Source organism: Roseovarius sp. MBR-78, from assembly GCF_040547535.1.
Taxonomy (GTDB): domain Bacteria; phylum Pseudomonadota; class Alphaproteobacteria; order Rhodobacterales; family Rhodobacteraceae; genus Roseovarius.
Genome location: NZ_JBEPPX010000001.1, coordinates 275058 through 321277 on the forward strand (window position 1 = coordinate 275058; position 46220 = coordinate 321277).

At 67.5% G+C, this 46220-nt stretch carries 40 protein-coding genes (1 of these 40 only partly in view); 21 read left to right on the forward strand and 19 right to left on the reverse strand.

What is annotated here, in order from left to right:
- On the forward strand, nt 1-776 hold the 3' portion of the coding sequence (locus ABIE58_RS01410; protein WP_354542884.1) for a trimethylamine methyltransferase family protein. It extends 772 nt beyond the left edge of the window; only the last 776 of its 1548 coding nucleotides appear in the window; its start codon lies beyond the left edge, outside the window; it ends in the stop codon at nt 774-776.
- On the opposite strand, the gene ABIE58_RS01415 is transcribed toward ABIE58_RS01410, so the two are convergent.
- Nucleotides 731-1087, reverse strand: a complete 357-nt coding sequence (locus ABIE58_RS01415) for a DUF6477 family protein (RefSeq protein ID WP_354542885.1) — start codon at nt 1085-1087, stop codon at nt 731-733. The genes ABIE58_RS01410 and ABIE58_RS01415 overlap by 46 nt on opposite strands.
- 272 nt (nt 1088-1359) lie before the next feature.
- Between ABIE58_RS01415 and ABIE58_RS01420 the strand changes: the two genes are divergently transcribed.
- From ABIE58_RS01420 to lipA, 3 genes are all read left to right on the forward strand, one after another.
- Nucleotides 1360-2475 (forward strand): DUF6456 domain-containing protein, encoded by a 1116-nt coding sequence (locus ABIE58_RS01420; protein WP_502950050.1) that lies wholly within the window; start codon nt 1360-1362, stop codon nt 2473-2475.
- A 63-nt stretch (nt 2476-2538) separates the two neighbouring features.
- Nucleotides 2539-3480 (forward strand): hydrogen peroxide-inducible genes activator, encoded by a 942-nt coding sequence (locus tag ABIE58_RS01425; RefSeq protein ID WP_354542887.1) that lies wholly within the window; start codon nt 2539-2541, stop codon nt 3478-3480.
- 137 nt (nt 3481-3617) lie between these two features.
- On the forward strand, nt 3618-4562 hold the full coding sequence (lipA, locus tag ABIE58_RS01430; protein WP_354542888.1) for a lipoyl synthase: 945 nt from the start codon (nt 3618-3620) through the stop codon (nt 4560-4562).
- 280 nt (nt 4563-4842) lie between these two features.
- On the opposite strand, the gene ABIE58_RS01435 is transcribed toward lipA, so the two are convergent.
- Entirely contained in the window at nt 4843-5541 is a 699-nt protein-coding gene (locus tag ABIE58_RS01435; protein ID WP_354542889.1) for a DUF502 domain-containing protein, read from the reverse strand.
- A 246-nt stretch (nt 5542-5787) separates the two neighbouring features.
- Here ABIE58_RS01435 and rpsB point away from each other — a divergent pair, with 246 nt between their 5' ends.
- Nucleotides 5788-6564, forward strand: a complete 777-nt coding sequence (rpsB, locus tag ABIE58_RS01440; protein ID WP_354542890.1) for a 30S ribosomal protein S2 — start codon at nt 5788-5790, stop codon at nt 6562-6564.
- Between the two features lie 75 nt (nt 6565-6639).
- On the forward strand, nt 6640-7512 hold the full coding sequence (gene tsf, locus ABIE58_RS01445; protein ID WP_354542891.1) for a translation elongation factor Ts: 873 nt from the start codon (nt 6640-6642) through the stop codon (nt 7510-7512).
- Between the two features lie 359 nt (nt 7513-7871).
- Here tsf and ABIE58_RS01450 read toward each other — a convergent pair whose 3' ends face one another.
- From ABIE58_RS01450 to ABIE58_RS01470, 5 genes are all read right to left on the reverse strand, one after another.
- Nucleotides 7872-8630 (reverse strand): LuxR family transcriptional regulator, encoded by a 759-nt coding sequence (locus ABIE58_RS01450; protein ID WP_354542892.1) that lies wholly within the window; start codon nt 8628-8630, stop codon nt 7872-7874.
- Nucleotides 8627-9070 carry a type II 3-dehydroquinate dehydratase gene (gene aroQ / locus ABIE58_RS01455; RefSeq protein WP_354542893.1) on the reverse strand — a complete coding sequence of 148 codons (444 nt, stop codon included), beginning with the start codon at nt 9068-9070 and terminating at the stop codon, nt 8627-8629. Before aroQ ends, ABIE58_RS01450 begins: the two co-directional genes overlap by 4 nt.
- Nucleotides 9071-9271: 201 nt before the next feature.
- The gene (locus ABIE58_RS01460; protein ID WP_354542894.1) at nt 9272-10693 is read right to left on the reverse strand and encodes an MATE family efflux transporter; all 1422 of its coding nucleotides are present in this window, start codon (nt 10691-10693) and stop codon (nt 9272-9274) included.
- A gap of 87 nt (nt 10694-10780) precedes the next feature.
- Nucleotides 10781-12031, reverse strand: coding sequence for an NAD(P)/FAD-dependent oxidoreductase (locus tag ABIE58_RS01465; RefSeq protein ID WP_502950052.1), 1251 nt, complete (start codon nt 12029-12031; stop codon nt 10781-10783).
- A 48-nt stretch (nt 12032-12079) separates the two neighbouring features.
- The gene (locus ABIE58_RS01470) at nt 12080-13303 is read right to left on the reverse strand and encodes an acyl-CoA dehydrogenase (RefSeq protein WP_354542895.1); all 1224 of its coding nucleotides are present in this window, start codon (nt 13301-13303) and stop codon (nt 12080-12082) included.
- A gap of 113 nt (nt 13304-13416) precedes the next feature.
- On the opposite strand from ABIE58_RS01470, the gene ABIE58_RS01475 reads away from it, so the two are divergent.
- Nucleotides 13417-14328 carry a LysR substrate-binding domain-containing protein gene (locus tag ABIE58_RS01475; protein ID WP_354542929.1) on the forward strand — a complete coding sequence of 304 codons (912 nt, stop codon included), beginning with the start codon at nt 13417-13419 and terminating at the stop codon, nt 14326-14328.
- Between the two features lie 6 nt (nt 14329-14334).
- On the opposite strand, the gene phoB is transcribed toward ABIE58_RS01475, so the two are convergent.
- From phoB to ABIE58_RS01505, 6 genes are all read right to left on the reverse strand, one after another.
- The gene (gene phoB, locus ABIE58_RS01480; protein WP_354542896.1) at nt 14335-15024 is read right to left on the reverse strand and encodes a phosphate regulon transcriptional regulator PhoB; all 690 of its coding nucleotides are present in this window, start codon (nt 15022-15024) and stop codon (nt 14335-14337) included.
- 15 nt (nt 15025-15039) lie between these two features.
- A complete protein-coding gene (phoU, locus tag ABIE58_RS01485; protein ID WP_354542897.1) occupies nt 15040-15759 on the reverse strand; it encodes a phosphate signaling complex protein PhoU in 720 nt (239 codons plus the stop codon).
- 109 nt (nt 15760-15868) lie between these two features.
- Nucleotides 15869-16915 carry a sensor histidine kinase gene (locus tag ABIE58_RS01490; RefSeq protein ID WP_354542898.1) on the reverse strand — a complete coding sequence of 349 codons (1047 nt, stop codon included), beginning with the start codon at nt 16913-16915 and terminating at the stop codon, nt 15869-15871.
- A gap of 6 nt (nt 16916-16921) precedes the next feature.
- Entirely contained in the window at nt 16922-17443 is a 522-nt protein-coding gene (locus ABIE58_RS01495) for a gamma carbonic anhydrase family protein (RefSeq protein WP_354542899.1), read from the reverse strand.
- On the reverse strand, nt 17440-18081 hold the full coding sequence (gmk, locus tag ABIE58_RS01500; protein ID WP_354542900.1) for a guanylate kinase: 642 nt from the start codon (nt 18079-18081) through the stop codon (nt 17440-17442). Before gmk ends, ABIE58_RS01495 begins: the two co-directional genes overlap by 4 nt.
- Before the next feature lie 56 nt (nt 18082-18137).
- Entirely contained in the window at nt 18138-19037 is a 900-nt protein-coding gene (locus ABIE58_RS01505; RefSeq protein WP_354542901.1) for a YicC/YloC family endoribonuclease, read from the reverse strand.
- Nucleotides 19038-19313: 276 nt separating this feature from the next.
- Between ABIE58_RS01505 and ABIE58_RS01510 the strand changes: the two genes are divergently transcribed.
- Nucleotides 19314-19967: a PAS domain-containing protein gene (locus ABIE58_RS01510; RefSeq protein WP_354542902.1), complete on the forward strand. Its 654-nt coding sequence runs from the start codon at nt 19314-19316 to the stop codon at nt 19965-19967.
- Nucleotides 19968-19982: 15 nt separating this feature from the next.
- On the opposite strand, the gene ABIE58_RS01515 is transcribed toward ABIE58_RS01510, so the two are convergent.
- Nucleotides 19983-21353 carry a class II 3-deoxy-7-phosphoheptulonate synthase gene (locus ABIE58_RS01515; RefSeq protein WP_354542903.1) on the reverse strand — a complete coding sequence of 457 codons (1371 nt, stop codon included), beginning with the start codon at nt 21351-21353 and terminating at the stop codon, nt 19983-19985.
- A 174-nt stretch (nt 21354-21527) separates the two neighbouring features.
- Between ABIE58_RS01515 and ABIE58_RS01520 the strand changes: the two genes are divergently transcribed.
- On the forward strand, nt 21528-22526 hold the full coding sequence (locus ABIE58_RS01520; RefSeq protein WP_354542904.1) for a GlxA family transcriptional regulator: 999 nt from the start codon (nt 21528-21530) through the stop codon (nt 22524-22526).
- 62 nt (nt 22527-22588) lie between these two features.
- Here the strand turns inward: ABIE58_RS01520 and ABIE58_RS01525 are convergent, their stop codons facing one another.
- The 4 genes from ABIE58_RS01525 to ABIE58_RS01540 are packed head-to-tail and all read right to left on the reverse strand — an operon-like array spanning nt 22589 to nt 26788.
- Nucleotides 22589-23671: a PQQ-dependent sugar dehydrogenase gene (locus ABIE58_RS01525; protein WP_354542905.1), complete on the reverse strand. Its 1083-nt coding sequence runs from the start codon at nt 23669-23671 to the stop codon at nt 22589-22591.
- A 20-nt stretch (nt 23672-23691) separates the two neighbouring features.
- Nucleotides 23692-25620 (reverse strand): 1-deoxy-D-xylulose-5-phosphate synthase, encoded by a 1929-nt coding sequence (dxs, locus tag ABIE58_RS01530; protein ID WP_354542906.1) that lies wholly within the window; start codon nt 25618-25620, stop codon nt 23692-23694.
- A gap of 23 nt (nt 25621-25643) precedes the next feature.
- The gene (locus ABIE58_RS01535; protein ID WP_502950051.1) at nt 25644-26546 is read right to left on the reverse strand and encodes a polyprenyl synthetase family protein; all 903 of its coding nucleotides are present in this window, start codon (nt 26544-26546) and stop codon (nt 25644-25646) included.
- A complete protein-coding gene (locus tag ABIE58_RS01540) occupies nt 26546-26788 on the reverse strand; it encodes an exodeoxyribonuclease VII small subunit (protein ID WP_354542907.1) in 243 nt (80 codons plus the stop codon). The genes ABIE58_RS01535 and ABIE58_RS01540 overlap by 1 nt, the downstream gene beginning before the upstream one ends.
- A gap of 102 nt (nt 26789-26890) precedes the next feature.
- Here ABIE58_RS01540 and ABIE58_RS01545 point away from each other — a divergent pair, with 102 nt between their 5' ends.
- From ABIE58_RS01545 to ABIE58_RS01570, 6 genes are all read left to right on the forward strand, one after another.
- A complete protein-coding gene (locus ABIE58_RS01545; protein ID WP_354542908.1) occupies nt 26891-27814 on the forward strand; it encodes a phosphotransferase in 924 nt (307 codons plus the stop codon).
- A 93-nt stretch (nt 27815-27907) separates the two neighbouring features.
- Nucleotides 27908-29071: an alpha-hydroxy acid oxidase gene (locus tag ABIE58_RS01550; RefSeq protein ID WP_354542909.1), complete on the forward strand. Its 1164-nt coding sequence runs from the start codon at nt 27908-27910 to the stop codon at nt 29069-29071.
- 161 nt (nt 29072-29232) lie between these two features.
- Nucleotides 29233-29871 (forward strand): 50S ribosomal protein L25/general stress protein Ctc, encoded by a 639-nt coding sequence (locus ABIE58_RS01555; protein ID WP_354542910.1) that lies wholly within the window; start codon nt 29233-29235, stop codon nt 29869-29871.
- 224 nt (nt 29872-30095) lie between these two features.
- Nucleotides 30096-30392 (forward strand): virulence factor, encoded by a 297-nt coding sequence (locus ABIE58_RS01560; protein ID WP_354542911.1) that lies wholly within the window; start codon nt 30096-30098, stop codon nt 30390-30392.
- 30 nt (nt 30393-30422) lie between these two features.
- Nucleotides 30423-31349 (forward strand): methylenetetrahydrofolate reductase, encoded by a 927-nt coding sequence (locus tag ABIE58_RS01565; protein WP_354542931.1) that lies wholly within the window; start codon nt 30423-30425, stop codon nt 31347-31349.
- A 3-nt stretch (nt 31350-31352) separates the two neighbouring features.
- Nucleotides 31353-32417: a dihydropteroate synthase gene (locus ABIE58_RS01570; RefSeq protein ID WP_354542912.1), complete on the forward strand. Its 1065-nt coding sequence runs from the start codon at nt 31353-31355 to the stop codon at nt 32415-32417.
- A gap of 103 nt (nt 32418-32520) precedes the next feature.
- On the opposite strand, the gene ABIE58_RS01575 is transcribed toward ABIE58_RS01570, so the two are convergent.
- Nucleotides 32521-33132, reverse strand: coding sequence for a response regulator transcription factor (locus tag ABIE58_RS01575; RefSeq protein WP_354542913.1), 612 nt, complete (start codon nt 33130-33132; stop codon nt 32521-32523).
- A 181-nt stretch (nt 33133-33313) separates the two neighbouring features.
- On the opposite strand from ABIE58_RS01575, the gene ABIE58_RS01580 reads away from it, so the two are divergent.
- The 6 genes from ABIE58_RS01580 (at nt 33314) to ABIE58_RS01605 (ending at nt 45920) form a co-directional block, all read left to right on the forward strand.
- Nucleotides 33314-33832, forward strand: a complete 519-nt coding sequence (locus ABIE58_RS01580) for a putative pterin-binding protein (RefSeq protein ID WP_354542914.1) — start codon at nt 33314-33316, stop codon at nt 33830-33832.
- Nucleotides 33833-33844: 12 nt separating this feature from the next.
- Nucleotides 33845-35980 carry an ATP-binding protein gene (locus tag ABIE58_RS01585; protein WP_354542915.1) on the forward strand — a complete coding sequence of 712 codons (2136 nt, stop codon included), beginning with the start codon at nt 33845-33847 and terminating at the stop codon, nt 35978-35980.
- Between the two features lie 85 nt (nt 35981-36065).
- The gene (locus ABIE58_RS01590) at nt 36066-37178 is read left to right on the forward strand and encodes an efflux RND transporter periplasmic adaptor subunit (protein ID WP_354542916.1); all 1113 of its coding nucleotides are present in this window, start codon (nt 36066-36068) and stop codon (nt 37176-37178) included.
- The gene (locus ABIE58_RS01595) at nt 37175-40285 is read left to right on the forward strand and encodes an efflux RND transporter permease subunit (RefSeq protein WP_354542917.1); all 3111 of its coding nucleotides are present in this window, start codon (nt 37175-37177) and stop codon (nt 40283-40285) included. The genes ABIE58_RS01590 and ABIE58_RS01595 overlap by 4 nt, the downstream gene beginning before the upstream one ends.
- Nucleotides 40286-40368: 83 nt before the next feature.
- Nucleotides 40369-42198: an autotransporter assembly complex protein TamA gene (locus ABIE58_RS01600; protein ID WP_354542918.1), complete on the forward strand. Its 1830-nt coding sequence runs from the start codon at nt 40369-40371 to the stop codon at nt 42196-42198.
- The gene (locus tag ABIE58_RS01605) at nt 42198-45920 is read left to right on the forward strand and encodes a translocation/assembly module TamB domain-containing protein (RefSeq protein WP_354542919.1); all 3723 of its coding nucleotides are present in this window, start codon (nt 42198-42200) and stop codon (nt 45918-45920) included. Before ABIE58_RS01600 ends, ABIE58_RS01605 begins: the two co-directional genes overlap by 1 nt.
- The last annotated feature ends 300 nt before the right edge of the window (nt 45921-46220 follow it).

Below are 46220 nucleotides of genomic sequence, written 5' to 3' on the forward strand. Positions count from 1 at the left end.
AGGCCTGCATCATCTCGCCCTTCATCGTCGGCGGGGCGATGGCGCCGGTCTCGGTGGCGGGCACGCTGACGCAGGTGCTGGCCGAGTTGCTGGCAGGCATTGGCTATAGCCAGCTTGTGCGCGCGGGCGCGCCGGTGATTGCAGGCGCGTTCGTGACCTCGATCGACATGAACAGCGGCGCGCCCACGTTCGGCACGCCCGAGGCCGCGCATATCACCTATGGCGCGGGGCAATTGGTGCGGCGGCTGGGGCTGCCCTACCGTTCGGCAGGCTCGTTCAACGGCTCCAAGCTGCCCGACGCGCAGGCCGCCTACGAGACCGCCAACAGCCTCAATGTAGGGCTGCTCGCGGGTGTCAACTTCATGTTGCATTCCTGCGGCTGGCTGGAGGGCGGGCTGGTCGCCTCTTTCGAGAAATTCGTGATGGACGCCGATCAGCTCGGCACGCTGCACCACCTCGCGCGCGGGGTGGCTTGCGACGAGAGCGCACAGGCGATGGACGCGCTGCGCGAAGTCGGGCCGGGCGGTCATTACCTTGGCTGCGCGCATACCCAGGCGAATTTCAAGACCGCGTTCTGGCGCTCGGATCTCTTTGATTACAAACCCTACGAGACATGGTCCGAGGAGGGCGCACGCGACACCGCGACGCTTGCCAATGCGCGGGTCAAGAAGCTTCTGGCCGATTACCAGCAGCCCATGCTCGACCCTGCGGTGAACGAGGCGCTGGCGGCTTATGTGGCCACGCGCAAGGAGGGGATGCCCGACGCGTTCGGCTGAGCGGTCGGCGCGGTGCGTGACTGAGCGGCCAGAAGCTCCGCCTCGGCCATCACCGCGATCAGCAGGGCGACGTGATCGGCGGCGCGGTAGGTGAGCGCGCCGCCCCGGCGCGCCGCGTCCTGCGTGCGCTCGATTTCCAACAGCGATGCCAGTGCTTGCGGCACGGGTGGCACCGGGCCGGGGCCGAGCAGGCGCGGCAATGCCGCATCGCGCCGATAGGCCCGCACCCCGAACCGCGCGGCGCGCACCAGAAGCGGCGGGCGGCGAAGACGGGCCAGCGCCCGGTGAATCTCTGGCAATTTGTCAGGCATCGCGGCAACTCCCTTTTACGTCCGTCACGATCACTCGCGACCATGCGGGGCCAAGCCTTGCATGGCCTGGCAGGGTGTTGCGCCGCGCACGGGGGGAGCGCGCGGCGGGGGCAGGGATTGTTCATAGTTTGTCAACGAAGGTTTAATTTCTGGAAACAGTTAACGAACCGGTAATCATTGCACGCCTAAGTTGAGCGGACCATGTGGATAAACCTGTGGACAACTTGCCCGGCTGCCTGGGCAGGACCGCAGACGGAAATCGGGGAACCGCGATGCAAGAGCAGCTTTTGACCAAACCCACCTTGCCGAGGGTGCCAACCTGGGTGCCCGAGGCCGCAGTCTATTATCTTGCGCATATCGAGTCGGGTGCGTCGATCCGGGCACTGGCGCGGCGGTCGGGGCGGCATGCCTCGACCGTGCTGCGCCAGATCCGGGCCTTCGAGACGCGCCGCGACGATCTGCTCGTGGATGATGCGCTGCGCAGGCTGGGCGTTCTCGTCGGTCATGCAAGGATACCCGGTTCCCCAAACCCGGAGACCGGTATGAGCCTGACATCATCCCCCCCGACACACGACATCCCCCCCACGCTGAGCAATGCGCGCCTGCGGCAAGAGGCGCGGCGCGTGTTGCGACGGCTTTGCGAGAGTGGCGCGCGGCTCGCCGTGGCCGCCGAGATGGACAAGGCCGTGGTGGTGCGCGACACCGGCACCGGACAGCCGACGCGCACCGCCGTGGTGGCGCGCGAGGTGGCCGAGGCGCTGGCGCTCAAGGCCTGGATCGCCTGCGATGCGCCGGGGCGCATCTCGCGCTATCACGTCACCGCCAAGGGGCGTGCGGCGCTGGGGGCGCTGTTGGCCGAGGAGGAAAACGTGGCCACGGGACTGCGCGAGGTGGCGGTGCTCGATGGCGACGCGGCGGGCGGCGATCCGGCCTCGGGCAGCGAGCGGGCGCGCTTTGCCCCCGGCGACACGCCGCTTGCGGCGCTGGCGCGGCGGCGCGACAGGGACGGCGCGCGGTTTCTCGACGCGGCGCTTGTCGCGGCGGGCGAGCGGCTGCGCGAGGATTTCGAGCTGGCACAGATGGCCCCGCGCATGGCGCAGACATGGGAGCATTTCCTGAGCGATATCGACGAGGGCGGCGGCGTGCCGGAGGTGCAGGGATTTGGGGCCGAGGCGGCGCGCGCGCGGCTCATCGGCGCGCTGCGCGAATTGGGCCCCGGTCTGGGTGATGTGGCGCTGCGCTGTTGCTGCTATCTTCAGGGGCTGGAGACGGCCGAGAAGAAAATGGGCTGGTCGGCGCGTTCGGGCAAGATCGTGCTGCGCATCGCGCTGCACCGGCTCAAGCGGCATTACGAGCGGCTGGGCGCGCGGGCGGGGATGATCGGCTGAGCGCAAGCCAGAGCCGGGGCAGGGGGCCTTGTGCCGGGCGGTCAGCGCGATACTGTGCCGCGCATGACCGTCACCCTGCGCCAGCTTCGCTATTTCCGCGCGCTTGCCGAGCAGCGCAATTTCGGGCGCGCGGCGGCGGCGATGAATATCTCGCAGCCTGCGCTCTCGGTGCAGATCCGCGAGCTGGAGGCGGCGCTTGGCGCGGCGGTGGTGGAGCGGCGCGCCCGCGATATCGCGCTCACCCCCTTTGGCCGCCGGGTGCTGCACCATGCCGGGCGCGTGCTGGACGAGATGCAGGCGCTGACCGAGGCGGCGCGCTGGCACGGGGGCCTGTCGGGCGAGTTGGCGCTGGGCATCATCCCGACCATCGCGCCCTATATCCTGCCCGGCGCGCTGGCGGCGCTGCGCGCGCGCGACATCGCGCTGGACGTGCGGGTGCGCGAGGCGCGCACCGAGGAATTGGTCGCCGATCTGCGCGGCGGGCGCATCGACGCCGCGCTGATGGCGCTGCCGCTGCCGTCGGGGGATCTGGAGGCGGCGGAGCTTTTCGAGGATCGCTTTTTGCTGGCGGGCAATGCGGCGCGGCTGGCGGCGTTTGATGGCGTGGCGGCGGCCCCCGATCCCGCTGCGCTGGGGCAAAGCCCGCTGCTGCTGCTGGAGGATGGCCATTGCCTGACCGATCAGGCGCTGGAGGTCTGCGGGCGGGGCCGGGGCCATGCGCAGATCGACACCGGGGCCTCGTCGCTGGGCACGCTGTCGCGGCTGGTGGCGGCGGGGTTCGGGCTGACGCTGATGCCCGAGATCGCCGCCGGGGTCGAGGCGCGCGCGGCACCGGGGCTGGTGCTGCGCCGGTTCCGCAGCCCGGAGCCCGCGCGCCGGGTGGCGCTGGTGCGCCGGCGCGGGGCGGGCGAGGCGCGCTGGTTCGCCGATCTGGCGCAGGTGCTGCGCGAGGCGGGCGAGGCGCCGGTGGCGACGGCCCGCGCCACATGGGGCGCGGACCGCTAAACGCCAGGGCACTCGTCACAAGGCGATGGCGGTGTTGACCGCAGCACATACCGGCACGCGGCGCGGCGCACTGGAACTCGCCATCTGCCTTGGGTATAGTCGCAATAAGTTACCATTTCATTCGCGGGGAAAATATCGTGCGCGATCTCAAGATACCCGGCGAGCGCCACCCCGAGAAGGCGCGCCGCCCGGACAATGCCCAGCCCAAGAAACCCGACTGGATCCGCGTCAAGGCCCCGACCGGCAAGGGCTATACCCAGACCCGCAACATCATGCGCGAGCACAAGCTGGTCACGGTCTGCGAGGAGGCGGGATGCCCCAACGCCGGCGAATGCTGGAGCCAGGGCCACGCCACGATGATGATCATGGGCGAGATCTGCACGCGCGGCTGCACCTTCTGCAACGTCGCCACCGGCAAGCCGCAGACGCTTGATGCGTTCGAGCCGGGGCGCGTGGCCGATGCGGTGTCGAAACTGGGCCTAAACCATGTTGTCGTCACCAGCGTCGACCGCGATGATCTGGATGATGGCGGGGCCGAGCATTTTGCCCAGACCATCCGCGCGATCCGCCACCGCAGCCCCGGCACCACGATCGAGATCCTGACGCCGGATTTCCTGCATTGCGCGCCCGAGGTGCTGGACATCGTGGTTGCGGCACGGCCCGATGTGTTCAACCACAATCTCGAAACGGTGCCGGGCCTCTATCCGACGGTGCGCCCCGGCGCGCGCTATTTCCACTCCTTGCGGCTCTTGCAGCGCGTCAAGGAGCTTGACCCGATGATGTTCACCAAGTCGGGCATCATGGTGGGCCTTGGCGAGGATCGGCAGGGCGTGCATCAGGTGATGGATGACATGCGCGCGGCGGGGGTCGATTTCCTGACCATCGGGCAATATCTGCAACCCACGCCCAAGCATCACGCGGTGGATCGTTTCGTGCATCCTGATGATTTCGCCGCCTATGAAAAGGCGGCCTATGGCAAGGGCTTCCTCATGGTGTCGGCGACGCCGCTTACGCGGTCGAGCTATCACGCGGGCGATGATTTCGCACGGCTGCGCGCGGCGCGGCAGGCGAAACTGGCCTGAGCCAATGTCGGGCACCTGACAGAGGCAGCCCAATGATGATCCGGCTTGCCGCGCAGTGCGGCACTACAAGCGTCGTGACAGACCTGTTGCTGACGTTAGAGTTTTCCGATGCGAGCCGCGCGGTCGCTGGGCCGGGGCCCAGCGATCGCGCGGCCCCCTTTGGGCTTGATTCCGCGCGGGGGTAGGGGGCGAACGGCGGCTTCAGGCCAAGAGCATTCCCCTGTGCCACATCCGGCACTTTGTATCAGGTGGCGAACACGAGCCGAACCGGGCAGGGCGGTCAGGCCCGCTTGCGCCGTTTGCCCTCTTCCTCGGGCTTGCGCTCAGGCGGATAGACCAGCCCTGCCGAAATCACCAGCTTGGCCGCGTCCTCGATGCTCATATCAAGCTCGATCACGTCCTCGCGCGGAAAGAACAGCAGAAAGCCCGAGGTTGGGTTGGGCGTGGTCGGAACAAAAACGCTCAAAAGGTCGCTGCCGGTCTGCGCCTTGCCATTGATCTCGCCGCGCGCCTCGGTCGAGATGAAGCCGATGGCCCAGATATCCTTGCGCGGATATTGCACGAGGCACGCCTTCTCGAAGCTGCGCTCGGATTGGGCGAATACCGTCTCGGCGATCTGCTTCACGCCCGAATAGATCGAGCGCACCACCGGCATCCTGTCCACCAGCGATTCGGCAAAGATGATGAGCGAACGCCCGATCAGCCCCTTGGCGATCCAGCCCACGATAATGGTGAAGATGAGGAAGATGATGACGCCGACGCCGCGCAGGTTTATGCCGATATATTCCTCGGGCTGAAAGCCTGCGGGGATGAGCGGCAGCACCATTCCGTCCACCCAGCCCGCCACCGTCCAGATCAGCCACAGCGTGAGGCCCACCGGCGCGACCACCACCAGCCCGGTGAGAAAGCTCGCCCGGAGGCCCGACAGGCGGCGCGGCTTGCGCGGCTCGGGCGGCAGGTCATCGAAGGGGGTGTTCATCCGCAGGGCTCCCGTCTGTGCCACCGCCGATATCTAGCCATGATGCATCGCCGCGACAATGGGCATCCGGGGGGGGCATCGCCATATCGGCAGGGGTTGCGCCGCGCGCATGGCGGGGCTATACGCGCGGCACTGAAATCCCGCAGGCACGGGCGGGCCATCCGGGGGAGACATCCCCGCTGGTCCACCGGTTGAAGCAGCCGCTTCTCTCCCCGTGCCAAGGCGCAAACCGGAAAAGGAACGGATATGGCTCTTCCCGAGTTCACTCTCCGTCAGCTTTTGGAAGCTGGCGTTCACTTTGGCCACCAGACGCAACGCTGGAATCCCCGCATGGGCGAATTCATCTACGGCGCGCGCAACGGCATCCACATCATCGACCTGACGCAGACCGTGCCGATGCTCGACGCGGCGCTCAACGTGATCCGCGAAACCGTGGCCAAGAACGGCAGGGTGCTTTTTGTCGGCACCAAGCGGCAGGCGGCGCAGCCGGTGGCCGAGGCGGCCGAGAAATGCGCGCAGTATTACATGAACCACCGCTGGCTGGGTGGCACGCTGACCAACTGGCAGACGGTGTCGAAGTCCATCCAGCGCCTCAAGCAGATCGACGAGGCGCTTGAGACCGGGGCCGAGGGCCTGACCAAGAAAGAGCGTCTGGGCATCGAGCGCGACCAGACCAAGCTTCAGGCCAGCCTTGGCGGTATCCGCGAAATGGGCGGCGTGCCGGATCTCCTGTTCGTCATCGACGTGAAGAAAGAGGCGCTTGCCATTGCCGAGGCCAACAAGCTGGGCATCCCGGTCGTGGCCGTGGTCGATACCAACTGCTCGCCCGACGGGATCGACTATATCATCCCCGGCAATGATGACGCCGCGCGCGCAATCGCGCTGTATTGCGATCTGGCCAGCCGCGCCGCGCTTGACGGCATGTCGGCACAGCTTGGTGCCGCCGGTGTCGATATCGGCGCGCTCGAGACCGCGCCGGTCGAAGAGGTCATCGCCGAGGCCGTCGAGAGCACCGACGCCTGAGCCGTCACGAAACTGTCACGGGCGGCGGGGCATTCCGTCTCCCGTTGACCCGCAATATTTGAGGAGAGCCAAGATATGGCGATCACTGCTGCAATGGTGAAAGAACTGCGCGACAGCACGGGCGCAGGCATGATGGACGCGAAAAAGGCGCTCACCGAAACGGATGGCGACATGGAAGCCGCCGTTGACTGGCTGCGCACCAAGGGGCTGTCGAAAGCGGCCAAGAAATCCGGGCGCACCGCCGCCGAGGGCCTTGTTGCCGTGCGCGTCGAGGGCGGCGTGGGCGTCGCCGTCGAGATCAACTCCGAGACAGATTTCGTCGGCAAGAACGCCGAATTCCAGACGATGGTTGCCGATATCGCCGGGGCCGCGCTTGGCGTATCCGATCTCGAGGCGCTGAACGGGGCCGCGCTGAATGGCAAGACCGTGGCCGATGTCGTCACCGACAAGATCGCCAAGATCGGCGAGAACATGTCGTTGCGCCGCATGGCCCGCATCGAGGGCGCGGGCGTTGTGTCCTACGTGCACAATGCCGCTGCCGAGGGCATGGGCAAGATCGGCGTGCTGGTGGCGTTCGACGGCGACGAGGGCTTTGCCCGCCAGGTCGCGATGCATATCGCCGCGTCCAGCCCTGCTGCGCTTGACGAGGCCGCGCTTGATCCGGCGCTGGTTGAAAAGGAACGCCAGGTCCAGATGGATATCGCACGCGAATCGGGCAAGCCCGAGGCCGTAATCGAAAAGATGATCGTGGGCCGGATGAAGAAATTCATGGCCGAATCGACCCTGCTTGGTCAGGCCTTCGTGATGAATCCCGATCTGACGGTCGAGGCCGCCGCCAAAGAGGCAGGCACCGCGATCACCGGTTTCGTGCGCCTTGAAGTGGGCGAGGGGATCGAGAAGAAGCAGGAAGATTTCGCCGCCGAGGTGGCCAAGGTCGCCCAAGGCTGAGGCTGAACCGCCCCCATGACGATCGCGACAAAGGCCCCCGGTTTCCGGGGGCCTTTTGCGTCTGGCAGCGTCGGGAAAAGAAAGCGGCGGTGCGCCCGAGGACGCACCGCCTTGACCGGTCGATATTGGGGATGAACGACGGTCAAACCGAACCGGCTGCCGACACCGAAAAAAGATGCCGACAGCCGACAGAAAACAGCCCCACGAAACAATATGGGATTAGCAAGCTTTCCAGATGTCCCAGGCCCAAAAGCCACCACTCACGAAACATCACCTATGTGTGACTTTACGCTACGTAATGAAAGTAAGGGATTCCTTACCAATATGCTATCTATCTGAATAAAAACAGAATTATCAATTCACCCTCGATCGAGGATGAATATCTGGTTCTGGAATGCCGCCTTGAGGATCGCCTGCGCGGTGGTCTCCACCGAGAGCGCGCGCCGCGCAAGCCGCAGATGCTTTTCCACCGTGGCGGGGGTCAACCCCATCAACAGGGCGATATCCTGCACGGTTTTGCCGTCGCCGACCCAGTCGAGCACTTCGCGCTGCCGGTCGGTCAGCGGGTGGCGCGGCGAATCGTAGGGCAGGGACATGATGCAGCGATGCGCCACCTTGTTGATCGCGAGGATATCCGCGCCATCGCGCTGCCAGAGCGCGTCCACCTCGGCCTGCGTCATGCCGGCCCGCGCCGTCAGCGCGATCGCCGCCTTCATGCGCGGGCGCAGCGACCGAAAGCTGATGGAATAGCCCGCCGTCACGCCGTGTTTGCGGTTGAAGGCGATGACCGCGCGTTCCTCGGGGGTGAAATCGTCGGTCGCAAACCGTGCCTCGAGAACCGACCACGAGCCCGCGCCGTCATTCTCCAGCGACCAGCGCACCATAGGCGCGTGAAAATACAGCCCGTCATTGACGAACGGCCCGACGTAATCGGGGTCGTGGTTGGTCAGCACCACGAAATCCTCGGGGCAGCCCAGCGAATGGGAGGTGCGGAACTGCGTCGAGCCATAGAGCAGCCGATCAAACCCATAGCCCGCCATCAGCCGCGTATGAGCGTCCCACAGCTCTTCCATCGTGGTGGCATCGAGCAGCCGGTCGAGCACCGCCGGGTCGATCATCCGGCGCGCTCCAGATGACCGCGCATCGCGTCGATCGCCAGCACATAGCCCCGCGCACCAAAGCCGCAGATCACCCCGAGCGCCACGCGGGCGATATAGGAGTGGTGGCGAAATGCCTCGCGGGCGTGGATATTCGACAGATGCAGCTCGATCGCCGGAAGCTCAACCGAGGCGATCGCATCCATCAGCGCCACCGAGGTGTGGGTATAGGCCCCGGCATTGAGGATGATCCCGTCATGGCGGGTCTTGGCCGCGTGGATGAGATCGACAAGCGCGCCTTCGTGATTGCTTTGTGCGAACTCGACCGCGATCCCGTGCGCGTCCGCATGGGCGCGGCACATCGCCTCGATATCGGCCAGCGTTTCGTGGCCATAGACCTCGGGTTGGCGCGTGCCCAGCAGGTTGAGGTTGGGGCCGTTCAGGATCAGGATAGATGCCATGCGAAATCTCCTCGTTACCTCTGTGATACCCTTGTGAGGCACGCGCTGTCGAGGGGATTTCATCTGAACTACATCGTTCAAATATATGATTTCATGTTCAAATCTCCTTGAGCCAACTTTCCGACCATTGTATATTTAACATAATACTGATTATGCGCTAATCAGGTATATCTCCCGTAGCCGCCAACCCGACAGCCCCGCTCACCGGAAACTGCGGTTGCTGACCACCTGCATGCGTTGATCGGGGCATGTATATTGCGCGCGCAGCGGATCGCGGCACGGGGCCTCGATCACCCGCAGCGCCAGCCACGCCGCAAGCCCGGCAAAGATCGCGCCGCCAAGCGCCTGACCGATCAGCACGCCTTCGGCCCCGTAGACGGCCCCCAGCGCCACCGCGAAGGGCCATGTGCCCGCCGTGTGCCGCCCCCAGTTGAGCGTGGTCGAATAGCCCGGATGACCAAGATTGTTGAACGCGGCGTTCGACACGAACAGGATGCCCGCGAGGATCATCGCCGGGGCCAGCGGCCCCATGAACAGGTAAAGCAGGTCGCGCATCTGCCCGGTCGCGCCGAACAGATCGGCCACCGGCGCGCGCAGGCTCACCATCACCACCGAGGCCCCCAGCACATAAATAGCCAGGAAACGCAGCCCCTCGCGGAAGGTGCCCAGCACCCGGTCCATGCGCCCTGCCCCGTAATTCTGCGCGAAAATCGGCCCGAGCGCCCCCGACAGCCCGAAAATCACCGCCGAGACAAAGGGCATCATCCGGTTGATCACCGCCATGCCCGCCACCGCATCCGCGCCGTAACGCGCCATTTCGCGAGTCACGATGGCGGTGCCCACCGGGGTCGCCACGGTGGTGAGCATGGCCGGGAACGCGATCCCGAGCGCATCGCGGAAATCGCGCCGAAAGCAATCCGGGCGCGGCCAGCAAAACGCGCGGTGCCGCCGCTGCGCAAGCACCATCGCCAGCGCGGCGGTGGCCAGCCGCGCCAGAACCGTGGCCATCGCCGCCCCGTCAAGCCCCAGCCCCAGCGCGAAAATCAGGATCGGATCGGCCACGCCATTGACCGCCGCCCCAACCAGCGAGGGCACCATCGCGCCCTTTGCATCGCCATGCGCGCGCAAGGCCGCCACCGCCACCATCGCCAGCCCCGACAGCGCCGTGCTGGGCAGGATGATCCACAGATAGCCCGCCGCGAGGTCCGCCTCGTGCCCGCCCGCGCCGAGAAAGCCAAGGATCGGCCCAAGCATCGGCAGCGCCAGAAGCGGCAGCAGCGCGCCAAAGCCAAGCGCGATCACCGCCGTGCTGGCCGCGTGCTCTGCGGCAAGGCGCGCGTTGTCGCGGCCCAGCCCGCGCGCCACCAGCGCCCCCGCCGCGATCGACAGCCCGATATTGAGCGCGCTGGCAAAAAACATTACCACCCCGGCATAGCCCGCCGCCGCCGCCAGTTCGCTTTGGCCCAGCATCGAGATGAACAGCACATCCATCAGGTCGACGGCGAAAATCGCGGCGATACCGAGGCTCGAGGTGAGCGACATCACCGTGACGTGGCGAAACAGGTTGCCACGGGTAAAGCGTGCGCCGTTTTTGGGCGTGTCGGAGGTATCAGTCAGGGCCATCGTGCAAATCCTTGTTCTGGATGGCTGATATAGCCTCTGCATTCGTGCGGAAAACGCCCCTGATATCACAGGGCATGTGCGAAAATATCAGAGCCGCGCCGCCATCAGATGCACCATCCGCGCCGCCGCCTCGAACCCGAGCGTGCGCAGCGCCGACAGCGCCTCGGCGTGGCTGTCCACGGCGGGCACCGGCAGCGCGTCCTCTTCGCCTGCAAGCAGCGCCTGCGCTGCCGCCGCGCCAAACACCGTGCCCGGCGCGATACCGCGCCCCGAGTAGCCGAACACCGCCAGCCCCTCTTGCCCCAGCCGCAGGATGCGCGGTAGGTGGTCGCCGGTCATGGCGATCCGCCCCGCCCAGACATGCGCGAGCGGCGCATCGGCCAGACGCGGATAGAGCCGCGCCAGCTTGCGCCGTGCCCAGCCCTCGTGGATCGGGCCACCCGCGCCCATGCCGCCCAGGATCACGCGCCCGGCGGCATCGCGGCGCAGCGAGGTCATCACCGGGCCGGTATCCCACGCCCCCTCGCCGCCGGGCAGGATATCCCCGGCGATATTGTGGCCCATAGGCTCGGTCGCGATCTGGAAAAACTGCACCACCGGCAGATCCGGCAATTGCGTGCCCTCGGTGGCGCTGTGATAGGCGTTGGTGGCCACCAGCAGGCGGCGCGCGCGCAGCTTGCCACCACCGGTGCGCAGCACCCAGTGCCCGCCATGGTGCTGGCAGGCGCGCACGGGGCTATTCTCAAAGATCCGCGCCCCGGCGGCGGTGGCGGCGCGGGCAAGGCCGCGCGCATAGGCCAGCGGCTGGATCGTGCCCGCGCGCGGATCAAAAAGCGCACCGTGAAAGCGCGCCGATCCGGTGCGCCGCGCGGCCTCGTCCCGGCCCAGCAGGGTGACCGGGGCACCGCGCGCCTGCGCCTGCACGGCGCGGCGGGTCAGATCGCGCATCCCGCCGGGCGCGTGCGCGAGGTGGAGCGTGCCGTTGCGGCGTGGCTCGCAGGCAATCTCGTGCCGCTCGATCAGGCCGAAAACGCGGTCGGGCGCGGCGGCCAGCGTGGTGTTGAGCGCCTCGCCCGGCCCCTCGCCAAGCTGTTTGGCCACCGTGTCGGGCGGCAGCCACAACCCGGCATTGACAAGGCCCACGTTGCGCCCTGAGCCACCATAACCCACATGCGCCGCTTCGAGCAGCACCACCTCGGCCCCCTGCTCTGCCCCCGCCAGCGCCGCCGACAGCCCGGTATAGCCGCCGCCGATGATCGCCAGGTCGGCGCTGCGCTCGCCTTGAAGGTCGGGCGCGGAAAAAAGCTCTTGGGCGCTGGCCTGCCAGAGCGAGTCTATTTCCGTATTATCGTTTCTTTCCAGATTATTACGCCTTGTTCTTCATGTTCAGAAAAACGCCTGAAGCCCGGTTTGCGCGCGCCCGAGGATGAGCGCGTGAACATCGTGGGTGCCCTCGTAGGTGTTGACCGTCTCGAGGTTGACCATGTGGCGGATGACCTGGAATTCCTCGGAAATACCGTTGCCGCCATGCATGTCGCGGGCGTGGCGGGCGATCTCCAGCGCCTTGCCGCAATTGTTGCGCTTGATGAGGCTGATCATCTCGGGCGCGGCATTGGCCTCGTCCATCAACCGCCCCACCCGCAGCGCCGCCTGAAGGCCAAGCGCGATTTCGGTCTGCATATTGGCAAGCTTGAGCTGGAAAAGCTGCGTTTGCGCCAGCGGGCGGTTGAATTGCCGCCGGTCGAGACCGTATTGCCGCGCGCCATGCCAGCAGAATTCGGCCGCCCCCATCACCCCCCAGGCGATCCCGTAGCGGGCGCGGTTCAAACATCCAAAAGGCCCTTTAAGCCCTTGAACATTCGGCAAAAGCGCGTCTTCGCCCACCTCGACGCCATCCATCACGATCTCGCCCGTGACCGAGGCGCGCAAGGAGAGCTTGCCGCCCAGCTTGGGCGCGCTGAGGCCCGGCGTGCCCCGATCCAGCACAAAGCCGCGAATGCGCCCGTCATGGGCATCGGATTTCGCCCAGATAACAAACACATCGGCTACGGGGCTGTTGGAAATCCACATCTTGGAGCCAGTCAGGCGATAGCCGCCGTCGATCTTTTCGGCGCGGGTCTTCATCCCCGCCGGATCGCTGCCCGCGTCGGGCTCTGTCAGGCCGAAACAGCCGATCAACTCGCCCGAGGCCAGCCCCGGCAGGTATTTGCGGCGCTGGTCCTCGGAGCCGTAGGCATAGATCGGATACATCACCAGCGAGGATTGCACCGACATCATCGAGCGATAGCCGGAATCGACGCGCTCAATCTCGCGGGCGACGAGCCCATAGCTTACGTAATTCGCGCCAAGCCCACCATATTCCTCGGGAATTGTGGTGCCAAGCAGCCCCATCGCGCCCATTTCGCGGAAAATCTCCGGCTCGACCCGTTCTTCGCGATAGGCGGCGATGACGCGCGGTTGCAGCTTTTCCTGCGCGAAATCGCGGGCGCTTTGCGCGATCATCCGCTCCTCTTGCGACAATTGATCGTCAAGGCGCAGCGGATCGGCCCAATCGAAATTGCCAAGATCGGGCGCATCCTTGGCGCGAAGCAGGGGCGTGGGAGCATTCATGGCACTATCCTCAACATTTCAGATGAATTTATGCAAGGATAGACTGGTCAAACCCTTGCGAATAGCGATATTTCCACATGAACCTATGAGCTTTCCGCATGAAAGGCCACCCCATGCCCCTGCCCCGGCGCAGCCTGCCCTCGATCGCGAGTTTGCGCGCGCTGGAGGCGCTCGACCGGTTGGGCAGCGCCACGGCGGCGGCGGCGGAATTGTCTCTGACGCAAAGTGCGGTCAGCAGGCAGTTGAAAACATTGGAAGAGTTTATCGGCCACCCGCTCCTGATCCGGGAGGGGCGCGGCGTGCGGCTGACGCCGGAGGCCGCCGATTACGCCGCGCGCACGCGCGGCGCGCTGGAGCAGATCGCGCAGGCGACCATGCGGATTTCGGTCAATGCGGCGGGCGGCACGCTCAGCCTGGCAATCCTGCCCACCTTCGGGATGCGCTGGCTGGTGCCGCGCCTGCCCGATTTCGCGCATCGTCACCCGGAGGTGACGATCAACCTTTCGACCCGGTTATACCCGTTCAGCTTTGCCTCGGAACCCTTTGATGCAGCAATACATTTCGGAAAACCGGATTGGCCGGGCTGCGGCGCGCTGCGGCTGCGGCGCGAGGCGGTCGTGGCGGTGGCGACGCCTGAATTTCTCGCCCGGCACCGCGCCCTGCGCGCCCCGCGCGACCTGTTGCGCCTGCCGCTTTTGCATATTGGCACGCGCCCCGATGCCTGGGCCGACTGGTTCGCCGCGCAGGGCGTGACCGGCGCGGCCATCAGCGGCACGATCCATGATCAGTTCTCAACCATCCTGCAAGTGGCGCTGCATGGGCTGGGGGTGGCGCTCTTGCCCGATTACCTTGTCGAGCAAGAGCTTGCGACGGGGCGGCTTGTGCCGGTCTGGGGCGGGGCGGTGACGATGCGGGGTGCCTATTACCTGATCTGGCCCGAACGCCGCGCCCATGATGGCGCGCTCAAGGCGTTTCGTGACTGGCTCGCCGGTCAGGCCGAAGATGAGGACGCCCTGCCCCGCTGAACGGCCTCAGCCGAGCGCATAGCCCGCGCCGCGCACAGTGCGCAGCGGATCATCGCCGCCATGCTGGCACAGCGCCTTGCGCAGCCGCCCGATATGCACGTCGACGGTGCGGGTATCGACATAGATATCGCGGCCCCAGACCCGGTCGAGCAATTGCTCGCGCGACCAGACGCGGCCGGGCTTTTCCATGAAGGTGGTGAGCAGGCGAAACTCGGTCGGGCCGAGTTTCAGCGGCTTCTCGCTGCGCGTCACGCGATGGGTTTCGGCGTCGAGCACGATATCCTGATACTCCAGCCGCTCGCCCACGCTGGCGGGCCGGGTGCGGCGCAGTTGCGCGCGCACGCGCGCCATCAGCTCGACCAGCGAATAGGGCTTTATCACGTAATCATCCGCACCGGTTTCCAGCCCGCGCACGCGGTCCACCTCCTCGGAACGCGCCGAGAGCATGATGATCGGGATGGCGCGCGTCTCGGAGCGGGTCTTGAGCTGGCGGCACACCTCGATGCCAGAGACATTGGGCATCATCCAGTCAAGCACGATGATATCGGGCGGGGCCTCGGCCACCATCATCAGGGCCTCCTCGCCATTGCTGGCGGTCAGCACGCGAAAGCCGTCGGCCTCGAGGTTATAGCCCAGAACCTCGCGCTGCGCGGGCTCATCCTCGACCAGAAGCACGGTGGGTTGCTCGGTGGACATTGGCCGTCTCTCCCGTCACGATACCGGCGAAATCGACGGGTCGGTGGAGGTCTTGTCGCTCTTGGGGCGCGGCTCGTCGGGCATCTGGCCCGAGACCAGATAGATGACCTGCTCGGCCACCGAAGTGACGAGATCGCCCATCCGCTCGGTGTTCTTGGCGATGAAATGCAGGTGCATGCAGGGCGTGATGTTACGCGCATCCTCCATCATGAAGGTGAGGAATTCGCGGAAGATGGCATTATACATCTGGTCCACATCCTCGTCGCGACGGATCACCTCTGCGGCCACCTCGGCATCGCGCTGGATATAGGCGTCGAGCACGTCGCGCAGCATTTCCTCGACCTCGCGCGCCATGCGCCGCAGCGCCGCCGGAGAGCCGTTGACCTGCGTCATCGAGGTCAGCACGGCGGTGCGCTTGGCAATGTTCTTGGCGTAATCGCCGATCCGCTCGAGGCTGGCAGAAATCTTGATGACGGTCAGCACCAGCCGCAGATCACCCGCCGCAGGCGCGCGGATCGCCAAGAGGCGCGCGGCCTCTTCGTTGATCTCTTCCTCGAGCGCGTCGATTTCGCGGTCGCGGTGGCGCACCTCCTCGGCCAGTTCCTCGTCGCGCGTCTCAAGCGAGCGCGCGGCATCGGCGATGGCGCGCTCGACCATGCCGCCCATCTTCATGATCTGGGCCTGGATGGTTTCAAGATCGCGGTCAAACGAGGACACGATATGCTTTTCACTCATGGGGGTTCCTCCGCCGACTGCTCACTCTTTGATGCCGTGTAGCTCTGTTGGACAACAGGAATGTTAAAGTTTTGCAACAGATTTGTGACATCAAACAGCGGCGCGCCTCTCACCCGTCCCAGCGCGGCAGGATTACGCTGAAATTGCTGCCCTCGCCGGGCTCGGAGGCGATGCGCAGTCGCCCGCGATGACGGTTAACGATGTGCTTGACGATGGCAAGGCCCAGCCCGGTGCCGCCCATCTCGCGCGATCGGTGGGTGTCGACGCGGTAAAACCGCTCTGTCAGGCGCGGGATATGCAGCGGGTCGATGCCGGGGCCACGGTCGCGCACCGTCACAGCAATCGCCGGGCCGCGCAGCGTGACATCGTCGGGATGCGGCGCGAGGGTGATTTCCACGCGATTGTCTGCCCCGCCATATTTGATGGCATTCTCCACCAGGTTGGTGAACACCTGCTGAAGCTGATCGGCATTGCCGGGCACCAGACAGGCCTCGGTGGGGGCAAAGCGCAGCGCGCAGCCGCGTTCGCGCGCGAGCGGGCGCAGCATGGTCACCACCGTGCCGATGACACCGGCAAGGTCCACCGGGTCGCGCGGACGCACGCGCTCCTCGCCCTCGACCCGGCTCAGCGACAGCAGGTCGCGCACCAGCCGCTCCATCCGCGCCGCCTCGCGCGCCATGATCGTGAGGAACCGGTCAATGGCGGCCTCGTCGCGGCGCGCAGGCCCTTGCAGCGTCTCGATAAAGCCCATGAGCGCGGTCAGCGGCGTGCGCAATTCATGGCTCACATTGGCGACGAAATCGCGCCGCATCTGCGCCGCCTGCTCGCGTTCGGTCAGATCCTCGAACGAGACCAGCACGCCGCGCGCGCGCGCATCGACCGTAACCGCGACCCCGGCGACATGGGCGCGAAAGGTGCTGTCGCGGCCATCCTGCGCGGTTTGGTAGGTGATGCTGCGCGGGATGTCATCTGCGGCCGTGGCCTCGATGGCGGCGCGCAGGTCGGGCTGGCGCATCGCGGTGAGGAAATGACGCCCCTCGATCGCCTGGCCCAGCATCTCGCGCGCCGCCCGGTTGGCCGCAACGATGCGCGCATCAGGCCCGACCAGCACCGCCGCGACGGGCAGGCCCGAGAGCAGCGAGGCCAGCACCTCCATGACCGCTCAGACCTCGCTCAGTCCGGCGCGAAAGCGGCGCATGTTGTCCTGGTAATGCAGCGCGCTGGCGCGCAGCCCGGCAATGGCCGCCGCATCAAGGCTGCGCACCACCCGCCCCGGCGCGCCCATCACGAGGCTGCCATCGGGGATCTCCTTGCCCTCGGTCACCAGCGCCCCCGCCCCGATCAGGCAATCGCGCCCGATGACCGCGCCGTTGAGCACGGTGGCCCCCATCCCGATAAGGCTGTTTTCGCCGATGGTGCAGCCGTGCAGCATTGCCTTGTGGCCGATGGTGCAGCCCGGCCCGATACTTAGCGGATAGCCCATATCGGTGTGCAGCACGCAGTTTTCCTGCACATTGCTGCCCGCGCCCACGCGGATCTCCTCGTTGTCGCCGCGCAGCGTCGCGCCGAACCAGACCGAGGCCCCGGCCCCGATCATCACGGCGCCGATCACGTTGGCATCGGGCGCGATCCAGCTATCGGGGTCGGTCTGCGGGGCGATCCCGTCCAGGGCATAAAGCGTCATAGCGTTTCCTCGAATTCGGTTTGCAGGCGGCGGACATGGTCGTTGAGCCAGGGCTGTTGTGTGCGGCGCAGGCGGGTGGCCTCGATGATGGTGCGCAGACGCGCCTCGCTGGTGTCAAGATCGTCGTTGACCAGCACGAAATCATAGCTGTCCCAATGGCTGATCTCGTCCCAGCTTTTCTGCATCCGCCGCGCGATCACCTCGGGCGCGTCCTTGCCGCGCTCCTGAAGCCTGCGGTGCAATTCGCGGATCGAGGGCGGCAGCAGGAAGATCGACAGCGTGTGCCCGCCAAGCGCCGAGTTGCGGATCTGCTGCGCGCCCTGCCAGTCGATGTCAAAGAGCACATCGCGGCCCGCGTCGATGGCGGCCTGCACCGGGCCCTGCGGCGAGCCGTAGAAATTGCCGAAGACATGGGCGTGTTCCAGCATCTCTCCCGCCGCGACCTGCCGCTTGAACTCTTCCTCGCGCAGGAAATGGTAATCCACCCCGTCCACCTCGCCCTCGCGCGGCGCGCGGGTGGTGGCCGAGACCGAAAAGCCCAGCGTCTCATCCCACGCCAGAAGCCGCCGCGACAGCGTGGACTTGCCCGCACCCGACGGCGATGAGAGGATAATCAGGAGGCCCCGCCGATCCGTCATCGCGCGCCCCCCGGCATCTTCTTCTTGGTCCAAATACCCATGTCCCCCCTCTCCGCTCATTCCACGTTCTGGATCTGCTCGCGCATCTGGTCGATCACGGTCTTGAGGTCCAGCCCCACCGCCGTCAGCCCCGCGTGCTGCGCCTTGGAGCACAGCGTGTTGGCCTCGCGCATGAATTCCTGCGCCAGAAAATCGAGCTTGCGCCCGACGGGCGAGCCCTGCGCCAAGAGGGCGCGCGCCGCCGCCACATGGGCGCGCAGGCGGTCAAGCTCTTCGGTCACGTCAAGGCGCACCGCGACCAGCGCCAGTTCCTGCGCGATGCGGTCTGGATCGGCCTGCGCGGCGTGCTCGGTGACGCGCGCAAGCGCCGCGCGATGCGCCTGCGCGATGGTCTCGGCGCGCGCGTCGAGCGCGTCGGTGGCGGCACCGGTCAGCGCCTCGATCCGGTCGATCTGGCCGCCTAGAACCGCGCCAAGCGCCGCGCCCTCGGCCTCGCGCATGGCCGTGAACTCGGCCAGCAGCGCCTCGAAATCGGCGGTGAGGGCGGGGGTGATCTCGTCCAGCCCGGCGGCCTCGGTGCCCTCGCTGCCCACCTCGAGCAAGCCGCGCAGCGCCAGCACCTGCGCCGCCGTCGATGGCCCCAGCGTCAGGCCGCGCGCATCGGCGCAGCACTCGGTCTCGGCCAGCGCCGCGAGCGCCACATCGAGCGCCTCGGCGTCGAGCGTCAGCGCGCCCGCTGCCCTTGTGTCGCGAAGGCGCAGCATCACCGTCACGTTGCCGCGCGCCAGCCGCTTGGCCGCGGTCGCGCGTAGCGGGGCCTCCAGCGCCTCGGCCCCCTCGGGCAGGCGCAGCCGCAGATCGAGCCCCTTGCCGTTGACGCCGCGCATCTCCCATGTCCAGTCGCGCGTGGCGTGGCTGCCGCTGCGCGTGGCGAAGGCGGTCATCGAGCGGAGCATGGTTGGCGGGCCTTTCCTTGGGCGCTGTTGCCCCCTGTTAGCCATTGCGCGCAGGGCTGGCAAGCACGCGGCCCGCCTGCTTTCGGCGCAATCCCGGCCCCGCGAGGGTTAACCAGATGCCGCGAATTTTAGATACATGCGAGGCAAATTATGGCACTCTTGATGCACCGTCCGATGGTGCAGGCGCGGCGTTACCCGCAATCGCGGATCGTGGCCAGCGCGCGCAGGGCGGTAGCGGCACGCGGGGGCGTGAGGGGGCGAGGAAGGGGCAGGATCATGTGGGACGATCACAAGGAAACCGGCGAGTTGACCGCCGACAGCCACGACGTGAAAGCGGAGACAGGCATCGAGGCCCAGTTGCGCGCCTTTCGCGCCCATTGGCAGGCGTGCCGCCACGGCCATGACGTGCCCCGGCGCGCCGATATCGACCCGCGCGGAATCGAGCCCCTGATTTCCAGCGCCTTCATCGCCGAACGCATCGCGCCCGGCGTGGTGCGGTTGCGGGTGGCAGGGATGCAGCTCAACGACCTGATGGGCATGGAGGTGCGCGGAATGCCGCTGGCCTGTTTCATCGCGCCCGGCGATCGCGACGCTTTTGGCCTGCGGCTGGTGGATCTCTTCGACGGGCCCGCGATCCTGCGCATGGCGTTGCACAGCCGCCGGGGGCTGGGACGGCCCGCGCTGTTGGCCACGCTGATGATGCTGCCGCTGCGCAGCGACCTGGGCGATATCTCGCGCACGCTGGGCTGTCTGGTCGCGCATGGGCCCATCGGGCGCAGCCCGCGCCGCTTTGCCATCGCGCAGACCGAGGTGCTGCCGCTTGATGGTGCCGCGCGCCACCGCGCCCCGATGCTGCGCGCGGTGGCGGGCGGCGCGGTGCGGCGCGCCCCCGGCCCGCGCGACCGCGCCCACCTGCGGCTGGTTACCTGAGGATCAGCCCGGATTTCAGCCCGCCTGCGCCGCGCCCATATGCTGGCGCAGGCCCTTGAGTTCCTCGGCGACGAGAAAGGCAAGCTCCAGCGACTGGCTGGCATTCAGCCGCGGATCGCAGGCGGTGTGATAGCGCGCCGACAGGCTTTCCTCCGATAGCGCGCGCATGCCCCCGGTGCATTCGGTCACGTCCTGCCCGGTCATCTCGAAATGCACGCCGCCGGGGATGGTGCCCTCGGCGCGGTGGATGGCAAAGAACTCCTGCACCTCGCGCAGCACCGCATCAAAGGGCCGGGTCTTGTAGCCGGAGGCCGATTTGATCGTGTTGCCATGCATCGGATCGCAGACCCAGAGCACACGCGCGCCCTCTTCCTCGACCGTGCGGATAAGGCGCGGCAGGTTCTCGCCCACCTTGCCCGCCCCGAATCGCGCAATGAGCGTCAGCCGCCCGGCCTCGTTCTCGGGGTTGAGCGTGGCCAGAAGCCGCTTGAGATCCTCGGATGTCATGGTCGGGCCGCATTTGAGGCCGACGGGATTTTGCACCCCGCGCAGGAATTCCACATGCGCGCCATCCGGCTGGCGCGTGCGGTCGCCGATCCAGAGCATGTGGCCAGACCCCGCCAGCCACTTCCCGGAGGTCGAATCGAGCCGGCACAGCGCCTCTTCGTATTCCAGCAACAGACCCTCATGCGAGGTGTAGAAATCCACCGATTTGAGCGTGTGCGCGCTGTCACTGTCGACGCCCGCCGCCTTCATGAAATCGAGCGCGTCGGCGATGTGACCGGCCATCTCGCGGTAGCGCGCGGCCTTCTCGCTCTCGGTGAAGCCCAGCGTCCATTGGTGGACCTGGTGCATATCGGCATAGCCGCCCGTGGAGAAGGCGCGCAGCAGGTTCAGCGTGGCGGCGGCCTGCGTATAGGCCTGCAACATCTTTTCGGGCGCGGGAATGCGCGCCTCGGGCGTGAAGGGCAGATCGTTTATGATATCGCCGCGATAGCTGGGCAGCTCGACCCCGTCCACCACCTCTGTGGGGGCCGAGCGCGGTTTGGCGAATTGGCCTGCCATGCGCCCCACCTTGACCACGGGCACCTTGGCCCCGTAGGTCAGCACCATCGCCATTTGCAGCATCACCTTGAACGTGTCGCGAATCGCATCGGCGCTGAACTGATCGAACGCCTCGGCACAATCGCCGCCCTGGAGCAGAAACGCCTCGCCGCGCGAGGCGGCCCCGAGCGCGCGCTTGAGGCGGCGCGCCTCACCGGCAAAGACCAGCGGCGGATACTGGCGCAGGCGGTCCTCAACGCGGGCCAGCGCCTCTGCATCGGGATAATCCGGCATCTGCACCCGCTCTTTCGCGCGCCAGCCGGTTTTCTGCCACTCCGTCATCGTCGGTCTCCGCCTTGTCATTCGGTATTCGATCAAGATTCTATATAAGCGACACGAAAGGCAGAGACCAGAAGCGGTTTTGGTTGAAATACGACATGGCTCACGCGTGTTTGGCTTGTGAATCGCGACAGTTTGGTGACAGTGGGGCCCGAGCGATGCGAGAGGGGGGGGCGCATGTCGGATGTCGTGACAGTCAAGGTGGATGTGCCCCGCGCGCCGACGCGGTTCGTGTTCGTGCTGCTCGATCAGTTCACCCTGCTGAGTTTCGCGGGCGCGCTGGAATGCCTGCGTATCGCCAACCGCATGGCGGGGGCACAGCTTTATACCTGGGCACTGACCGGCGAGACCGAGGATGTGGTGACCTGCTCCAACGGGGTGCGGTTTCACGTCGATATGCCGCTTGGGGAACTCAGCCGCGAGGATGTTGTGGTCCTGTGCGGCGGCGTCGATATCCAGCGCACGGCGACCAAAAGGATGCTCAACTGGCTGCGCCGCGAGGCGCGCCGGGGCTTGCGCATCGCGGGCCTGTGCACGGCATCCTATGTGCTGGCCAAGGCCGGGCTGCTCGATGGCAAGCGCGCGACGATCCATTGGGAGAACCACGATGCCTTTCTCGAGGAATTCGAGGAAGTGACGCTCACCAAGTCGATCTTTGTCATCGACGGCAACCGCATGACCACGGCGGGCGGCACCGCGTCGATTGACCTGATGCTGAGCCTGATTGCCGACGAACATGGCGAAAAGCTTGCCAATGCGGTGGCCGATCAGCAGATCTATTCCACGATCCGCACCGATCAGGACACGCAGCGCCTGTCTGTGCCCACCCGCATCGGCGTGCGCCACCCCAAGCTAAGCCAGGTCATCCAGATGATGGAGGGCAATATCGAGGAGCCGATCAGCCCCTCGATCCTCGCGCGCGAGGTGGGCATGTCCACGCGCCAGCTTGAGCGGCTTTTCCGCCGCTACCTGAGCCGCAGCCCCAAGCGCTATTACATGGAATTGCGCCTGCAAAAGGCGCGCAACCTATTGATGCAGACCGATATGACGGTCATCAACGTGGCGCTGGCCTGCGGCTTTGCCTCGCCGTCGCATTTCTCCAAATGTTACCGCGCGCATTACCAGACCACGCCCTATCGCGAGCGCGGCACGCATGGTGCGCGGCTATCGGTGTAAGCCGCTTTCTTGAAAAGAAAGCGGTCCGAAATCTTTTGAAGATTTCGGGGCAGGATCGGCAGTCATGGCGTGATCCGGTAGGCCGCGCCATTGCCCACGCTGAGAAACCAGATGCTGCCATCGGGGGCCTCGCGGATATCACGCAGGCGCGCCGTGTGGGGCGATTTCAGGCGCTCGATCTCGCGCAGGGGCTGGCCTGCGAGATGCGAGATCAGCCCGAACTTGAGCGAGCCCACAAAGACATGCCCGCGCCATTCGGGCCAGAGAGCGCCCGAATAGATCATCATCCCCGAGGGCGCGATTGACGGGTCCCAGTAGAATGCGGGCTGTTCCATGCCCTCCTTGTGGGTGCCCTCGCCGATCCTCTCGCCGGAATAGTGCTGCCCGTAGGAGATGACCGGCCAGCCGTAATTGGCACCGCGCCGGATGCGGTTGATCTCGTCGCCGCCCTTTGCGCCGTGCTCGACCACCCAGAGCCGCCCCTCGGGATCGAGCGCCGCGCCCTGCGGGTTGCGGTGGCCCCAGGACCAGATCGCGGGCCGCGCGCCGGGCGTGACGGTAAACGGATTGTCTGCCGGGATGCTGCCGTCGCGATTGATGCGGATCACCGATCCGTTCTCGCGCGTCAGATCCTGCGCCGACGGACGGTCGCCGCGCTCGCCGATGGTGGCGTAAAGCGTGTCATCCGCCCCCTCGACCAGCCGCGAGCCGAAATGCCGCCCGCCCGACGAGCCGGGGGCCATCTCGAAAATCACGCGCCAGTCGCTCAGCCGTGTGGCATCCTGCGAAAGCTGCGCGCGCGCCACCGCCGTGCCCTCGCCCTCGGCTTGCGCCTTGGCATAGGTGAAAAACAGCGTGCGCGTGGCTGCGAAATCGCGCGGCACCAGCACGTCGAGCAAGCCGCCCTGCCCGCGCGCGGCAACCTCTGGCACGCCTGTCACCGCGCGCGTCTTGCCGTCGTGGTGCAGCAGCAACCGCCCGTCCCGTTCGGTCACCAGCACCCCGCCACCGGGGAGAAAGCCAAGCGCCCAGGGCTCTTCCAGCCCCGCGATCATGCGGGTGACGGTGACCGGGCCGTCGCGGGTCTCCATGGCCTGCGCAGGAAACGTCAAGAGGATCGTCAGGAGGGCGGCAAGGCGGATCATGTCGGGTCTCCTTTGCTCTGTCAGGCGCGCTTGTCCCTCACCTGCCCCAGCCCCATGAGCGCGAGCACCCGCGCCTCGATATCCGTGGCCGAGAGGCGCGCGGTGGCATACATGTCCGCGGCGCTGGCCTGGTCGATGAAACTGTCGGGAAGCACCATCGAACGGAACCGGAAGCCTCGGTCAAATACCTCAGCTTCGGCCAGCAACTGGCTGACATGGCTAGCAAATCCGCCAATCGCGCCTTCCTCGATGGTGAGCATCGCCTCGTGGGTTTCCGCCAGGTTCAGGATCAGGTCGCGGTCGAGCGGCTTGGCGAAGCGGGCATCCGCCACGGTGGGGGTGATCCCGCGCGCGGCCAATGCCTCGCAGGCGCGCATCACCTCTGAAAGCCGCGTGCCAAAGGACAGGATCGCCACGCCCGCCCCCTCGCGGATCACGCGACCCTTGCCAATCTCAAGCGGCACGCCGCGTTCGGGCATCTCCACGCCGGTGCCCTCGCCACGCGGATAGCGGAACGCGATGGGGCCGGTATCGTGGCGCGCGGCGGTGGCGACCATGTGTTTGAGTTCCGCCTCGTCGGCGGCGGCCATCACCACAAAGCCGGGCAGGTTCGAGAGGAACGCGATATCGAACGCGCCCGCGTGGGTCGCCCCGTCCGCGCCGACAAGCCCGGCGCGATCAATGGCGAAACGCACCGGCAGGCGCTGAATGGCCACGTCATGCACCACCTGGTCATAGCCGCGTTGCAGAAAGGTGGAATAGAGCGTGCAAAAGGGCCGCATCCCCCCCGCCGCAAGACCGGCGGAGAACGTCACCGCGTGCTGTTCGGCAATGCCCACATCGAAAAGCCGCGAGGGGTAGCGCTCGGCAAAGAGGTTCAGCCCCGTTCCATCGGGCATCGCCGCCGTCACCGCGCAAATGCGCGGATCGTCCGCCGCCTCGGCCAGAAGCGCATCGGCAAAGACGCGGGTATAGCTCGGCGCGTTCGACGGGGCCTTGTGCTGCTTGCCGGTGACGAGGTCGAATTTCGCCGTCGCGTGGCCGCCATCGCGCGCGGCCTCGGCGGGGGCATAGCCCTTGCCCTTCTTGGTCAGCACATGGATGAGCATCGGCCCGGTCGCGCGATCCTTGACCGTGCGCAAGACCGGCAGGAGCTGATCGAGATCGTGGCCGTCGATGGGGCCTAGATAGCTGAAGCCCAACTCCTCGAAGAGCGTGCCGCCGACGGCCAACCCCTTGAGCATGTCCTTGGCGCGGCGCGCGCCCTCCTGAAAGGGCGGCGGCAGCATCGAGATCGCGCCCTTGGCGGCGGCCTTGAAATCCTGGAACGGCGCGCCCGCGTAAAGCCGCGACAGATAGGCCGAGAGCGCGCCGACGGGGGGCGCGATCGACATTTCGTTGTCGTTGAGGATCACGATCAGGCGCTTCTTAAGGTGACCCGCGTTGTTGAGCGCCTCGAAGGCCATGCCCGCCGACATCGCCCCGTCGCCAATGACCGCGATGGCATCGCCATGGCCGGTCTCGCAGGCACCACCCAGATCGCGCGCCACGGCAAAGCCGAGCGCCGCGCTGATCGAGGTGGAGCTATGCGCCGCGCCGAACGGATCGTAGGGGGATTCGGATCGCTTGGTGAAGCCCGACAGCCCGTCCTTTTGCCGCAGGGTTCGGATACGGTCGCGCCGCCCGGTGAGGATCTTGTGCGGGTAGCACTGGTGCGACACGTCCCAGATGATCTTGTCGCGCGGCGCGTCAAAGACATGGTGCAGCGCCACGGTCAGTTCGACCACGCCCAGCCCTGCGCCCAGATGGCCGCCGGTTTCCGAGACCGCCGCGATGGTCTCGGCGCGCAATTCGCGGGCAAGCTGCGGCAGTTGCGCATCGCTCAGCCGTTTGAGATCGGCAGGGATGTGCACCTGATCCAGAAGCGGTGTCTGTGGTCTGTCGGACATGAAACCCCTTCCCGGCGTGGCGCTCAGCTATGGCGCGAGATAACGAAGCGCGCGAGCGCCTGCAAGCAATGCGCCTTGTCACCGAACACAGATAGGGCGTCACAGGCGGTGTCCACAAGTTCCGCCGCGCGGGCGCGGGCCGCATCGAGGCCCAGCAGCGACACGAACGTGGCCTTGCCTGCGGCGGCATCCTTGCCCACGGCCTTGCCGGTCAGCGCGGCGTCGCCCTCGACATCGAGAATGTCATCGGCGATCTGGAAGGCAAGGCCGAGGCATTCGCCGTAGCATTGCAAGGCGCGGGTTTGCGCGGGCGTGGCCTCTGCCATCACCGCGCCTGCGGTCGCCGCCCAGCAGATGAGCGCGCCGGTCTTGCCCGCCTGAAGGCGGGTGATCTCGTCAAGCGTGAGGGGCGTGGCCGCGCTTTCGGCGGCGATATCCTGCGCCTGCCCGCCGACCATGCCGCCGATACCGGCGGCGCGGGCGAGGCCGCGCACCAGCGCGAGGCGCGCGGCCTCCGGGCAGGGCGTGTCGCACAGAAGATCGAAGGCCAGCGCCTGCAACGCGTCACCCGCAAGCACCGCCGTCGCATCGTCCCATTGGCGGTGCACGGTGGGCTTGCCGCGCCGGATGTCGTCATCATCCATGCAGGGCAGATCATCATGGATGAGCGAATAGGCATGAACCGCCTCGATCGCCGCCGCCGCCGGGGCCGCATCCGCGCGTGCAATCCCGAAAAGCCGCGCCCCCTCGATCACCAGAACCGCACGCAGCGCCTTGCCGCCTTGGGTGGCATAGCGCATCGCCTCAGCCACGGGACCGTCCTGCGCCGCAAGCGCCGTCTCGATGCAGCCCATCGCAAGGGCGGCATCGTGCGCCAGCGCCTCGTGATCGAGCGGCGGTGCGGTGGCGGGCGTGTCGCGCGCCATCACGGCCCCTCGGCCGGCACCGTGCCGGTAGGCGCGCCCTCGGCGTCGAGGGTAATCGCGGCCACCTTTTCCTCGGCTTCCTTGAGCTTGGCCTCGCAGCGTTTCTTGAGAGCCGCGCCGCGCTCGTAAAGCGTGATCGACTCGTCCAGCGCCACATCGCCGCGCTCAAGCCGGCCCACGACCTGCTCAAGCTCTGCCATCGCCTGCTCGAAGCTCAGCTCCGTGACCGGTGTTTGCGCCATGGGGTGCTCCTGCTGCCTGATCCTCGGGGCAAAGCATAGCGGCGTGGGAACGGCGGTGCAATTCGGTTGACGCCCGCCGGGTGCTGGGAAAAACTGCCGCGCATGAGCGATCCCGCCCCCCTGCCCGCCCCGATACCTGCGGATGACCTGCCCGAGGGGGCATGGATCGGTGCGCTCATCCGCCACGTTCCGGGCAAGCGGCGCATCCATGCGGGGCTGTGGCAGGGGCGCGCCGCGATCTTTCGCTTTGCCGCCCCCGAGACCGCCGGGTTGCAGGCGCGCGAATGGCACGAGGCCTGCCGCATCTGGCCCTATATGCAGGGTGCGCGGTTCCGCGTGGCCGAGCCGCTGGCCTATCTGCCCGAGCACCACCTGATCGTGATGGAAGAGGTCGCGGGCAAGCCTTTGCTCGATCATATTGCGGCCCTGCCCGCCCGCCGCCGCAGCGCCGCGCTAGCCCCCGCCGCCGCGTGGCTGCGGCGCTATACGGATGTGTCCGAGGTCTGGCGTGGCGCGCGCTGCGCGGGGTGGCTGGCACGCGCCGAGCGGGCGGCGCAGGCGCAACCCTTCGCGCAGTTGCGCGGCATCGAGGCGGGGATTCTGGCCGAGATCACGCGGCTTGCCGCGCGGATCGACGGGGCCGAGTGGCGGGTGGCAATCTGCCACGGCGATTTCCACCCCAACAACCTGCTGGTGGAGGGCGACCGCCTGACAGGCATCGACACCGGGGCGTCGGGGCGGTTGCCGGTGCTCAAGGATATCGCGCGGATGCTGATGCATCTGGCGCGGCGCGGGCTTTGCCCTTCGGGGCGGGCATGGTGCGGGGTGGATGCGGGGATGTGCGAGGCCTTTGCCGAGGCCTTTGCCCTGACCGAGGCCGAGCGGCGGCTGGTGCTGCCGTTCTTTCTCGGCGTCGAGGCGCTTCTCCGGGTCGAGGGCCCGGCGCTGCGGCCCCGGCGCATCCGCATCGCCGAGCGGGTCTATCGCGCGCTTGGCGAGGATCTGACCGCGCTTGGCCCCGTGTGACGCCCCGGAAGCGGGGCCTGGTTGCGTCAAACCGAGTGATTGCGCGATGCGCCCCGTAGCGGTAAAGAGACTTGACCAATTTCGGAGAGCGCCATGCCCGTCATCACCAATATCGACGATCTCAAGCAGATCTATCGCCGCCGCGTGCCCAAGATGTTCTATGATTATGCGGAATCGGGGAGCTGGAGCGAGCAGACATTTCGCGACAACACCAATGATTTCGCGCGGCTGCTGCTGAAACAGCGGGTGGCCATCGACATGACCGGGCGCAACCTTGCCAGCACCATGATCGGGCAGGAGGTGGCGATGCCGGTGGCGCTGGCGCCGGTGGGCCTCACCGGGATGCAGCACGCAGATGGCGAGATCAAGGCGGCGCGCGCGGCGGAAAAATTCGGTGTGCCGTTCACCCTCTCGACCATGTCGATCTGTTCCATCGAGGACGTGGCCGAGAATACCGAAAAGCCGTTCTGGTTTCAGGTCTACACGCTCAAGGACGATGATTTCATGCAACGCCTGTTTGACCGGGCGAAGGCCGCGAAATGCTCGGCGGCGATGATAACGGTCGATTTGCAGATGCTGGGGCAGCGCCACAAGGATCTCAAGAACGGCCTTTCGGCCCCGCCCAAGCTCACCGTGAAATCGGTGGCCAACATGATGACCAAGGTGCACTGGGGCCTGGGCATGCTGGGCACGAAGCGGCGCAGTTTCGGCAATATCGTGGGCCATGCCAAAGGGGTAACGGACCCCTCGTCGCTCTCGGCCTGGACGGCGGAGGCGTTCGATCAGGCGCTCGATTGGGACCGCATCCGGCAGTTTCGCAAGATGTGGGACGGCCCGCTCATCATCAAGGGGATCATCGATGCGCGCGATGCCACGGAGGCGCTCAACGTCGGTGCCGATGCCATCATCGTGTCGAACCATGGCGGGCGGCAGCTTGATGGCGCGCTCTCGGCCATCCGCGCGCTGCCCGCGATCCTGGATGCCGTGGGCGACCGCATCGAAGTGCATCTCGACAGCGGTATCCGCTCGGGGCAGGACGTGCTCAAGGCGCTCGCGCTTGGCGCGCGCGGCACCTATATCGGGCGCGCCTTCGTCTATGGGCTGGGCGCGCAGGGCGAGGCGGGCGTGACCCGCGCGCTCGAGGTGATCCACAAGGAACTGGATACCACGATGGGGCTGTGCGGACGGCGCGATGTGCATGATCTCGATCGCGACGTGCTGATGATCCCGCGCGATTTCGAGGGCGACTGGGCGTAAGGCGCGCAGCCCACAGGGCGGAAAATGGGTATTTTCACCAAGAAGAAACCCGGATTCGCGCCTTTTGGCCCTTTCCAAGCGGGCGGGCGTGGTCTATCAGCGCATCCTCACGCGGGGTGACAGCCTTGGAGGCACCCCGCCCTAACCTATGGAGATTTAACATGGCTGGAGAAATTCCTGATCTTCACGCCCAGGAACGCACGGGGACAGGCAAGGGCGCCGCTCGTGCCGCGCGTCGTGCGCATATGGTTCCGGGGATCGTTTTCGGGGGGGATGTGGACCCGCTGCCCATCCAGATGCCGTTCAACGAGCTGCTCAAGCGGCTGCGCAAGGGGCGGTTCAAGTCGACGCTGTTCAACCTGAAGGTCGATGGCCACGAGGATGTGCGCGTGATCTGCCGCGACGTGCAGCGCGACGTGGTCAAGGACTTGCCGACGCATGTCGATTTCATGCGCCTGCGCCGCACCACCAAGATCAACCTCTTCATCCATGTCGAATTCACCGGCGAGGAAGAGTGCAAGGCGCTCCGCAAGGGCGGCGTTCTGACCGTGGTGCGCCCCGAGGTCGAGCTTGTGGTGACGGCGGGCGACATCCCCGAGAAGGTGGTGGTTGACCTCACCAAGCTGGAGAATGTCGGCGACACGATGACCATCTCGATGGTCGATCTGCCGGCGGGCTCAAAGCCCACCATCGACCGCGATTTCGTGATCTGCAACATCTCGGCCCCCTCGGCGCTGCGCAGCCAGGACGCGGACGAGGATGGCGACGAAGCCGACGAAGAGGCCAGCGCCGAGGCCTGAGCCCGGCCAGCCACGTATCTGCAACGGGCGGTGCTGCAAGCGCCGCCCGTTTTGCATGTTCCGCCCCAACATCATCGTGAGAATTATTCAGATGGCGCGCGGTGGCAGGCCCGCGGCGGCGCGGCTAGACTATGTGCGTCGCAACGCGTCGCTGTTAAGTCGAAATCCGGCCCTGCGCGCGGCCTTGCGTCCACTAGACAGAGCCGTGGAAAAAGGAATCGGTCATGGTTGATGTCACCATCGTTTACTGGCGCGACATTCCCGCGCAGGTCATCGTCGGCAAGGGGCGGCGCGGCGCGAAGGTGCAATTGCCCGAGCGTTTCGAGCAGGCCATCGACCGCGCGGCGATGAAGACGGGCGCGGGCGGCACTGATGATTATCTTGCCGAATGGCGCAAGGCCGCTCCCTACCCGGTAGAGGGCGAGGCGGAGGAGGTCGCGAAAAGCGAGGCCGCGCGGCTCGATGCCGATTACGATCAGGCGCGCCTGAAGGCGCTGATTGCAAACGATGGCTGGGCGTGAATGCCCCCGCGATCCATATGGGAGGCCGTGATGGCACTGTTGAATTTCCGCAAGCGTGAGAGCGCGGCCCCCGTCAATCGCGAGGTGGAGGCGTTCCTCGAGGGCTATTCCATCGAGGTGATGCCGCGCACAGCCGAGAAGGTCGAGGATTTCCGCGCCCTGCTGCCCGCGGGCACGCGCGTCTATATCGCCCATATCGAGGGCACGCCCATCGAGGACATGGTGGCCACCGCCGCGCGGCTGGCGCGCGATGGCTATGCGGTGATGCCGCATTTCCCGGCGCGGATCATCAAGGATGCGGCCACGCTCAATGACTGGATCGCGCGCTATCAGGGCGAGGCGGGCGTCGATCAGGCGCTCCTCTTGGCGGGTGGCGTGGCGCAGCCGCATGGCGATTTCCATTCCTCAATGCAACTCTTGGAATCGGGCGCGTTTGACCGCGCGGGGTTCAAGCGGTTGCATGTGGCGGGCCACCCCGAGGGCAACCGCGACATCGACCCCGATGGCAGCATGAAAAACGTCGAGGACGCGCTGCGCTGGAAACAGGCGTTTTCCGAGACCACCGATGCCGAGATGGCGATTGCCACGCAATTCGCCTTTGATGCGAAACCCATCATCAAATGGGCCGACGCCCTGCGCGACGCAGGCATCACCCTGCCCATCCATATCGGCATTGCCGGCCCCGCGAAATTGCAGACGCTGATCAAGTTCGCCATCGCCTGCGGCGTCGGGCCGTCCTTGAAAGTCTTGCAGAAACGCGCGATGGATGTGTCCAAGCTTCTGCTGCCCTACGAGCCGACAGAGGTTCTCGCGGCGCTCGCCGCGCACAAGGCCGCCGATCCGGCCTGCCTGATCGAGCGCGTTCATTTCTTCCCGCTGGGCGGGATCAAGACCAATGCCCAATGGGTGATCGACAACGGCGGTGCCTCGGGCACCCCGGCCGACAAGCAAGGATAAGACATGACCCGCACCATCGTCGAGAGCAAGACCAAGACCGCCGTGATCGGCTTTGACGAGCCGTTCTGCGTCATTGGCGAACGCATCAACCCCACGGGGCGCAAGAAGCTGGCCGCTGAATTGGAAGCGGGCGATTATTCCACCGTCGAGGCCGATGCCGTGGCGCAGGCCGCCGCCGGGGCCACCGTGCTCGATATCAACGCGGGCGTGGTCTATAATTCCAACCCCAACCCCAACGAGACCGAGCCGCCCTTGATGACGGCGATTGTCGAGCTGGTGCAGGGGCTGGTCGATCTGCCGCTCTGCATCGACTCGTCCGTGCCCGCCGCGCTTGAGGCCGGGCTGAAGGCCGCGCATGGCCGCCCGCTGCTCAATTCGGTGACGGGCGAGGAAGAGCGGCTCGAATACGTGCTGCCGCTGGTGAAGAAATACAACGTGCCGGTGGTGGCGATTTCCAACGACGATACCGGCATTTCCGAAGACCCGGACGTGCGCTTTGCCGTGGCCAAGAAGATCGTCGAGCGCGCCGCCGATTTCGGCATCCCGGCGCATGATATCGTGGTCGACCCGCTGGTCATGCCGGTGGGCGCGATGGCGACGGCGGGGCGGCAGGTCTTCACGCTGGTGCGCCGCCTGCGCGAGGAGCTGGGCGTCAACACCACGTGCGGGGCGTCCAATATCAGCTTTGGCCTGCCCAACCGGCACGGGATCAACAACGCCTTTCTGCCGATGGCGATCGAGGCGGGGATGACCAGCGCGATCATGAACCCGATCGCGCTGCCGGTGAAACAGGCCGAGATCGAGGCCAAGCGCGCCGAGATCGCCGCCGCCGGTCTGATCCTGCCCGAGGATCTCGACGACGAGACCTTTTGCCAGTTGTTCGGCCTTGGCTCTATGAAGCCGCGCGCGGGCAAGGAGATGGAGGCGATCATGGCCGCCAATTTCCTGATGAACAACGATCCCCACGGCGGCAATTGGATCAAGTTCAACAAGGCCCCGCCCAAGCCCGGCGACGAGGTGCGCAGCGGCGGGCGCGCGGGCAGCCGGAGCCGCCGCCGCCGCGCCTGAGCCGCGACAAACCCCCGCCGCTTGGCGGGGGTTTCCATTTGGGGGGCAAGCGACCTGTCGGCCAGGTGATCCCCACCTTGCCGCCGTCTGGCGAATGGTCCCGTCAGGCCAGCCCCATGTCGCGCGCCAGCATCGCGGCGTGGGTGCGATTGCGCGCGCCAAGCTTGCGCGACAGTGTCTTGAGATGGAGCTTGACCGTGACCTCCTGAATGGCAAGGTCGCGGGCGATTTCCTTGTTGGATTTGCCCTCCGAGACGCCGACAAGAACGTCGCGTTCGCGCACGGTGAGCGCGATATCGGCCTCGGCCTCGGGGTCGCGATCAGATGTCAGGAAATCGCACGGCGCGTAGATATCGCCCGCCAGAATTCGGCGCACCGCCGCGATGAGCGCCTGCGGTGCCAGCGTCTTGGGCAGAAAGCCCGCCGCCCCGGCGCGCAGCGCCCGCCGCGCCACCTCGGGCGGGGCGGTGCCCGACAGGATCGCCACCGGACAGCGCGCCACCTCCTGCATCCGCGCCAGCCCGGCAAGCGCCTCCATGCCCGGCATACGGAAATCGAGCAGCACTAGGTCATGCCCGCCCCCACGCCGCACCGCTGCGAGCGCGGCATCAAAGCCGCCGGCCACGTCCACCTCGAACCCGCCCTCGCGGCGCAGATAGGCCGCGAGCGTGTCGCGAACCAGGTCGTGATCATCGGCGAGCAGGATGCGGCTCATCTTGTTTCCGTCCAGAGAGGGGGGCTTATATCGGCGGAGTGGAATGTATTCCGTCCTGCGGAAAATGACAAACCCGTGATGACATGGCTTTTGAGGGGATACCAGAGCATTCAAAAGCATAGTTGGGGTAGAAAATTGCGCCGAAATCTTCAACATGCTGTTATGACAGACCGGAGACGCCATGCTGCTGCGCATCACCACGATCATCAAGAGCGCGCGCGTGGCCGCCCTCGGCCTGCTGGCGGCAGGCATGATGGCCGCCCCGCCGCTCCGGGCACAACAGGACGCGCAGCTGGTGATCGAAGCGCCGGAGCTTGGGCGCCACTTTATCCTCGATCGCGCCGCGCTGGGCGCGTTGCCACAGACCGAGTTCACCACCCATACGATCTGGACCGAGGGGCCGCAGCGGTTTTGCGGCGTATCGCTGGCCGTGTTGCTTGACCATTACCGGATCGAGGCTGACCAATTCGATCTTGTGGCGGTGAACGACTATCTGGTGACGCTCGGGGCCGACGATATCGGCCCGGTCTTCCCGGTCATCGCCCATAGCCGCAACGGCGCGCCGATGAGCCTGCGCGACAAGGGGCCGTTCTGGCTCGTCTATGATTACGATTCCAACCCCGATTTCCAACGGGAGACCATCTATACGCGCAGCGTCTGGCAGCTTGAGCGGATCACCGCGCATAGCGCGCCGCGCTGAGGGGCGCGCCGGATGCGGAGCGCGCAGGATCATCACCGGCTATCGAGCCGCGAGCGGCTGGTGCTGGGGCTGCTGGCGCTCTTTGCCATTGGCTGCATGATCGCGGCGGTGATTATCACGTCGCAGGTGCTGGCGCGGATCGGTGGCTATGGCACCGCGCGCGACGACAACCTGCAATGGACGATTTCACAGATCGAGGTGGATCGGCTCAAGTTCCAGCGCGCGCTCGACCGACTCGACCCGGCAAGCCCTGATACGCTCGATGCCGTGCGGCAGCGGTTCGACCTTCTATACAGCCGCGCCGTAACCCTGCGCACCGCGCCTGCCTATCGCGATGCGCTGGCCGGGTCGCGCGCGGCGGGCGAGGTGAACCGGGTAATCGCGCTCCTGGACGAGGCAATGCCGATCATCGACGGGGGCGACGCAGCCCTTGTGGCGGCGCGCGACCGACTGGAGGATCATGCCGAGCGGATGACCCCGCCGATTCGCCGCATCGCCGCCGAGGCCCTTGCCATCGACGCGCGTCGCTCTGACGGCGAACGCAGGCAGTTGACCGCGCAGATCGTCACGCTGAGCGGGTTGAGCGGGCTCATGTTCGTGGCGCTGTTTTCGCTGCTGGTGCTGGTGTGGCGGCTCTATCGCGGGCGGCTTGATGCCGAGGCGGCGATGGCGACGGCGCGCGGCGAGGCGCTTGCCGCCGAGCAGGCGCGGGCGCGGTTCCTGGGCATGACAAGCCACGAGATGCGCACGCCGCTCAACGGGTTGCTGGGCGCGCTAGAGTTGCTGGAGGACAGCACGCTTGACGCCGGACAGGCCGAACAGGCGCGGATCATGCGACTGAGCGGCGAGGCGCTGCGCAGCCATATCGACGAGGCGCTGACCGAGCTTGACCCGGCAGCGGGCGGCCCCGCGCTGCATCCCGAGCCGTTCGATCTTGACGCGCTGATGGCCGATCTGGTGGCGGCGCAGCGGATCGCGGCCGAGGCCCGTGGCAACACGCTGCGGCGCGACCTCGGCGGTGGCGAGATCGGCGCGGTCCTGGGCGACGCGCGGCGACTTGGGCAGGTGCTTCTCAACCTGGTCGCCAATGCGATCAAGTTCACCCAAGGCGGCGAGATCACCCTGGCAGCGCGTCGCGGCGGTGGGGATATGGTGGAATTTGCCGTGTGCGATACCGGAATCGGCATCGCCGAGGCGGATTTGCAGGCGATTTTCGAGGATTTCATCCGCCTGCCCGAGGCGGGGGAGGCGCAGGCCGGGGGCAGCGGGCTTGGCCTTGGCATCGCGCGGCGGATCGTGGCGGCGATGGGCGGGCGCATCGAGGTCAAGAGCCGCCCCGGCGCGGGCAGCACCTTCACCGTGCGCGTGCCCCTGCCCGCCGTGGCGGGCGGGGCGGTGGAGATGGGGGACGAGGCGGCAGGCGGGGATGCGCCCGCCCTGCCCCGCGCGCTGCGGGTGCTGCTGGTCGAGGACACCGATGCAAGCCGCGCCGTGACCCGTGCAATGCTGGTGCGCGACGGGCACGAGGTGCAGCTTGCACATGATGGGCAAGAGGCCGTGGAGGCCGCCGCGCAAACCCCGTTCGACCTGATCCTGATGGATGTGGCCATGCCGCGCCTTGACGGGATCGAGGCGAGCAGGCGCATCCGCGCGGGCGGGGGCGCGAACGCGGCCACCCGGATCGTGGCCTTCACCGCCTATCACGGAGAAGAGACGGCGGCGCGCCTGCGCGTGGCAGGCGTCGATGCGATCGAGGTGAAGCCGCTGTCGCGCGCGCAATTGCGGGCGCTGATGACGCAGGCGGCGCAAGAGGCGGCACTGATCGACGCAAGCCATCTGGCGCAGATGCGCGGCGCGCTCCCCGAGGCGCAGATGAAAGCGACGATGGCCGCGCTCGGGGCCGAGGCAGAGGCGCTTGTGGCCGATCTGGCGGGGGGGCGCGCGCCGCGCGATCTCGCGGCGCGCATCCACGCGCTTGCAGGCAGCGCCGGGGCCTGCGGCGCGGCGCTGCTCCACGCACGGCTCACGGCGATAGAGGCCGCGATAGAGGCTCGCGACGAGGCCCGCGCGCGCGCGCTGTGCGACGGGCTCGGGGCGGTCTGGACGCGCACGCACGCGGCGCTGCGGCGGCACGGAATATCGGCGTGATCCTCACGCGGAGTTGCCTTTGCCGGCAGACGGAGTAGGTATATGACGGGCACGCGAGCCCATCCCGGCACAGGACCACGATATGATGTCGATCTTGAAGCAACTTGTCGTGATCGCTGTGCTGGGCGGGCTCGCCTATGGCGGCTATGGCTATTGGCGCGACACCTACGGGGCCGAGACCGCCGATGAGGCGGGCAAGGGCGGGCCAAGCCCGGTCACGGTGGAGCTGGCCGTGGCCGAGATGCGGGTGATGCAGCGCACCGTCGAGGCGGTCGGCACCACGCGCGCGCGCCGCTCCATCGAGATCGTGCCGGAAACCGACGGCCGCCTTGTCGCGCTCGACATCGCGCCCGGCAGCCATGTGAAAAAGGGCGAGGTGCTGGCGCGGCTCGACGATGCGATCCAGCGCGCCGACCTGACCGAGGCCGAGGCGGTGCTCAAGGAGCAAAGCGACTCGCTCGACCGGCTGCGCCAGTTGCGCAAGACCAATGCCGTCTCTCTCGCCGCCGTCGAGGAGGCGGTGGCGCGGCGCGCAGAGGCGCTGGCGCGGGTGCAACGCGCGCGGCGCAGGCTCGAAGACCGGGTCATCACCGCGCCTTTTGACGGGGTGGTGGGGCTGACCGGCTATGACGTAGGCGCGCATGTCACCGAGGGCGAGGTGCTGGCGCGGCTCGACGATCTGAGCGAGGTCGAGGTGGAATTCGGCCTGCCCGAGACGGTATTCGCGCAAGTGGCGCGCGGCCAGCGCGTCACCGCCCATGCCGCCGCCTTTCCGGGCCGCAGCTTTACCGGCACCATCGCCGCCGTCGATAGCCGCATCGACCCGGTGAGCCGCTCTTTCCTCACCCGCGCGCTTATCCCCAACCCCGACAGCACCCTGCCTGCGGGCATGTTCCTGTCGCTGACGCTGGTGCTGGACGAGGCAGAGCGCGTCGTGGTGCCCGAAGAGGCAATCGTGTTCCAGGCCGCGCAAACCTATGTCTTTGTCGCCGAGGATGGCACGGCGCAGCGCCGCGCGGTGGCGACCGGGCAGCGCCGTGAGGGCGTGATCGCCATCACCTCGGGCCTTGCGGTGGGCGACGCGGTGGTGGTGCGCGGGCTTGGCCGGGTGCGCGACGGCAGCCCGCTCAACATCGTCGCGCCCGACCGCGACGCCACCGCCGAGGAAGACGCAGCCCCCGGCGAGGCCCCGACATGACGCTCTCGGACATCTCCGTGCGCCGCCCCGTGCTGGCGGCGGTGGCGAGCCTTCTCATCATCATCTTCGGCGTGGCCGCGCTGCGCGACCTGTCGGTGCGCGAGCTTCCCGATGTCGACAACTCGGTTGTCACCGTCACCACCACCTATCGCGGGGCCGCCCCCGAGGTGATCGACACCGACATCACCGAGGCCGTCGAGGGGGCCGTGGCCGCCATCGCGGGGATTCGCACCATCACCTCCGAGAGCCGCCAGGGCCGGTCGCGGGTCACGGTCGAGTTCGAGACCGGCGTCGATATCGACGTGGCCGCCAACGATGTGCGCGACGCGGTGGGCCGGGTGCGCGGCGATCTGCCCGAAGAGGCCGACGAGCCGCAGGTGGTCAAGAGCGATGCCGATGCCGATCCGGTGATGCGGCTTGCCATCACCTCGGACCGGATGACCACCGCCGAGATCACCGATTACATCGACCGTTTCATCGCCGACCGGATCGCCACCATCGCCGGTGTGGCCAGCGTCGATATCGTCGGCGACCGCCCCTTTGCGGTGCGGATCTGGCTGGATCGCCGCGCGCTGGCGGCGCGCAACCTGACGGTCGCGGATGTCGAGGCGGCGCTGCGGCGCGCCAATATCGAGCTGCCAGCGGGCGAGGTCGAATCCTATAACCGGCAGCTCACCGTCCGGCTCAACAGCCGGTTGGCCAGCATCGAGGATTTTCGCGACGTGGTGATCGACCGGGTGGGCGGCTATCCGGTGCGCCTGCGCGATGTCGCGCGGGTAGAGCCGGGGGTGGCCGACGATACCACCGTGGTGCGCACCAATGGCAATGACGCGGTGGGCATGTGGGTGCTGCGCCAGAGCCAATCGAACACGCTGGAGATATCCAAGGCCGTGCGCGCCGAGATCGCCAAGATGCAATCCACCCTGCCCATCGGGATGCGCATCATCGTGGGATCGGATGACGCGCTCTTCGTGGGGGCCTCGATCCGCGAGGTGGTGACCGCGCTCGGTATCTCGCTGGTGCTGGTGATCGCGGTGATCCTGGTGTTCCTGCGCTCAGGTCGCGCCACGCTCATCCCCGCCATCACCATCCCTGTGTCGCTCATTGGCACGTTTCTGTTGATCGGGCTGTGGGGGTTTTCGCTCAACACGCTGACGCTCCTGGCGCTCTTGCTGGCCATTGGGCTGGTGGTCGATGATGCCATTGTGGTGCTGGAAAACATCCAGCGCCGCATCGAGGAGGGCGAAAGCCCGCTGGTGGCAAGCCTCAACGGCGCGCGGCAGGTGACATTCGCGGTGATCGCCACCTCGGTCACGCTGATCGCCGTGTTCGTGCCGCTGTCGTTCATGCCGGGACAGGTGGGGCGGCTCTTCGTCGAGTTCGGCTGGGTCATGGCCGGAACGGTGGCGATTTCCACCTTTGTCGCGCTCACCGCCTGCCCGGCGCTGGCCTCCAAGGTGCTGAGCGCGCGTGCCCGTCCGGCCGCGGCAGCAGGCACAGCACCGGGCACCACCCGGCGCGAGCCGCTCATCCGGCGCGGCTATCGCGCGCTTCTGGCGGCTGCAATCCGCGCGCCCATCGTGGTTCTGGCGCTGGCGCTGGCGGTTACCGGGGGGGCGGCGCTTTTTTATGGCGGGCTTGCGCGCGAGCTGGCCCCGCGCGAGGATCGCGGCGTGGGCTTCGTGCCGCTGACGGCCCCGCAAGGTTCGACCGTGGCGCATTCGGATATGGCCGCGCGGCAGGTCGAGGAGATCCTCACGCCTTATGTCGAGAGCGGCGAGATCGAGACGGTGTTCACCTTCACCGGCTGGGGCGGGCGGGCGTGGCGCTCTTTCGTGGTGTTCCGCCTCGCCCCATGGGAAGAACGCGACCGCCCGATTTCGGGCCTTGTCGGCGATCTTGCACCGCAGATGGGAAAGGTGACCATCGCGCGCGGCTTTCCGGTGACGCCGGCGGGCCTTGGGCTGCGGGGCAGTTCCACGCCGGTGCGCGTGGTGATCGGCGGCCCGGATTTCGACAGCGTCAAGGAATGGGCGACCGCGTTTCTTGCCCGCGCCGAAGCCGTGCCGGGGCTGGTCAACCCCGAGATCAACTACGAGGAAAACCTGCCGCAGCTCGATATCGGGATCGACCGCGCCCGCGCCGACGACCTGGGCATTTCCGCCGAGGTGATCGCCGCGACGCTGCAAACCATGCTCGCCTCGCGCGAGGTGACGACTTTTGTCAGCCGGGGCCGGGAATATCCCGTCCTGTTGCAGGCCGAGCCGGACGACCGCCGCACCCCCACCGATATCGGTAATATCTTCCTGCGCGCGGGCGACGGTGACAGGCTGGTGCCGATGGGGTCGATCGTCAAGCTTGAGGAAAACGCCGCCGCCCCGTCGCTGCGCCGCTTTGACCGGCTGCCCTCGATCCAGCTTTCGGGCGCGCTTGCACCCGATGCAGAGCTTGGCTCGGTGCTGGCAGAGTTGGAGGCCATCGCCGCCGAGATCCTGCCGCCCGAGGCCAAGCTCGGCTTTGACGGGCAATCGCGCACCTACAAGGATACCGCGGGCGGGGCCAACCTCGTTTTCGTGCTGGCGCTGATCATCGTCTACCTGGTGCTGGCCGCGCAGTTCGAGAGCTTCCTGCACCCGGTGGTCATCATGCTCACCGTGCCCATCGGCGTGGCCGGCGCAATCTACGCGATGGCGCTGGGGGGGCTATCGCTCAATGTCTACAGCCAGATCGGGATAATCTTGCTGATCGGGCTGATCGCCAAGAACGGCATCCTGATCGTGGAGTTCGCCAACCAGTTGCGCGACGAGGGCCACCCGGTGCGCGAGGCGGTGATCGAGGCCTCTGTGCTACGGCTGCGCCCCATCGTGATGACCGCGATTTCCACCGTGCTGGGGGCGCTGCCGCTGGTGCTGGCGACCGGCGCGGGGGCCGAGAGCCGGATCGCCGTGGGCACCGTCATCATCGCAGGGCTGAGCCTTGCGACGCTGCTGATGCTGTTTGTGACGCCTGTGCTTTATGACCTGCTGGCGCGGTTCACGCGGCCACGCGGGGCGGTGGAGGCGGCGCTGGAGGACGAGGTCGCGGGGCACAAGCAGCCGGCCGAGTGAATATCCGCCGCCGCCGCGCGGACGGCTCTGGCCATCGCGGGCGGGCGATGCGATACAGGGCCCCGTGTCTGGTGGGGGCTGTCGTGCGGAAATCTCTGGCCCGGATCGTTGCGGTCTCGGTGGCGCTGGCATGGCTGGCCGCCCATCCCGCCCGCGCAGCCGAAGTGCACCTGTCGGCCCCACAGGCCCCCGACGCGTTTGCCAAGACCTTGCGCGCGGCCTTGCTCAGCGCCCCCGCCGCCGCGCAGGACGACAGCACCGCGCAGGATCTGCTTGCCGCCGCGCAGGCCGATTACGCCCGCCTCGTCGGCGTGCTTTATGCCGAGGGCTATTATGGCGGCACCGTCTCGATCCGCGTGGACGGGCACGAGGCCGCCGATATCGCGCCGCTGTCGCCGCCTGCCGCGATCGACTGGATCGAGATCACCGTGGCGCGCGGCACGGCGTTTCGCCTGGGCCGCACCGAGGTGGCCCCGCTCGCCCCCGGCACGAAGCTGCCGGAAGATTTCCGCGAGGGAGAGCTCGCCAGGGCGGGGCTGATCGGCGAGGCCACGCGCGCGGGGCTTGCGGGCTGGCGCGACGCGGGCCATGCCAAGGCGCGCGTGACCGCCCAAGAGATCGTGGCCGACCATCCGCGCGCGCGGCTCGATGCGCGGATCGCGCTCGATCCCGGCCCGCGCCTGCGCTTTGGTGCGCTGGAGATCGACGCGGGCGACCGCCCCAGCCGCGTGCGCGCCGCGCGTATCCGCGAGATTGCCGGGCTGCCCACGGGGCGGGTGTTCGCGCCCGACGCGGTCGAGGATGCGGCAAACCGGTTGCGCCGCAGCGGCGCGTTCGGCGCCGTGCGCCTGCAGGAGGCCGACGCGCCCAACCCCGATGGCACGCTCGACATCACGGCGCGGGTGAGCGATGCCAAGCGCCGCCGCGTCGGTGTGGGGGCAGAGCTTGCCTCGCTCGAAGGGGTGACGCTCTCGGGCTTCTGGCTGCACCGCAACCTGCTGGGCGGGGCCGAGCGGCTGCGCATCGACGCAATGGTGGGCGGATTGGGCGGCCAGTCGAGCGGCGATTCGGGGGACGATTCAGACGGCGAGGATTTCCGCCTCGGCGCGCGGCTCGACCGGCCGGCGACATTCACCCCCGACACGGGGGCCTTTGTGCTCGCGAATATAGAGGATCGCGACGAGCCCGATTACCGCGAGCGCAAGGCCGAACTGGGCGGCGGGCTGACCCATGTCTTTTCCGACGAGCTGACCGCCGAGGCGGGGATCACCTACCGGTTTTCCGAGATTACCGACGATCTGGGCAAGCGCGAGGTGCAACACATCCTGTTGCCGCTGCGCGCCACATGGGACCGGCGCGACGATCCGCTCAACCCGCGCGAGGGGCGCTATCTCGACGTGGTGCTGACGCCCTTTGCCGGGCTCGATCAGGGCGGCGGCGGGGCGCGGCTCCATGCCGATTTGCGCGATTATCTCGGCCTTGACGGGGGCGGGCGCTTTATCCTTGCCGGACGCGCGCAGCTTGGCTCTGTCGCGGGGGCGAACGTGATCGACGTGCCCGCCGACATGCTGTTCTATTCGGGCGGCGCGGGCACGGTGCGGGGGCAGGATTACCAATCGCTCGGGGTTGATCTGGCACCGGGGATCACCGTGGGCGGGCGGTCGTTCCTGGGCGTCTCGGGAGAGCTGCGCGCCATGATCGGCAAGAAGGTGCAGGCCGTGGCCTTTGCCGATGGCGGGTTCATCGGCGAGGATGCGCTTGGATCGGGCACCGGCGAATGGCATGGCGGCGCAGGGTTTGGCGCGCGCTATTTCACGCCGGTGGGGCCGATCCGCGTCGATCTGGCCACGCCGCTCGATGGCGGCGCGGGGCAGGAATTCGAGATCTATATCGGCATAGGACAGGCGTTCTGATGCGCTATCTGGCGATCCTCCTTGCGCTTCTTGCGCTTCTGGCCCCGCCTGCACTGGCGCAGGGCGCGGGCGGCTTTCTCGAACGCACGCTGGAGGACAGCCTGTCGGCCCCCGGTCGCGAGGTGCGCATCACCGGGTTCGAGGGTGCACTGTCGAGCCGCGCGCAGATCGAGACGCTGAGCATCGCCGATGCAGATGGCGTCTGGCTCCGGCTCTCGGGCGTCACGCTCGACTGGACGCGCGCGGCGCTCTTGCGGGGGCGCATCGAGGTGGACCGGCTCGCGGCGGAAGAAATCGCGCTGCTGCGCCCGCCCCTGCCCGCGCCGGGCCTCAGCCCCGAGATGGCGCAGGCGCAGCCCTTTGCGCTGCCGGAATTGCCGGTGTCGGTGCGGATCGGCGCGCTTGAGGCGCAAACCATCGTGATCGGCGCGCCGGTGCTGGGCGAGGAGGTGCGCCTCACGCTGACCGGCGCGCTGTCGCTTGGCGGCGGGGCCGCGTCGGCGCGGATCGTGGCTGAGCGGCGTGACGGCGCGCGCGGGGCCTTCGTGCTCGATGCGGGCTTTGACAACGAAAGCCGGGTTCTGGCGCTCGATCTGACGCTCGACGAGGGGCCGGGCGGGATCGCGGCCACGGTGCTTGGCCTGCCCGACCGCCCTGCCCTTGCGCTGAGCGTCGCGGGCGAGGCCCCGCTCGATGCCTATGCCGCCGATCTGCGGCTGGCCACGGATGGCACCGAGCGAGTGACGGGCCGCGTAACCCTGACCGGCGACGCGGGCGGCGGCACCCGGTTCGACGCGCAGCTTGAGGGCGATCTGAGCCCGCTCATGGCGGCGGAGTTCCGGCCCTTTTTCGGCAGCCGCAGCGCGCTTGATCTGCGCGGCACGCGGGCGGTGGATGGCGCGCTCGATATCGCCCGGCTGCATCTCGAGGCGGCGCAGGTGACGCTTGATGGCCGCCTTGCGCTTGATGCCGCAGGCTGGCCGCAGCGCCTCAACCTCACCGGGCAGATCGGTGATGGCACCGGGCCGGTGCGCCTGCCGGTGGCCGGGGGGCCGGTCACGCTGCGGCAGGCCAGTATCGCGGCGCGCTACGATGCCGCGCGGGGCGACCGCTGGCGCGCCGAGGTGACGCTGGCGGATCTGGCGCAACCCGAGGTCACGATTGCCGGGGCCACGCTTTCGGCACGCGGGCGGCTGAATCGCGTCGCGCCGCGCGGGCTGACCGCGCTGGCCGAGTTTGCGCTGGACGGTCTCGACCTTGCCTATCCAGGCCTGGCCGAGGCCGCCGGGTCGGCGCTGTCGGGCCATGCCAGCCTTGAGTGGCGCGAGGGTGCGCCGCTCTTGTTGCGCGGGCTGCGCGTGGTCTCGGGGGCCGCGACGCTCGCCGCCAATGGCCGCATCGCGGCGCTGGCCGAGGGCTTTCCGGTGTCGGGCAGCGCGCGGCTCGACGCGCCCGACCTCGCGCGCTTTGCCGCGCTCACCGGCCTTGATCTGGCGGGGGCGGCGGGCGCGACGCTCACCGGCTCGGGCAGCCTTTTGGGCGGCGCGTTCGATCTGGCGCTGGAGGCCGAGACCGAGCGGCTGGCGCTTGGCATCGCGCAGATCGACCCGCTGATCGCAGCTCCCGGCACGCTGGCGCTCAAGGCGCGGCGCGACACCACCGGCACCGTGCTTGATACTCTGCGCCTCGATAACGGCACGCTCAACGCCACCGCCCAAGGCCGTCTCGATGGCCAGAGCGGCGCGCTCGACCTTACCGCCACGTTGAGCGATCTGGCGCTGGCCGACCGCCGCCTTGACGGGCCTGCGCAGGTGAAGGGCGGGATCGGCTGGCAGGCGGGCGGCGCGGTCACGCTCACGGCGCTCGACATCGCCGCGATGGGGGCCGAGATTACCGCCGATGGCACCATCGAGCCAGAGGCCGAGGGAGTGCCGGTCGCGGGCCGCCTAAGCCTGCGCGCCGATGACCTCGCACGCTTTGCCGCGCTCACCGGGCAGCCGCTCAAGGGGCGGATCACCGCCAGCCTGAGCGGCGAGGGCATGGCGGGCGGGCAGCGCCTTGATATCACGCTCGGTGCCGAGGGGCGTGGCCTCGCCACCGGGATGCCCGATCTTGACCGGCTGCTTGCCGGGCAGCTTGACCTGACGGCAGAGGCCAGCCGCACGGCGGAGCAGATCGCAATTTCCCAAATCCGCCTCGCAACCCCGCAACTCTCGCTCGACGCCGAGGGCGGCGGCGCGGGCGGGCCGGTGCAGATCGACGCGCGGCTGGCCAATTTGGGGCTGTTCCTGCCCGAATTTGCCGGACCGGTCGCGGCCAGGGGCACGGTCACGCTGCACGGCCCCGAGGCACGGCGCATCGCGCTGGCGGTTGATGCCACCGGGCCGGGGGGCACTACGGCGCGGGTCTCGGGCGATGTGCTCGATCACGGCGCGCGGCTCGATCTGGCGGCGGCGGGGCGCTTGCCGCTGGCGCTGGTCAACGGGATGATCCGGCCCAATGCGCTCTCGGGCAGCGCAGGGTTCGACCTGCGGGCCAAGGGCGCACCGGGGCTTGATGCGCTTTCGGGCAGTATCGAGACGCAAGGCGCGCAGGTGTCGGTGCCGGATGCCGGGCTGGCCATCGACGATCTCACGGGGGCCGCGCAGCTTGGCCAGGGGCGGGTGCAGACCGATTTTACCGCGCGGCTGCGCGATGGCGGGCAGGTACGCGTCTCGGGGCCGGTCTCGCTCGATCCGGGCCTTGACGGCGATCTGACGCTTGCGCTTGGCGGCGCGGTGCTGACCGACCGGCTGATCTATACCACCACGGTGGGTGGCACGGTGACGGTGCGCGGCCCGCTTGCCGGGGGCGCGCGGATCGGCGGCGGGATCGTGCTGGAGAACACCGAGATCCGCATCCCCTCGGGGCTTGGCCCCGACAGCGCCACCCTGCCGGGGCTGCGCCATATCGGCGAGCCTGCCGCCGCGCACGCCACCCGCGCGCGCGCGGGTCTCATCGAGACGGCGGCGCGCGACACGCCCGCCCGCCCCTACGCGCTCGATCTGGCCATCAGCGCCCCGGCGCGCATCTTCGTGCGCGGGCGCGGGCTCGATGCCGAGCTTGGCGGGCAGGTGCGCATCGGCGGCACCACCGAGGCCGTGGCCCCCGCCGGGTTTTTCGAGCTGCGTCGCGGCAGGCTCGACATTCTCGGCAAGCGGCTCGATCTGACCGAGGGGCGCGTGACCATGCAAGGCTCGCTCGATCCGTGGCTGCGCTTTGTCGCCGAAACCACGGTGGACGATACCGATCTGCGGGTCATCATCGAGGGGCTGGCCAGCGCGCCCGAGGTGCGCTTTGCCTCCTCGCCGGACCTGCCGCAGGAGGAAATCGTGGCGCGGCTCATCTTCGGGCGCGGGCTTGATACCATCTCGCCCTTGCAGGCGGCGCAGCTTGCAAATGCGGTGGCAACGCTCTCGGGCGGCGGTGGCGGGCTGGTGGGGCGGTTGCGCGGCGCTTTCGGGCTGAACGATCTTGATGTCAAGCAAACCGCCGAGGGCGACACCGAGGTGAGCGCCGGCACCTATATTTCGGACAAGGTCTATACCGAGATCACCGCCGACAGCACCGGGCGGCAGAAGATCAACCTCAACCTCGACCTCTCGCGCAGCCTCACCGCCAAGGGCAGCGCGGCGAGCGACGGCAATACCGGGATCGGGCTGTTCTTCGAGAAGGATTACTGAGGGCAGGGGATTGGTCTGGAGGGGAGGTTGCGCGAGCCGCGCGGTCGCTGGGCCGGGGACTAGCGGTACGACGGCGGTGACGGCCACTTTATCCCAGCCAAGCCCTTGTGATCCTGATAAGATGCGCGCCCTCTCAGAATCGCTAGGCCGCGGGACGGCGTCATGCTGGAGGCATGCCTTTGGCATGACGATCGCGCGGCGCCCTTCGGGCTTGTGTCTGGAGATTGTGCTATTATGGGCCCATGCGGCGCGTAAGCGCGCGCCGCATGGGCGGGTGTGCGCCGGTTCGGCCTTGTTGAC

Coding starts and splice junctions, on each gene's coding strand:
- ABIE58_RS01520 (WP_354542904.1), top strand. CDS start 21,528: ATGTCGGATGTCGTGACAGTCAAGGTGGATGTGCCCCGCGCGCCGACG.
- ABIE58_RS01580 (WP_354542914.1), top strand. CDS start 33,314: ATGCTGCTGCGCATCACCACGATCATCAAGAGCGCGCGCGTGGCCGCC.
- ABIE58_RS01525 (WP_354542905.1), bottom strand. CDS start 23,671: ATGATCCGCCTTGCCGCCCTCCTGACGATCCTCTTGACGTTTCCTGCG.
- ABIE58_RS01490 (WP_354542898.1), bottom strand. CDS start 16,915: ATGGAGGTGCTGGCCTCGCTGCTCTCGGGCCTGCCCGTCGCGGCGGTG.
- ABIE58_RS01505 (WP_354542901.1), bottom strand. CDS start 19,037: ATGCTCCGCTCGATGACCGCCTTCGCCACGCGCAGCGGCAGCCACGCC.
- ABIE58_RS01415 (WP_354542885.1), bottom strand. CDS start 1,087: ATGCCTGACAAATTGCCAGAGATTCACCGGGCGCTGGCCCGTCTTCGC.
- ABIE58_RS01585 (WP_354542915.1), top strand. CDS start 33,845: ATGCGGAGCGCGCAGGATCATCACCGGCTATCGAGCCGCGAGCGGCTG.
- ABIE58_RS01570 (WP_354542912.1), top strand. CDS start 31,353: ATGACCCGCACCATCGTCGAGAGCAAGACCAAGACCGCCGTGATCGGC.
- ABIE58_RS01420 (WP_502950050.1), top strand. CDS start 1,360: ATGCAAGAGCAGCTTTTGACCAAACCCACCTTGCCGAGGGTGCCAACC.
- rpsB (WP_354542890.1), top strand. CDS start 5,788: ATGGCTCTTCCCGAGTTCACTCTCCGTCAGCTTTTGGAAGCTGGCGTT.
- aroQ (WP_354542893.1), bottom strand. CDS start 9,070: ATGGCATCTATCCTGATCCTGAACGGCCCCAACCTCAACCTGCTGGGC.
- ABIE58_RS01470 (WP_354542895.1), bottom strand. CDS start 13,303: ATGAATGCTCCCACGCCCCTGCTTCGCGCCAAGGATGCGCCCGATCTT.
- ABIE58_RS01515 (WP_354542903.1), bottom strand. CDS start 21,353: ATGACGGAGTGGCAGAAAACCGGCTGGCGCGCGAAAGAGCGGGTGCAG.
- phoU (WP_354542897.1), bottom strand. CDS start 15,759: ATGAGTGAAAAGCATATCGTGTCCTCGTTTGACCGCGATCTTGAAACC.
- ABIE58_RS01550 (WP_354542909.1), top strand. CDS start 27,908: ATGCCCGTCATCACCAATATCGACGATCTCAAGCAGATCTATCGCCGC.
- ABIE58_RS01575 (WP_354542913.1), bottom strand. CDS start 33,132: ATGAGCCGCATCCTGCTCGCCGATGATCACGACCTGGTTCGCGACACG.
- phoB (WP_354542896.1), bottom strand. CDS start 15,024: ATGTCCACCGAGCAACCCACCGTGCTTCTGGTCGAGGATGAGCCCGCG.
- ABIE58_RS01595 (WP_354542917.1), top strand. CDS start 37,175: ATGACGCTCTCGGACATCTCCGTGCGCCGCCCCGTGCTGGCGGCGGTG.
- ABIE58_RS01475 (WP_354542929.1), top strand. CDS start 13,417: ATGCCCCTGCCCCGGCGCAGCCTGCCCTCGATCGCGAGTTTGCGCGCG.
- ABIE58_RS01560 (WP_354542911.1), top strand. CDS start 30,096: ATGGTTGATGTCACCATCGTTTACTGGCGCGACATTCCCGCGCAGGTC.
- ABIE58_RS01535 (WP_502950051.1), bottom strand. CDS start 26,546: ATGGCGCGCGACACGCCCGCCACCGCACCGCCGCTCGATCACGAGGCG.
- ABIE58_RS01590 (WP_354542916.1), top strand. CDS start 36,066: ATGTCGATCTTGAAGCAACTTGTCGTGATCGCTGTGCTGGGCGGGCTC.
- ABIE58_RS01555 (WP_354542910.1), top strand. CDS start 29,233: ATGGCTGGAGAAATTCCTGATCTTCACGCCCAGGAACGCACGGGGACA.
- ABIE58_RS01510 (WP_354542902.1), top strand. CDS start 19,314: ATGTGGGACGATCACAAGGAAACCGGCGAGTTGACCGCCGACAGCCAC.
- ABIE58_RS01450 (WP_354542892.1), bottom strand. CDS start 8,630: ATGATCGACCCGGCGGTGCTCGACCGGCTGCTCGATGCCACCACGATG.
- ABIE58_RS01545 (WP_354542908.1), top strand. CDS start 26,891: ATGAGCGATCCCGCCCCCCTGCCCGCCCCGATACCTGCGGATGACCTG.
- ABIE58_RS01565 (WP_354542931.1), top strand. CDS start 30,423: ATGGCACTGTTGAATTTCCGCAAGCGTGAGAGCGCGGCCCCCGTCAAT.
- ABIE58_RS01435 (WP_354542889.1), bottom strand. CDS start 5,541: ATGAACACCCCCTTCGATGACCTGCCGCCCGAGCCGCGCAAGCCGCGC.
- ABIE58_RS01425 (WP_354542887.1), top strand. CDS start 2,539: ATGACCGTCACCCTGCGCCAGCTTCGCTATTTCCGCGCGCTTGCCGAG.
- dxs (WP_354542906.1), bottom strand. CDS start 25,620: ATGTCCGACAGACCACAGACACCGCTTCTGGATCAGGTGCACATCCCT.
- tsf (WP_354542891.1), top strand. CDS start 6,640: ATGGCGATCACTGCTGCAATGGTGAAAGAACTGCGCGACAGCACGGGC.
- ABIE58_RS01495 (WP_354542899.1), bottom strand. CDS start 17,443: ATGACGCTTTATGCCCTGGACGGGATCGCCCCGCAGACCGACCCCGAT.
- ABIE58_RS01460 (WP_354542894.1), bottom strand. CDS start 10,693: ATGGCCCTGACTGATACCTCCGACACGCCCAAAAACGGCGCACGCTTT.
- ABIE58_RS01540 (WP_354542907.1), bottom strand. CDS start 26,788: ATGGCGCAAACACCGGTCACGGAGCTGAGCTTCGAGCAGGCGATGGCA.
- gmk (WP_354542900.1), bottom strand. CDS start 18,081: ATGACGGATCGGCGGGGCCTCCTGATTATCCTCTCATCGCCGTCGGGT.
- ABIE58_RS01605 (WP_354542919.1), top strand. CDS start 42,198: ATGCGCTATCTGGCGATCCTCCTTGCGCTTCTTGCGCTTCTGGCCCCG.